The 40,444-nt window shown below is 52.0% G+C and carries 30 protein-coding genes (1 of these 30 running past the window's edge); 10 read left to right on the top strand and 20 right to left on the bottom strand.

Annotation, left to right across the window (positions count from 1 at the left end; all coding sequences use genetic code 11):
- Window positions 1-89 precede the first annotated feature (89 nt).
- On the top strand, window positions 90-221 hold the full coding sequence (locus CA13_RS34840; protein ID WP_419194060.1) for a hypothetical protein: 132 nt from the start codon (window positions 90-92) through the stop codon (window positions 219-221).
- An 11-nt stretch (window positions 222-232) separates the two neighbouring features.
- Here the strand turns inward: CA13_RS34840 and CA13_RS07715 are convergent, their stop codons facing one another.
- The 7 genes from CA13_RS07715 to CA13_RS07685 form a co-directional block, all read right to left on the bottom strand.
- The gene (locus CA13_RS07715; RefSeq protein ID WP_146395347.1) at window positions 233-2,035 is read right to left on the bottom strand and encodes a YncE family protein; all 1,803 of its coding nucleotides are present in this window, start codon (window positions 2,033-2,035) and stop codon (window positions 233-235) included.
- Window positions 2,036-2,146: 111 nt separating this feature from the next.
- Window positions 2,147-5,680, bottom strand: a complete 3,534-nt coding sequence (locus CA13_RS07710; protein ID WP_146395346.1) for an SUMF1/EgtB/PvdO family nonheme iron enzyme — start codon at window positions 5,678-5,680, stop codon at window positions 2,147-2,149.
- 118 nt (window positions 5,681-5,798) lie between these two features.
- On the bottom strand, window positions 5,799-6,668 hold the full coding sequence (gene lsrF, locus CA13_RS07705) for a 3-hydroxy-5-phosphonooxypentane-2,4-dione thiolase (RefSeq protein WP_146395345.1): 870 nt from the start codon (window positions 6,666-6,668) through the stop codon (window positions 5,799-5,801).
- A gap of 34 nt (window positions 6,669-6,702) precedes the next feature.
- Window positions 6,703-7,329 (bottom strand): dihydroxyacetone kinase subunit L, encoded by a 627-nt coding sequence (locus tag CA13_RS07700; protein WP_146395344.1) that lies wholly within the window; start codon window positions 7,327-7,329, stop codon window positions 6,703-6,705.
- Window positions 7,330-7,471: 142 nt separating this feature from the next.
- On the bottom strand, window positions 7,472-8,488 hold the full coding sequence (locus CA13_RS07695) for a dihydroxyacetone kinase subunit DhaK (RefSeq protein ID WP_473087447.1): 1,017 nt from the start codon (window positions 8,486-8,488) through the stop codon (window positions 7,472-7,474).
- A gap of 28 nt (window positions 8,489-8,516) precedes the next feature.
- A complete protein-coding gene (locus tag CA13_RS07690) occupies window positions 8,517-8,843 on the bottom strand; it encodes a hypothetical protein (protein ID WP_146395343.1) in 327 nt (108 codons plus the stop codon).
- 91 nt (window positions 8,844-8,934) lie between these two features.
- Window positions 8,935-9,609, bottom strand: coding sequence for a twin-arginine translocation signal domain-containing protein (locus CA13_RS07685; RefSeq protein ID WP_146395342.1), 675 nt, complete (start codon window positions 9,607-9,609; stop codon window positions 8,935-8,937).
- Between the two features lie 335 nt (window positions 9,610-9,944).
- Between CA13_RS07685 and CA13_RS07680 the strand changes: the two genes are divergently transcribed.
- Window positions 9,945-10,709, top strand: a complete 765-nt coding sequence (locus tag CA13_RS07680) for an IclR family transcriptional regulator (RefSeq protein ID WP_146395341.1) — start codon at window positions 9,945-9,947, stop codon at window positions 10,707-10,709.
- Window positions 10,710-10,814: 105 nt separating this feature from the next.
- Here CA13_RS07680 and CA13_RS07675 read toward each other — a convergent pair whose 3' ends face one another.
- The 4 genes from CA13_RS07675 to CA13_RS07660 all read right to left on the bottom strand — a co-directional run bounded on the left by CA13_RS07675 (window position 10,815) and on the right by CA13_RS07660 (window position 16,445).
- Window positions 10,815-13,067, bottom strand: coding sequence for an alpha/beta fold hydrolase (locus CA13_RS07675; protein WP_146395340.1), 2,253 nt, complete (start codon window positions 13,065-13,067; stop codon window positions 10,815-10,817).
- Window positions 13,064-14,566: a sulfatase-like hydrolase/transferase gene (locus CA13_RS07670; protein WP_146403510.1), complete on the bottom strand. Its 1,503-nt coding sequence runs from the start codon at window positions 14,564-14,566 to the stop codon at window positions 13,064-13,066. Before CA13_RS07670 ends, CA13_RS07675 begins: the two co-directional genes overlap by 4 nt.
- A 146-nt stretch (window positions 14,567-14,712) precedes the next feature.
- On the bottom strand, window positions 14,713-16,194 hold the full coding sequence (locus CA13_RS07665; RefSeq protein ID WP_146395339.1) for a sulfatase family protein: 1,482 nt from the start codon (window positions 16,192-16,194) through the stop codon (window positions 14,713-14,715).
- Complete coding sequence (locus tag CA13_RS07660; RefSeq protein WP_419194059.1) at window positions 16,191-16,445, bottom strand: hypothetical protein; 255 nt, start codon at window positions 16,443-16,445, stop codon at window positions 16,191-16,193. The genes CA13_RS07665 and CA13_RS07660 overlap by 4 nt, the downstream gene beginning before the upstream one ends.
- Before the next feature lie 768 nt (window positions 16,446-17,213).
- Between CA13_RS07660 and CA13_RS07655 the strand changes: the two genes are divergently transcribed.
- The 4 genes from CA13_RS07655 (at window position 17,214) to CA13_RS07640 (ending at window position 23,928) form a co-directional block, all read left to right on the top strand.
- Window positions 17,214-20,432 carry a serine hydrolase gene (locus CA13_RS07655; RefSeq protein ID WP_419194058.1) on the top strand — a complete coding sequence of 1,073 codons (3,219 nt, stop codon included), beginning with the start codon at window positions 17,214-17,216 and terminating at the stop codon, window positions 20,430-20,432.
- A gap of 39 nt (window positions 20,433-20,471) precedes the next feature.
- Window positions 20,472-21,587 (top strand): mandelate racemase/muconate lactonizing enzyme family protein, encoded by a 1,116-nt coding sequence (locus tag CA13_RS07650; protein ID WP_146395336.1) that lies wholly within the window; start codon window positions 20,472-20,474, stop codon window positions 21,585-21,587.
- A 92-nt stretch (window positions 21,588-21,679) separates the two neighbouring features.
- Window positions 21,680-22,684 carry an aminotransferase class I/II-fold pyridoxal phosphate-dependent enzyme gene (locus CA13_RS07645; RefSeq protein WP_146395335.1) on the top strand — a complete coding sequence of 335 codons (1,005 nt, stop codon included), beginning with the start codon at window positions 21,680-21,682 and terminating at the stop codon, window positions 22,682-22,684.
- A 56-nt stretch (window positions 22,685-22,740) separates the two neighbouring features.
- Window positions 22,741-23,928 (top strand): DUF819 family protein, encoded by a 1,188-nt coding sequence (locus tag CA13_RS07640; RefSeq protein WP_146395334.1) that lies wholly within the window; start codon window positions 22,741-22,743, stop codon window positions 23,926-23,928.
- Between the two features lie 88 nt (window positions 23,929-24,016).
- Here CA13_RS07640 and CA13_RS07635 read toward each other — a convergent pair whose 3' ends face one another.
- Entirely contained in the window at window positions 24,017-25,891 is a 1,875-nt protein-coding gene (locus CA13_RS07635; protein ID WP_146395333.1) for a right-handed parallel beta-helix repeat-containing protein, read from the bottom strand.
- Between the two features lie 307 nt (window positions 25,892-26,198).
- On the opposite strand from CA13_RS07635, the gene CA13_RS07630 reads away from it, so the two are divergent.
- Window positions 26,199-27,650, top strand: a complete 1,452-nt coding sequence (locus CA13_RS07630; RefSeq protein ID WP_146395332.1) for a pectate lyase — start codon at window positions 26,199-26,201, stop codon at window positions 27,648-27,650.
- A gap of 38 nt (window positions 27,651-27,688) precedes the next feature.
- On the opposite strand, the gene CA13_RS07625 is transcribed toward CA13_RS07630, so the two are convergent.
- The gene (locus CA13_RS07625) at window positions 27,689-28,492 is read right to left on the bottom strand and encodes a peptidoglycan-binding domain-containing protein (RefSeq protein ID WP_146395331.1); all 804 of its coding nucleotides are present in this window, start codon (window positions 28,490-28,492) and stop codon (window positions 27,689-27,691) included.
- 686 nt (window positions 28,493-29,178) lie between these two features.
- Between CA13_RS07625 and CA13_RS07620 the strand changes: the two genes are divergently transcribed.
- Together CA13_RS07620 and CA13_RS36110 are read left to right on the top strand one after the other, a co-directional pair.
- A complete protein-coding gene (locus CA13_RS07620) occupies window positions 29,179-29,820 on the top strand; it encodes an HD domain-containing protein (RefSeq protein ID WP_146403508.1) in 642 nt (213 codons plus the stop codon).
- Between the two features lie 6 nt (window positions 29,821-29,826).
- Window positions 29,827-30,618 carry a tRNA-binding protein gene (locus CA13_RS36110; RefSeq protein WP_146395330.1) on the top strand — a complete coding sequence of 264 codons (792 nt, stop codon included), beginning with the start codon at window positions 29,827-29,829 and terminating at the stop codon, window positions 30,616-30,618.
- A 157-nt stretch (window positions 30,619-30,775) separates the two neighbouring features.
- Here CA13_RS36110 and CA13_RS07610 read toward each other — a convergent pair whose 3' ends face one another.
- Window positions 30,776-33,202 (bottom strand): hypothetical protein, encoded by a 2,427-nt coding sequence (locus tag CA13_RS07610; RefSeq protein ID WP_146395329.1) that lies wholly within the window; start codon window positions 33,200-33,202, stop codon window positions 30,776-30,778.
- Between the two features lie 571 nt (window positions 33,203-33,773).
- On the opposite strand from CA13_RS07610, the gene CA13_RS07605 reads away from it, so the two are divergent.
- Window positions 33,774-34,508 (top strand): hypothetical protein, encoded by a 735-nt coding sequence (locus CA13_RS07605; protein WP_146395328.1) that lies wholly within the window; start codon window positions 33,774-33,776, stop codon window positions 34,506-34,508.
- A gap of 675 nt (window positions 34,509-35,183) precedes the next feature.
- Here CA13_RS07605 and CA13_RS07600 read toward each other — a convergent pair.
- The 6 genes from CA13_RS07600 to CA13_RS07575 form a co-directional block, all read right to left on the bottom strand.
- On the bottom strand, window positions 35,184-37,709 hold the full coding sequence (locus CA13_RS07600; protein ID WP_146395327.1) for a cation:proton antiporter: 2,526 nt from the start codon (window positions 37,707-37,709) through the stop codon (window positions 35,184-35,186).
- Window positions 37,710-37,868: 159 nt separating this feature from the next.
- On the bottom strand, window positions 37,869-38,408 hold the full coding sequence (locus CA13_RS07595) for a hypothetical protein (RefSeq protein ID WP_146395326.1): 540 nt from the start codon (window positions 38,406-38,408) through the stop codon (window positions 37,869-37,871).
- A gap of 274 nt (window positions 38,409-38,682) precedes the next feature.
- On the bottom strand, window positions 38,683-38,943 hold the full coding sequence (locus CA13_RS07590) for a hypothetical protein (RefSeq protein WP_146395325.1): 261 nt from the start codon (window positions 38,941-38,943) through the stop codon (window positions 38,683-38,685).
- Between the two features lie 11 nt (window positions 38,944-38,954).
- Window positions 38,955-39,833 (bottom strand): ankyrin repeat domain-containing protein, encoded by an 879-nt coding sequence (locus CA13_RS07585; protein ID WP_146395324.1) that lies wholly within the window; start codon window positions 39,831-39,833, stop codon window positions 38,955-38,957.
- 65 nt (window positions 39,834-39,898) lie between these two features.
- A complete protein-coding gene (locus tag CA13_RS07580; RefSeq protein ID WP_146395323.1) occupies window positions 39,899-40,105 on the bottom strand; it encodes a DUF4177 domain-containing protein in 207 nt (68 codons plus the stop codon).
- A gap of 149 nt (window positions 40,106-40,254) precedes the next feature.
- On the bottom strand, window positions 40,255-40,444 hold the 3' portion of the coding sequence (locus CA13_RS07575) for a DUF7674 family protein (protein WP_146395322.1). Its footprint extends 182 nt past the window's final position; only the last 190 of its 372 coding nucleotides appear in the window; its start codon lies off the right edge, out of view; its stop codon occupies window positions 40,255-40,257.

The following is a 40,444-nucleotide window of genomic DNA, read 5'->3' as shown; positions in this document are numbered from 1 at the left end:
CATGTCGCCTCCGTGAAGTTTCGACAACCGTTCACGCCTGGAGTCAATCAAATGGGTCAGAGTCAATCAAATGGGGTCAGTCCTCTTCTATGAGTAACCTACCTCTTGCACTGGAACGCAGCGACATTGAAACGGTAGTCATTTGGATGCCGTTTTTCGTTGGCGGGCAGGATGCCGAGTCCGCGCATCCCGCCGAGCTCATCGACGAGTCACTCAAATAGAAACCAACCCTTTATAGCGACAGTACGTATTCCACCAGGTCATTGATCTGATCGTCGGTGAGGTCGGACAATTTACCGTGGCCGTTTCCATGTTCAAAGGTGGTGACAACATCCTTCATTGTCGCGGCTCGTCCGTCGTGTAGGTAGGGGCCCGTTCGCCATGCTTCAATCAAATGTGGCACGTCAACCGGCTGACCTTCGTCTTGGCCACTCGTGAAACCGACGTCGCACATTTGAGAGCTTGTGAACAGCGGTGCTGGGTGGCAATGCGCACAGCCGACTTGTTCAAAAAGTTTTTCTCCACGAAGAGCAGAGTCGCTGAGTTTTCCGTCGACCAGGTGCGGGCTGGGAACCGGTTCGAGGTTCTTTAGGTAGGCATCGATGGCTTCGGCGTCCTCTTCCGGGCGGACGGCGAACTGAATGTGCCGTATCCCGGCTCGAACTGCTGTCTCTGCATCCGCTCGTACTCCCAACCACATTGCTCGTGGAGTTCGATGGGCGTATAGCATCGATTTAACGTTTTTGGGATTTCCGATTCCATCATTCATCAAATCCCAGTTCAATGCGTCGGTTCGCGCGTCGGGATGACAAGTGGCACAGCTTAGCCAATTTTGAAAACAGAGTGCGGCGTCGTTGAAATACATCTCCCCGAGACGCTCTTGTGTAATCGGGAGTGTTTCCCCTAGTTGCACCGTTTTGCTTTCCGTCCGCCAATTCGAATCGAATTGGACAATCTCCAATGCATCCGAAAAATAGTTCCCAACGTAGACGACGTCGCCGTCAACCACGAGCGATCGGGGGCCAACGCCCTTGAGCTTGACTCGTTTTCGAAGGCCGGAAAGGAACGACAGGTCATTGTGCGCATACAAGTGCGCTTCCCCTTCTGCCTTGGAAGCATATAAATCGATTTTGGACCTCAGCGCAGGCAGGTCGATCAGCGAAAGTTCCTGGTTTCCGGCTGATGAGACAACCAAAGTTTTTCCGTCTTCGGAGAACCCGATCGCCCAGGGATTGGAGAATCCTTGATCAATGTCATCAAGCAGTACAGTGTATTCGAGCGTTTCGGTTGCGATGTCGATGACGCTCAGTGCGTTGGTAGAGACCCATCCACGTTCAAGCTGTGTCGTTGGGACAAGAAATCTCGCCATCAGATGCGTTGCGAAAACTTTCTTCCCGTCCGGAGAAACTTCGAGCCCTCGAATTCCTTCGGCGCCGTTGACCAAGGGGAGTGTTTTGACCGACTGCGTTTCGGTGTTGATCACGGAAATCTTTGAGGCAACGTATTCGATGTCGGCCCGACCATCGGGGATGTGGTTGGCAACAAACAGCAGCTTTCCATCGGGTGTGATATCGGCCGCAACGGGTTCTCGCAAAACGGGAACGCGAGCGGTCGTCTCGCCACTGGTCAGGTCAATGATCGAAACTTCGTTATCAAACCGGTTGCAAACGTAGAGCCACTTTTCGTCAGGCGACAAAACCGGCGACATCGGCGTGTGGCCTGTTTTGAGTTCTCCGCATTGCTTGCCTGCGACGATCTTCCAAATGCGTCCTTCGGGGCCACCGCCAGCGATATACAGTGTCTCACCGTCACTCGACATGACCATGTCGGTCGGTTGGCCTGGCAATTCCAGCGAACCAGTGACCGTTTGTTCTTTCAAATCAACGTTGATCAGTTGCTTGCCAGTGGAAGCCAGGACATAGAGCGAGCTTCGATCCTTGGAAAGTAACATATCGCTTGGCGACAAATAGTCCTGGGCCAAGCTGGTTGACATTGTCAAACAGACGGCCAACAAGGTGCGGATCGCTTCTTTCATGTTTACGGACTAACCTCGATAGCGGCATCTTGTTGGCACGGCTGTCGGAGCACAGCCATTAATGATTAATAGGCAAGCTATAAGTCTGTGCTCCATCAGTTCATGCTCGCATCATGGTTTTACGATGATGCGGAAGCCAACATTGAATACCTTTTGGTGGGACTGATACGGTAGGCGGTAGGAGGCGGTAGCCCGATGAGGCCGATCATACCACGAACCACCGCGAGCGACTTTTCTCGCTTGCAGATTCAGGGCGTTGCGACCGTCATCGGCTAGGTAAGGATAATCATTGTAGTCGGAAAGTGTCCATTCGGCCACGTTGCCATGCATATCAAAAAGCCCCCACGGGTTGGGCGTGAATTGGCCGGTTCCCGACGGTGTCAGTATCTTGTCGTCAATGCTCGTGTCACGCGGCACAAAGTCCGTTGTCGGGGACCGCTGGCTTACCGGGATCGGCTGAGGATCAACGCCCTTCACGGCCAACAATCCAATTGATTGATCAGCTAGGTTGGCGTGCTTCTCAAAACCTGCGTCGCCAAAGTAGAAAGGCTGGTCGCTACCAGCTCGTGCGGCCCACTCCCATTGCGCCTCGGTGGGAAGCGAAATGTTTTGGCCGGTCTTCTTCGAGGCCCACTCGCAGTAAGCCATCGCTTCTTGCCAACTAATGCGGATCGCTGGCATTTCCGGTTTGTTGGCGGGATATCCCGCGTAAATATGGTCTTTCCACTGTTGGTCAATCGCGCCGCTATCGTGCGTTGGATCAAAGCCGTTGTATTGTTCGTTCGTGATTTCCTTGACTGACATCCAGAACGGTTTCTCAATATCGACAACGCTCTGTGGTGCTTCGTCCGCTGCACCGGATACCGAACCCATGACAAAACGTCCCGCAGGAATCTTGGCCATGGTGATCGATTGACCGTTGATCTTCAGATCGTGTGTCTGCGTGGACATCTCGCGAATCGCCTTTTCGCTCAACGGCCAACCCTGTAACTGCACCGGTTCGTGTTCAATCTTCACTTTGGTCGGTTTTACGAACTCCGGACGCTCGATCGGACTCTCAGGCATCCACTCGATATCGTCATCGATACAGGCATAGGTGTTTTTCATCAAGAGCGTTCTGTCGGCTTGCTCCTTCGTCTCTTCGCTGTTGTCTTTTTGTTGCATCCACGTTGCATAATACGGAACGTTTAAATCAATCCAAGTGACCAGTCGGTTCCAACCGTCTTCATCTATCTCCACGCCATGGTGACCCTTTTCCAGCATTTGGATCAACTCACTTGTCGACGCATGGTATTCCATTGGTCGCAGCAAGTGCATGTCGCTTTCGGGGCCCGGTCGCCGTACATAGGGGTGCAACGCGTGATAAGAGTTAGCAAAACCTCCATGTCCGGGAGAGTTATCTTTGAAATTCGGTCGATCGCTTTCGGTCCCGTCGTGGCAACCCACGCAGTTGCGATCGAGAACCGGTTGCACTTCACGCTGGAAGCCGAAACCATAAGGTCGATCGATGTCCGACCATGGGGTGAGTTTCTGTGGCATTTTTCGAGCAGCCAGCGCCATGCGTTCTGGCGGAGGAGTGCGAGTCGATTCGTGGCAACCGACGCATGACAGTCTTTCGCCCGGCATCGCCGCTAACCAGCTTCGCATGATCTGCAACGCGCGCCCGTTTTCGTCGAGCGGCTGAATCGAGATCGGCAGACTGTGAGGCACCGACATCATCACCGATCCATCTTCCTCGACGGGGACGGTCCCGAGGATGCGTTTCGTGTCCCAACCGCCTTCGACAGCAAGCGTCGCATGCCCACCGTGCAAACGATATGCATAACCATAGGTAAACAATCGCAACGACTTGACTGAACCACGCGGAACGTCCTTCAAACCCGGCCCAGCATAGATGTCTTGAATGAATAGGGTGGCATCTTCTGCTTCAAAGTCGCGGCGATCCGGAATCATCGGCGGTCGCTCACGCTTCTTAAGCGGAACAGGCTCGAACAAATACTTTCGATCGCTTGCCAACTTGATCATGTTGTCAAACCGGTCCACGAGGTAAAGCGACCATCGCTCCGAGGGATTCAATTGACCGGAAACCAGGAAATAGTTTTCGCTCAAAGGATACGGATGCAGAAAACGTGGCCACTTGTCTTTCATGTATTGGTCAATGATGACCGGTTCGACTTTCTTTCCGTAACCAGGGATCCGTTGGACCACGCCGTCCGCTTCGAACTCGCCTTTTGCAGTATCAAAGACAATCAACTCACCAGCACGAGAAACACCATGGTGGCCCGAACAGATCGCGGCAAATTGTGACGTCTTCCCAGGAATCTGTTTGGCATAAAACATCGTGTTCGGCCAGAAAGAGTTGGACCCATAGATGCTCCGCAGGTTCGTGCCGTCCGGGTTCATCTGCATCAGAATGCGGGTGAAGTAGTGTGCATTGTCCGTGTATTCCCAGCGACAAAACATCACACGCCCGTTCTCCATGACCCACGGGTACCAATCATTTTCTTGGTCAAAAGTAATTTGACGCATTCCCGATCCGTCCGGATTGATTTCATACAAGTTGCCGACATAGTCGTTGCCGCTAACGCAGGGGACAGCGTTCAGTGGTGTTGTGGAACAGAACAACAGCTTGTCGTTGGGCAAGTAGGTAGCGCTGTAATGATCAACTTCCGCCAACGTTGGGGTGATCTTTCGCTTGCCGGACCCGTCAAGGTTTATCTCGTAGATCTGTTGCGTATTGCTTTCCGTGTCAATTCCCGTGAACAGCAGTTTGTCAGCGTCATAATGCAGGTTTAAATCCATCAAGCATTCGCGTTTGTCCTTCGGTTGATAGACCGTTTCGGAAGACTTGCTCTTTAGATCCAGGATGCGTAATTCATCTTCGAAATTCGGCTGCCTTTCTTGTCCTCTGCTGCGAAGGTAATTGGCATTGCCCTGCCAATTCGCTGGCATTCCGCCATTTTTGCTGGCTCGGAACAAGATTTTTTCGAAGTTGACCTCCGGATTATTGATCACCAAAGCTTCGTAGCGAAACGCTTCGACATCGTCATCGGAGGCGTTGTTGGATTCCAACTTGGCAAGCTGCCTTAGATACTTCGATGCGGGATACGTCGAGTATTGTTTGCCTAGAAATTCGATCGCCCGGCGAGCGTATTCGATTTTTTTCCCTACGGGCGTAAACACATAGTTAAGGTCCGCAGGAGTCAGGAAGAAATCCGTACGGTTCCCTTTCTTTTTGTCGCCCTTGGCTTTGTTGATGACTTGCAACTCGAAGACGTTGCTTCCGCGACGCAGAGAGAGTGAATAGAACGTGGTTTGGACTGGTTGAAGTACTTCACCGTTGAGGCGAAGTTTTACTGGCCCGCTCACATTCAAGCCTTGCACATAATCCTGGTCCGCAACCAGATCACCGATCAGATATAGGTCGCCATTCCTCAGCGTTGCGCTGTATTTACGGCTGATTTGCACACGGTCGTCTTGTCGCCAAACATCTGGATTTGCTCTGGCTTCTTCAATGCTGCCGGTCCAATCCTTCACTTGGGATTGGTCCCCCACATAGACGTCACCGAAGTGGCAAGTCTGAGCTCGTAGGGACGAACTCAACATCAACAGAACGGTGAGAACCAACAGCTTACGCGCATGCATTCTTAAATTCCTTCGCCTAGTGGTCAAACATCACGAGGTCTCTTCTATCTCGCTCCCGCAAGCGAGAGCGAAAATTCTTTTTTTTAGCCGTTCCGCACGAAACAGCGTTTGCGTGAACTTAGGATAGGTCACGATAGAGTTCAAAGGCCTGGTCAGGTGTCATCCCATCATGAACGACGCCACGGACAGCCTTGATCATACTAATTGGGTTTTCAGATTGGAAGACATTACGTCCCATATCAACACCAGCGGCTCCCTCGCTAATTGCACGGTAAGCTAGCTTCAATGCATCATGCTCTTCCAATTTCTTACCACCTGCAATCACAATTGGCACCGGGCACGCCGCGGTGACCTTTTCGAAGTCTTTTTCACAGTAATAGGTTTTGACGAAAGTCGCACCGTTTTCCGCACATACGCGTGAGGCCATTCCTAGGTAACGGGCATCGCGTGTCAGCTCTTTCCCAACCGCGGTCACGCCAAGGGTGGGGATACCGTATCGATTTCCCAAGTCGGCGGTTCGGACCAAATTTTCGATCGTCTTGCCTTCGTATTTTCCACCAATCGAGACCATGATTGCCAACGCGGATGCATTCATTCGAATCGCATCGTCGATGCCGAGAATGCACTCATCATTCAACTCGTTCAGCACAGTCGTGCCCGCTGAAAAACGAAGCGAAATCGGCTTGTTCACTTGCGGTGGAATACAGCTTCGCAAAACACCGCGACTGCACATCAAGCAATCCGCGTACTCGACAAGTGGCAAAATCCCCAGGTCAATTCGTTCCAAACCCGACGTTGGTCCCATGATGTAGCCGTGATCAAAAGCCAACATCACGGTGTTTCCGCTGCGGGAGTCAAAGATGCGACTCATGCGATCCTTGATCCCCCAGTCCGCATGATCGAGCCCTTTGAGAAAGAATGCCTCTTTCTTCACAGGGACGTCGATTCCATAATCATCCGCTTCAATGTTGCCGGTAGCCTCTGGCATCGTTTTTCCTTTTTCGTATTAAATTGGTTTCGTGTTAAGCTGATGCGGTAAAGCCGCGTGCAAATGCTTCAAAAATACAGGCTGTTGAAACCGCTCCTGCATCCAAATGTCCGATCACTCGTTCGCCAAGATTGCGAGCGCGTCCAAACTTAGCGACCATCTGTTTGGTTTTTTCAGCTCCCGTCGCGGCAGCATCCGCAGCCGCTTGCAGCATGGTTGGGATGTCCTGGTCGGTATTGGCCTCCATCGCTTCGACGGCTGGCTGCAACGCGTCCATCATCGTTTTGTCGCCGATCGCAGCCTTGGTTTGCTCTTTGACTTTCTTTAGTCCGGCAGAGAACATTGCGGCCGTATCCGCTGCGTTCAAGGCATCGCCCTGCACGCCATCGCTCATCCCTAAAAAGAGCGCGCCGATCAACGTGCTGGTCGATCCACATGCTTCCGTCATTGCAGCAAAGCCCATGTCGCCAAGGGCTTGCTTCAAGTCGGTTCCTTGCTGAGCGACGCGATCAATCGCGGTCATCGCAGTGACGATCGCCGTGCCATGGTCGCCATCACCCGTTTCGGCGTCCAAGCCCGAAAGCTCATCCGCTCGCGCTTTTAATGTTGCTAACGCCGTGGCAGTCATCTGCCCAAATCGGCGGCAATCCAATGAGTCCATCAATTAACTCCTATGCGTAAAAGAATTTCAACACCCTCCCAATCGCAGGAGGCTCGAGTTCGCGGGCGTCTGGCGGGGCAGAAAACCGATCCGGCCCAACGAAGCCCACTCCGCTCGAGGGAATGTGAATACAGCTCTTGTCCTAACGCACCGTCCAGTACGGCGTGTCGCAAGGAGCTTTCATCAGCGGAATATGATCCGCATCCAGTTTGCACAAAATCATTTGGAACCCGGCCATCTCTTGCACCGTAAGAATCTCGTCAATCATGCCCGAGACCACGTCAATGCCCTTCGCTTCCAACAATCGGTAAGCCTTGCGGAACACCAGGTTCATTTCCATCAGCGTTGTGGCTCCGACACCATTGATGATCAACATCGTTTGGTCGCCAGACTTTGCATCGACGGACTGAACAAGCGGCTCGATCATTTTCTCAGCCGTTTCGTCTGCCGAAAGAATCTTCGTGCGTCCGCCGCCCGCCTCGCCATGTTGGCCCATGCCGATTTCCATTTCATCGTCGGGCAGTTCGGAAATGGCTTGACCGTTTTGCGGATGCGTTGCGCCGGTCATTGCAACCGCTAGCGTCGCCATTTGTTTGTTGAATCGCTCAGCGATTTCAATGACCTCATCAAGCGACTTACCCGCTTCGGCAGCCGCGCCTGCGACTTTGTAAAGTGGGACGCAACCCGCCAATCCGCGTCGGTCTTCGTCCGGTGTGTCCAACCCGGCGCTGATGTCCTCATGCGTCAACAGCATGCGGACGTTGAGTCCTTCTCGCTTGGCCAATTCCATCGCCATGTTTGCGCTCATGACGTCACCGGCGTGGTTCAAGACAACCAGTAAAACACCGGCGTCTCGATTAAAAGCCCGTAGTGCTTCGAGCAACTTTGGGGCTCCCGGTGCGGCAAAGATATCGCCGACAACGCTGGCATCCAGCATCCCTTCGCCGACAAAACCGCTCAGCGCCGGCTCGTGCCCCGCGCCACCAAGCGTAACCAAAGCAACCTTGTCTTCCGGCTTTGGATTGGCCCGAACAACGATCTTTTCCGACATCAAGCTAACTTTGTTGGCGTACGCCAATGTGTAGCCTTCAAGCAATTCGGCAGCAATGTCATTTGGATCGTTAAGAAACTTCTTCATCGTTAATTTCTGTGTGGTCATGGTTCGCTCTCTATTGCCTGCCTACGGGTTAGTTGGTCGATTCTGCTATTTGCAGAACCTCGATCGGTGCGCCTTCCTCGATCACAAACGCCACGGTGATGCCTTCCATTGGAGTGAAGGGCTCAAGCAGCACTTCGGCGTCCTTTAGTTCTGCAGCCAAGTCGTCCACTTGATACGCAATGTGTGGCATCGTTTTGAGTATTTCCGGCATGCCGCAATGCTCTTCAAAATGAAGCCATTCAATGCGATTCGGACTTTGTTGGGGATCGGTAACGTACAACCCCGCCTCTGCCAAGTGAGTCATCCCTTCGATGACGTGATCCGTTGGGATACCAATATGGTGCAATGTTCGCACAATTCATCTCCGTACGAGGTGTTTTAAAAGACGAGGTGTTTTAAAAGACGAGGTGTTTTAAAAGACGAGGTGTTTTAAAAGACGATGTGTTTTAAAAGACGACCGACTTGTTGGTGAACTCCAGCGCATCGCCGTAATGTGGCGATGCATACTCCGAAACGATCGCTCCTTCTGGCCCAGCGATCATAAAGTGCCGAGCCTCGACGCGATTGAGCGATCCCATTTCGCCTGCTTTCAATTGTGTACAGTTCAAAGCAGTGATGCCGCCCGCCTTCAACTGGCTCTGGGGAAGCTCGATCGGCAAATCCTTGGTTGGCTCATCGTCGCCGAAGGTATAGACCATGCCGTGACGAACATGCCATGATTCCATCTTGGCAGGCCCCTCGGGCACGGGCCGGTGACAATGTTCGACAATCATCTGCCCGGGCAGCAAAAAGATCTCATGAGCAAAGTACATGTGCTCGGTGTTGTTAACCCAGAAGACCCCTCCCATGCCGACGTTTAGAAAGTCGTTTTGAGCAAAATCGCTGGTCCAAAACTGATCCGTCCGTAAGATCGGTGAGATCGGATAGCCAAAGCGATCCATCATTTCATAGTAGGCCGCGAACGCCTTTTCTTTGTTGAAGACGTCGTTGGTGTAAAAGTCATTGCGTGTGTATTTCATTGGTTCACCGGCAGTAGCCCAAGCGCCCGCAGCTAGCGAACCTGCCACAACACTCGATGTTTTAAGTAAGGATCGTCGGGTGACGGAGTTCTGTTCGCTCATCGTTTGGCTCGCTCTTTCAGGCTTGGTTGGATCGGGAGAGACACTTGCTAAAAACAGCAACGGCGTTGAAGGCTGTTTGCAATATGGAACGTTGTGCTATATATACACATTCCGGTGTTCGTAATCAAGCTGTTCGTTGACGAGAAACGGGCGGGGGATCCTGACGAGACATTTGAAAAGATGTCACGTATTACCTGTGGTTCTGATTTGCGCTCATGCTGTGAAAATCATTTACTCGTGACTTCCGAGTGTTTTCGGAAGAGCGTTTTATATATAGAATGCGTCAGTCGTTTTGATTGGAAGACGCCGGGCACTTAAAAAAAACTGAGAAATTTATGCAAGGCGACTCTCGATACCAGGTTCCAAACCTCGAACGCGCGCTGGTGATCATGGAACACCTGCTCGATTATCCCGATGGATTGACGCTTGCTGAACTGACTGCGGCGTTGGATGTGCCCAAGAACAGTGTCTTTCGAATCACCAACACGTTGTTGGCTCGCGGGTATCTCAATCGGGACGCCAGCGCCAAGCGCTTTTCACTTAGTCGCAAACTGTTGATCATGGGGCAGATGAGCTTGGCCGACAAACCCCTCGTTCCCACGGCGATTGATGTAATGCAGGAATGCCGCGATGAGGTTCAAGAGACGGTGCTAATCGGCACGCTTGTCGAAGGCGAGTTTGTGGTTATGGAACAGGTCCTTGGATCCCACCCCTTTAAGTTTTCCATCGACCTTGGTGTACGGTTGTCGTTGCACGTTTCAGCACCAGGAAAAGCGATGTTGGCATTTCTGCCAGAACGAGAAATAGAAAAGACTATCAAAGGCTATCGCTTTGTCCGCTATAACGAACAAACAATAACAAGCAAGCGAGCTTTGATGGATGAACTTCGCGGGATCCGCGAATGTGGCTTCGGCTTGGATCGTGGCGAACAGTTGCATGGCATTCATTGTGTGAGCGCCCCCATTTTTAGTCGACACAAGCGGCCCGTTGCTGCCATTTGGATCACGGGTCCCGCGGATCGCGTTCCCAACGAAGCTTTCCCCAACCTCGGCCGGACGATGCGATCGTACGCCGACCGAATTTCAGAACGCCTGATATGAAAATCGTCTCGAGGCGTTAGATTGCGGACTGATGGGACGATGCAGCCGGCTGAATTTGCTGCGGTTCGGAGTATTGATTCGCTCTGCTGTTGATTGGTTACGTTGCTATTTCAACGTGCTTTCGAAAAATGTGTCGGCCGTTTCAAGCATCTGGGCAAACCAGACTTGTTTGCCAAGAAACGGGTGGGGTGCGTCTTTGATGATGGTCAGATTCGCATCGATTCCCAACTTCTTCATTTGCTGTCGAAAGTTATCGGCATGCGTACTCGGATCGTCCGTTTCGCCAGTGATGAAAAGGCAAGGTGGGTCATCGTTGTCGAGATGAGATAGCGGAGAGGCGAGGCGATAGTCAGCCGGTTGGTTCGCCTGTGATCCGCCGAGGAATTGACGCCAATTTTTACCGCGATCCTCCATTGCGGAAATTTCCCGCGTGCGCTGTGACAGCAAGTCGGTCTGTGCCCCCATCGGGACGGCGGCCTGAATCGCACTGCTGAAATTTGCGTTTCCACCTTCGCCTTCAAGTTCTTTGTCTCCGGCTGAGGTTGCAAGTAACGCCGTCAAGTGACCGCCCGCGGATAGTCCGATCGCACCGATGTTCTCTGCGTCGATACCATACTCTTTTGCATTTGCTCGAAGAAACCGAACCGCCGCTTTACAATCCTGGATTGCTGCGGGAAAGGGTGCTTCGCCGCTCAAGCGATAAGAAATCGTTGCCGCGACATAGCCTCGCTCCGCCAACCCTTGAGCGACGATTCCGTGGTTGTCCCGATTGCCGTTTGCCCAACCTCCGCCGTGAATGCAGACAACTGCGGGCAACTCTCCCCATGTTCCCTTGGGCCGGAAGATGTCCATTTCCAAGGTGCGATCGCCATAGCGAGCATACGTCACGCCAAGCCTCGCATCCAAACGATCCAGTGTCGACTGGGGAATTTCAGTTCGGCCGTCTGCGCGAGGTTGAGGTGGGGCTTGCCCTGCCGGACGAGCGTCGAGTTGCATTTCTTCCTGAAAGAGAATTGCCATGCCGCGCAGCTTGCGCGTGATGTCTTGATTGCGTGCTAGCGTGGACTCGCCGGGGTCTTGGGCAAGGTTATACAGTTCAAGACTTGGATTCAAATAGAGTTTCCAATTGCGCCATCGCACGGCGGCCAATGCTCCTTGGCTGCCGTGATAAAAGAAGGCGTCGTTGTACTCGTTGCGATTGATAATCGGTGCCCATTCAGCGGGTGGATTCCATCGCCGTCGAAGCGGAACCGACGCGTTGAGTGAAGCCTTTTTTCCCGGAGGCGGTACGATGACGGTTTCGCCTCGGAGCAACGGACTGATGTCGCGTCCGTCGATGATGTGGTCTTCGGGAACCTTGATCCCCGCGAATGTGGCCAGCGTCGGGTACCAGTCCATCGCTCGCACGACCGCCGACGATTCTTTCCCCGCCTGCAGTCCCATGCCCGGCCCCCAAGCAATCGCGGGTACACGGATGCCACCCTCGTAAGTGGAAAGCTTGCGCCCACGAATTTTCTGTGACGGTGTGCGTCCTGGGCCGCGACCGTTGTCGGATGCGTAGATGACGATCGTGTTGTCGTCGATGCCTAACTTGCCGAGCGTATCGAAGACGCGGCCAACGTTGTGGTCCAGTTCCTGGATCGCGTCGCCGTATTCACCCCAGTCGGAGCTGTCCCTGAATTCTTCGCTCACTCCTAGCGGATTGTGGAGCATGGTATGCGGTAGATAGACAAAGAACGGCCCGTCTTTGTTCTTCTCGATGAATTCGATCGCCTCGTCGGTGTAGAGCTTCGTTAGTTCCGAAGGATCAGCGGGACGTTTTACGACTTCGCCATTTCGCATCAGCGGCACGCCTCCTTTGTCTTCGAAATAGACGACCTCCACTGGGTCAAGGTTGTGCAGCAGCCCGAAATAGTGATCAAATCCCTGGTTGCGCGGCAGAAAGGGCTCATGAAATCCGAGGTGCCATTTGCCGATGCATGCGGTAGCGTAGCCGTTCTGCTTGAAAAGTTCGGCCAATGTCAGTTCGTCCGAATGAATGCCTGTTTGTGAATCGGCGCGATGCACCCAAATATGGTTACCGACTCGGCGCGGATAACAGCCGGTCAACAAACCCGCGCGTGAGGGGCTGCAAATCGGAGCTGCGGCATAGTAATCCGTAAACCGCGTTCCCGCCTCTGCCATCGCGTCGATCCGCGGCGTTCGGACCTCGGTGGCACCATAGCAACCAAGATCGTAGTAGCCCTGATCGTCGACAAAAATGAACACGATGTTGGGGGAATTGGGAGCCGCTTGGCAGATTGCGGTCGATGCGATGCCCAACGCGCAAAAAAGATAGGTTGCTAGAGTTTTCATCATCCATCCTCGTCCTCGTCGAGTGCCCTTTGGCCTTTGAATGGCCCCCAAGTCATGCGTGTCTCGTATTCTTTGGCATTCTTGTAGATGTCGGGTTCATAATCCGGATTCCGTTTTGGGATGCGAGCGCCGACTTTTTCGAAGTAGCTTATCATTTCATCGTATAGGTTCTTGTGTTCGATGGGGTGCTTATCGGCGATGTTGTGAACTTCACCCATATCCTTCGACAGGTCAAACAGCATGGGAATCTCAGGGCGCTCGTAGAAATGCAATAGTTTGCGTTCTCCGGACACCACTGCCGAATGCGGCATGGTTGTGCGGTAGTGCGGATAGTGAAAGTAAAGCATCCGGTTTCGAAAGGCGTTGTCTGGTTTTTTGCCCGCCATGTAATCTGCGAGACTGACGCCATCGATATCTTTGAGAGCTTTGGGGTCGCCGCCTGCCCAATCCACAAAGGTTGGCAAGAAGTCGTAGTTGACGACGTTTTTGTGAAACGCAGAGCCCGGCTTGATCCTCGGTCCTTTTACAATCATGGGAACACGAATCCCGCCCTGCCACACCCACCATTTAGCAGCGTGGTGCGGCTGTGGGAGGCCGGGCAGAAAGCGGTGTCGGTAGCCGTTGTCGGACACCATGATCACATAAGTATTGTCTTCGATTCCCAGTTCTTTGATGCGATCGAGCACCGCGCCGATCCGCCCGTCCAAATCCTCTCCCATTCCCAACCAGATCGCGGGATCTTGTTTGCGTTTTACTGTCTCCGAAGTCTTGCCAATTTTTTCGTAATACGCCTGCACGGCTGGGTGGCGAGCGTACTTTTTGCGTGTCGCCGGCAAACATTCGCGGCCCTCGTGCATGGCGTAGTGAGAGATCTGAAGATAGAAGGGGTTACCGGCCTTGGTCTGGTCTTCCATAAAACCGATCGCCTTCGCGGTGACACTAAACATCCGCTTGGGATCGGTCAAATCGCTTGGCAGTCGCTGGTTCGCCTCTGCGGGCAACGTGTTGCCCGGAGTGTTATTGGTGTCGCCATCGTGCAGCACGTAGCCTTCGTTTCCAGGGTCGCCACGCATGTGCCACTTGCCAATATGGGCGCTGACATAGCCAAGAGGCTTTAGTGCTTCGGGGATGGTGACTGCGTCATCGTCGATCGTCATATCCGAGACACAAGAGACAACCGGAAAGCCCTTGAACTGTTTCTCGTTGTAGTACTGCTGCCTTCCATCGTTCATATAAACCGTGAAGCCGTTGCGAGGCGAAGATTGCCCTGTCTGCAAACAAACACGCGACGGCGAACATTGAGGTGACGCGTAGGCATTGCGGAACCTCATACCCTCTCGTGCCAGTCGCTCAACATTCGGCATCTGTAAAACGGGCATGCGTGAATTTTCCATGGCTTCGTCCATGGCCACTGGCGTTCCGTTCCATGCCCAGTCGTCGATCAACAGCATCACGATGTTGGGCGGACGGTTAGAAGCCGACGGTTCATCTGCCCTCGCCATGGGGGCAACTGCGAAACAAGCCGAAAATACGCAAGCAAACAATCGCGTCAATCCGCCGCAGTCAATCCATCGGCCGGCACAATTTCGCCAATACATCATGGTCATCCATCGATCCTTTCTCATGTCCTTTCCTCTCTCACCGAAGTTTAGTTCGATCGCCCGCTGGTTCGATGTTTGTCTAGCAGCGCCGCCAAGCTTTTTGTGATCTCGGGATGTTCCATTAGAATGTTGTGCTGTTCGCTAGGGTCATCTTGAAGGTTGTAGAGTTGGGCACCAAGTTCATCTCGACGGGGCACTTTCTTCAGATTGGGGCTTGGTTTTCCTTCGATGTACTTCCATGGTCCGCGACGAATCGCATAGTTGCCGTTGGGGCTGTGAACGATCATTGAAGACCGAAGTGGCTTCTTGGGAGATGCTCCCAACATCGCTGGCAGCACATTGGCACTGTCCTCGGCGACTTCTTTATCGGAACCCGTCGGATGGTCAATCACGGCGGCGACTGTTGCAAACATGTCAACGAGATTGATGGTCTCGTCGCACACCGACTCGGACGGAACGTGCCCAGGCCAACGGACGAGGAAGGGAACTCGGAAACCACCCTGGTAAATACTATGCTTGCGGCCTCGCCAATCTCCATTGCATCGTAATCCCGCTCGATACGCTTCCGCTTCTGGTCGTATTCCTTCGGTCGTCAGCACTCCGCCGTTATCGCTGGTGAAGATGATGAGTGTCTCGTCGGTCACTTGCAGGCGATCAAGCGTGTCAAGAATGCGGCCGACGGACACGTCAAGTTCGTGAATCCAATCGCCGTACAAACCGGTCCCACTGGTGCCTTTGGTCCGGTCCGATGGTGTGTACGGAAAATGGATTGCGACCGGCGCGAAGTACAGAAAAAACGGGGCCTCATCGGGTTGTTCTTCGAGCCATCCAATGGCATCCGTGGTCAAGGTGTCCATTACGTTTTCGTCCACTCGTTGGGGTGCATCGATACCAAGGTAGTCACGGCCGTACGGTGATTTACCAACCGGTACAACCTGATTGCTGCGTAAACCAACCACTTCTCGATTGCGGACATAAACGCCCGACGCATCGCCGTGATTTTGCGGCACGGCAAAGTGATAGTTGAAACCGATGTCGAGTGGGCCAGGGGTAAGCGGTTTAGTAAAATCCGCTCTAGTTGTTCCATAGCCAAGGTGCCATTTGCCGATCGCGGCAGTCCGATACCCGACAGACTTTAGGACCGAGGCGATCGTTGGACGCGTGGTTTCGATATGTAGTGGATCGACTGTGTTAATGACGCCGTGTTTTTGGTCGGTCCGCCAATCATACCGTCCTGTGAGTAATCCGTATCGAGTTGGCGAGCATACCGAAGAGGGCGTGTTCGCGTCGGTGAATCGTCGTCCTTCATTGGCCAAGCGATCTATATTTGGCGTACGAACGAGACCTTCGTCCGCGCCGTAGCTGTTCAGGCTTCCGTAGCCAAGATCATCGGCAAGGATGATCACGATGTTTGGCCGTTCTGCTGCAGACGATGTTTGCGCGAGCGACAAGAGAAGTAGGATGCCCAACAAGGGCGAAATGTTTCGTGGCATCATTGGTAGTCGTAACTCCGTGGGTGGTCGTCTCATTGTTGACTTGCCGTCTCTTCCCGGGCAGTCAGATCTTCCCGGGTAGTCAGATAAATCTTAGCAATATTTTTGTCGCTTAGTGCCTTGTCGAACAACGCCAATTCATCGATGCGACCATTCCACAGCCCAAGTCCATCGGTGTCGGTTCCGAACCAGACGGTTTCCTCCACGCTGGTTGCCATCGAATCATCCAGTTCCATCGGAATCCACAGCGCCAACGCCACCAGTTGGCCGTCCTCGTAGATCTTCACAACAACTTTGGCGTCGTGCCCCCCGGCGGTTGCCAAAACGTACGCTGAAATCGAGGTCTCGGCCTTCAGCCAGCACCGTGCTAATTCCTCGCTTTTTTGATCTCTATTCCTACTTGGTCCGAAGCGGAAAATACCTGATTCAAACGTATGCCGCGCTGATGATGATTCGTTACACCTATCTTATTGAAAGAGCGAGGAAACCGTTTTGGCACGAAACTCAGGCGTTCCTGACGCAACCGAACAAAGCCAAATGGAGTCAATCATACCACGGCGATACAGCACGGGGCGGTCGAGCTTCAACGAGGTGCACCTCGTAGGCTCGTTCAATACCGAGGAATACCAAATCTGGATAGTGTACGCTGGGCGGCGCACAAAGAGGTGGACCGCGCAACGTACTCTCCGAATCGACATATTCAACGGCTGACGAGATCAAAGCGAAAGCGATGGCTAAAAGTGGGTGATGAATCGTGTGTCTAATGCAAGCCGGCAAGAAAAGGTTGGTTTTGCGCCTGCGCATTTTGGCAAGCATAATGCGCAGGTGCGCACGCTTTCCTGTCGGGATTGCGCTACCATAGAGGCTTGTCTTGCCACCGCTTCGTCAAACGAAGTCGCCCTTCCGTAAAGTTTTATGTCTCTCGATACAAGTTCATATCGTTCCGATACCGAGACATTCCGATACCGAGGCACGGTCAACGTTGTCGCTCGGCCACCGGCTACATGTGGTTCTTACCGGCAGCGACGGGGATCGTTAATCATAGAGGTCTTAGAATGAATCGTATGTTGAATTGGTTTGTCGTTTTTGCCATTGTGATTCAAGCGTTGATGGTGGAGGCATATGCCGATGATCCGAATCCGATTGCTGTAATACATCCACGACCGAAACCGTCGACCGATTATGCCGACGCGATTACGAAGTTGATGGCCGCGATTGACCACGAAGTCACACAAAAAGCGTTGCCGGCATTTTCGATCTCTTTGGTCGATAACGACCAGATCGTTTGGGCCAGTGGGTTTGGCTTTCAAGACGCTGAGCAAAAATTGCCTGCATCCGCGGATACCGTCTATCGGGTCGGTTCCGTATCAAAGCTCTTTACCGATATCGCACTGCTGCAATTGGTTGAGCAAGGGCAGCTCGACCTCGATAAGCCCGTGGAGACGTATTTACCCGATTTTCACCCGCGCAACTCGTACGGGATTCCGATCACCCTGAGGCAGTTGATGTCGCATCGATCAGGTTTGGTTCGCGAGTCGCCGGTCGGCCACTACTTTGATCCCGATGAGCCGACCTTAACAGAGACCGTTGCAAGTCTCAATCAAACTTCACTGGTCTACAAACCGGAAACGAAGACGAAATACTCCAATGCAGCGATTGCGGTTGTTGGTGCGGTTCTTGAAAAGCAACTCGAAGTTTCGCATCCCGATCGAGTTCGCACGACGATCCTTGATCCGCTGTCGATGAACAGTAGCAGCTTTGTGGTGACTCCATCGATCGAACCAGCGTTGGCCAGCGGGTGGATGTATACGTATGACGGCCGGCGATTCGAGGCACCCACCTTTCTGCTTGGTACCGGACCAGCGGGGAATTTGTATTCAAGCGTCATCGATTTGTCGAAGTTTCTGGTTTGTTTGTTCAGTAACGGAAAAGTTGGAAGCAAGCAAATTATCAGTCCCGAGATGTTGAAGCAGATGACCACGCCCGAAGCAGACATCGATGGAAAGCCACAGGGGTTCGGACTTGGTTTTAAGATTCACGATTTTGATGGGACACCAAAGATCGGACACGGTGGTGCCGTCTATGGCTTCTCGACTCAATTGGAAGCACTTCCTGAGCATAAACTTGGTGTCGCAGCGGCAGCCTCGCTCGACGCCAGTAACGGAGTCGTCTTGCGATTAGCTGAATACGCACTACGGTTAATGGTCGCCGCCAAGGAGGAAAAGACGCTTCCGTCGTATCGGGTGACCGTTCCGATTCCTGCGGCCCAGGCTGCGAAATTGGTTGGCGAATACCATGAAGTGAACGGCGAAGTAAACGGCGATCGTTTCACGCGAATCACTGAATTAGGCGGTGATGTTTTCATGCAACGTGGTACGTTTCGTTATCAATTACGCGCGGTTGAAAATGACGGGACAATCGTGACCGATGATGTGACCGGGTTTGGCACGACAGTCAAGCTCGAAAACAACGACCGCTTGCTCGTGGATGACGTCGTGTTCCAGCGTGTTGCGGAGGAACCGCCGCCAAAGGTTCACGCGAAATGGAAAGGTCTCATTGGCGAATACGGTTGGGACCACAATACGTTGTACATCTTGGAAGATAACCAGCAACTGTTCGCCTTGATCGAATGGTTCTATTACTATCCGCTTAAGGAAGTCAGTGAAGACGTTTTCGAATTCCCCGACTATGGGTTGTATCACGGCGAACGACTCTTGTTCTCGCGCGACGCGGACGGTAATGCGACCGACGTGATTGCGGCGGAGGTCAAGTTCGTGCGTCGAGAAGTTCGCACCATCGATTCGAAAACGTTCAAGTCTACACCTGCTAAACCAATCGGCGAACGACTCGCCGAAGCACTTGAATCGTCACCGCCGCCGGAGCAAGGTGAGTTTCGCGACGCTGATTTGGTTGATCTCATTGCACTCGATCCGACAATCAAATTGGATATCCGATTCGCGACCGAGAACAATTTATGCGGTGTAGCCATCTACAAACAGGCACGTGCTTTCATGCAGCGACCGGCGGCCCAGGCGGTTACGCGAGCCAACGCTCGATTGAAAAAACTGGGATTTGGGCTGGTTATTCACGATGCTTACCGCCCTTGGCATGTCACGAAAATGCTCTGGGACGCAGTTCCCGACAACTTCAAGGAATCGGTTGCCGATCCTGCCATCGGCTCGCCGCACAATCGTGGTGGTGCCGTTGACCTGACTCTTTATGATCTGGCAACCGGAAAGCCGATTCAAATGGTTTCGGACTACGACGAGTTCTCGCCTCGATCGTTGCCGATGTACGACGGCGGTACCTCACGCGAACGCTGGTGTCGTTACCTGCTTCGTCAAGCGATGGAAGCCCAAGGGTTTACGGTTTCCGAACGCCAATGGTGGCACTTCGATTTCAAAGACGGCGACAAATATCGCATTGGTAATGCCACGTTTGAGCAACTCGTGAATTCTAACCAACTGAATCGAACCGACCAAGTCGATGTCGATAGCTTGTCCGTTAAGGAATCAACGGAGCACTCGCTCCGGGTCGCAATCGGTCAAATCGCCTGTATGGACAGCGACCTTCCAGGAAATTTGGTGCGTGTCGAGAATGCGATCATTAGAGCCAAACAGGAAAATGCAGATCTCGTTTGCTTTCCCGAAATGGCGTTGCGGGGTTGGGTGAATCCCGTTGCTCACGAACTGGCGAAACCGATACCGGGGCATGATTCGGACTGTCTATGCAAACTCGCAAAGAAACACCAAGTCTACATTTCGGTTGGGTTGGCGGAAAAAGAGGACGAAGAACTTTATGACTCAGCGATTTTGATTGATGATCAAGGTCAAATTCTGCTCAAACACCGAAAGATCAATGTTCTAACCGAGTTGATGAGCCCAAGTTACACTCGCGGTAACGTGGTGACATCCGTCGAAACGAAGTTCGGACGTATAGGGCTTTTGATCTGTGCCGACACCTTTGATCAATCTGCCGTGCAGCGGATGGTTGAATCGAAACCTACATTGCTGTTGGTCCCTTATGGCTGGGCCAACAAAGTGGATGCTTGGCCCCAACATGGGCTGACGTTGAAAGCGACCGTCAGCGCAGCAGCGAAGAAGCTTGGATGCACCGTGGTTGGTACCAATTCAATTGGATCGATTTCCAGCGGGCCTTGGCAAGGAATGATCTATGGTGGACAGAGTTATGCGTGTGATAAAAGTGGTGATGTGATCGCGAGTGGCAAAGACCGGGATGTGGATGTCGTCGTTTTTGACGTCAAAAAGAAATGATTTTTTTTCTAATCCGTTAAACGAACACGTATAGACAAAATGAATGCTACGGATCACTCCGTTCAAATAACGGACATCAAAATTTACCGATTCGACATTCCGCTCAGGGCAGTATTTGAAATTGCCAGTATGAGCATGGACTGTGCTCACAACGTGCTGATTGAGATTCAGACGAATGAGGGGATCACCGGTTGGGGAGAGGCCTCCCCGTTTCATGCGCTCGTTGGCGAAACACAGTCAACCGACATCGCCGCGGCCAAAGAATTCAAGCGACTTCTTATCGGAGAATATCCACTTGAAGTTTCCAGGCTGATCCACGCGATGGATCAATTCTTGCCGCACAACACAACGATCAAAAGTGCGTTTGATATGGCTTTGCATGATATCGCAGCCAGGATCGCAAACCTACCGTTGTATGCATACCTTGGTGGACACAAGCGTGAAATCGAAACCGACATGACCATTGGGATTTGTGATCCGGAGGAAGCAGGCGAAAAAGCATTGGCAATCCGGGAGCTTGGCTTCGAAACGATCAAAGTAAAGCTAGGTTTGGATTTTGATGCCGATTACAGGCGGCTAAATAACATTCGTCAAGCGATTGGAGACGATTCAACATTACGCATCGATGCCAATCAAGGATGGGACCGAATTGCTGCAAAATCCAACCTTGATGCCTTTGGGGCGTTTAAAATTGAATTTTGTGAACAACCATGCCGGGCTCGAGATTTGTCAGGCATGAAGTTTGTCAGTCAGCATACAAGTATCCCAATCATGGCTGATGAATCATTGTTTTCGCCTTGGGATGCGTTGAATTTGGTTCGGCATGACATTGCTCCGTATTTCAATGTGAAGTTCTCGAAGTCCGGAGGTATCCACAATGCAGCAAAGATTTGCCATATTGCAGAGGCGGCCGAAATTCCTTGCATGTTAGGTTGTATGTCGGAAAGCAAACTTGGCATTACCGCGGCAGCCCATTTTGCTGTATCCAGTCCGGCATTTCAGTTTTTTGATTTGGATTCGCATCTTGAACATGCGAAAGATGCCATTGCCGGTGGTATCACTATCGAAAACGGATTCATTACACTGCCTGATGCACCTGGCATCGGAGCTGTACCGGACTCCGCGTATTTATCTCAACTAGAAGAGGTCAAATAGTGCTGGGGCCGGAACTGACGTTTCTAGATCGAGATCATGTGTGGTATGAGGGCAAAAAACTCCTCTATCTTGCCGGGATAGACTATCACCGAATGTCCAACGATCCCCAAGTGGTGCGCGCGGCGACCGAGGCCGCGGACAAGTACGGTTTAAGTGCGACAGGCTCAAGAGCCACGACCGGCAATCACTCGCTATATATCGAATTGGAACGTTCCGTATCCGATTTTTTTGGAACGCAGGGAGCGATTGTCAGCCCTAGTGGGTATTTGTCGAACACCATTCTTTTGCAGGCCATTGCAGACGATTTCGACGCCTTCTTTATTGATGAAAAATCGCACTCCAGCCTCGCAGATGCTGCCAAGCAGTTTGCTAAACCAACCTATTCTTTTCATCATTTGGATTCACAGGACCTGGCCAAGCAACTTGCACGGAATCTCATTCCGAACGCGAAGCCTCTTGTTTTGACCGACGGTGTGTTTCCCTCGCGCGGTGAAATCGCACCTTTGATGGAGTACGCAAACGTTTTGAATGCGTTCAACGGCAAGATACTAGTGGATGACGCCCATGCCATAGCCGTTATCGGGCAAAATGGACGAGGCACATGGGAAGACCAACACGTTAGCCCCGAGATCGTTTATCAAACGGGTACGTTAAGCAAAGGATTTGGTGTCGGTGGAGGCATCGTTGCAGCGAACAGTCGAACCATTGAAAAAGTCCACCGTCACAGTTTGGCCTTTGTCGGAAGCACCGGATTGGCGCTACCGATTGCCGCAGCCGCGCTTCAATCCGTGTCCCATTTGGCTCAGAACAAACATCTTATCACGGATCTTCAAAAGCGAACGTTGGCTCTGAAACAACGATTTAAGAAGATAGGATTTTCGATGCCCATGACGGCTGCGCCCATCTTTTCAATCACTCTTGAGGATTCGGAAAAGAACCAACGGCTTAGCCATCGACTGATAGAAAATGGCGTCTACCCTCCCTATATCAATTACCCTGGGGCGCCCCAAGGTGGGCATTTTAGATTCATTCTCACAAGTTCCACGACACACGATCAGGAAGATCGACTACTTGAAACGATTGAATCTGCATTATAGGTACTCGAAATGACCGAGGCATCCGCTCGGTCCTAGACTTGGATAACTGAAAGCGAATGACCAGCCTCATCTCACCTGATGACCATTGGGTAATCTGGACGTCTCTGGTGGGCGTATCCGCCCTCAGCCTTTACTTGGAGCAAAACTATAGTCTGTTCCAAAAAATCACCGGCGCTCTTGTTGCCATGGTCGGCGGCATGATCCTATCGAACATCGGCTTCTTGCCGACGGAGTCCCCGTCCTATGATATTGTCTGGGACTACATCATCCCATTAACGATTCCCTTGCTGTTGATGAAGACGGACATCCGACGAATTGTCAAAGAAACGGGACGTATGTTTTGGGCGTTTCATCTCAGTGCCTTGGGCACCGTCTTAGGCAGTGTTGTTGCGGTCGTTTTGCTTCATTCGCTTGTGCCCTCGCTTGAACGCATCGTTCCAGCCATGACCGGGAGCTACATTGGTGGCTCCGTTAACTTCGTGGCGTTGGTCGCCACTTTTGAACCCCCCGAAGATTTGGTGAATGCAACGATCGTGGCCGACAACGGTATTATGGCCATTTATTTCCTGATTCTGATCGCCCTGCCTTCTTCGGTCTTTGTCCGCAAGCTTTTTCCCGCGAACGATAAAACGATCAGCTTCACCACGCAAACCTCTGACCAGAAAAACGGTATTTGGGGAGCTCAAGAAATTAGTTTGCTCGACATCGCTTCGGTGTTATCGATTGCGTTTGCCATTGCAACCCTTTCGGTCAAAATCAGTGACTATTGTTCAAACCCTTCCTTGCATTTTATGGTGAGATCGCTTCTCGGCCAGAAATACATTTTGCTTACAACCTTCGCGGTTGCCTTTCCAATGCTGTTTCCCAAGTATGCGAAACAACTAAATGGCTCAGAGGTGCTTGGTGCTTTCTTTATCTTTATCTTTTTCACGATGATCGGCATACCCGCCAGTCTCAAGACCGTATTTTTGGAAGCTCCTACGATGATACTGTTTTGCGCCATCGTATTAGCGGGCAATTTCTTAACGACGTTTGCACTTGGAAAACTATTCAAATTTGAGCTGGAAGAGTTGGTTTTGGCAGCGGTCGTCACGTCAGGTGGTCCGATGAACGGAGCCGCCATTGCCACATCCAAAGGATGGCATGCGTTGGTGGTGCCGTCCTTGCTTATTGGCGTTTGGGGTTACGTGATCGGTAACTACACCGGATATCTCGTGGGAGCCCTGCTCGGAGTTTTGTTCTAAACCCATGCCAAGCGAGAGGCCGAGAATTCAAAGGGGTGACGTCGATCGCGGCCTCCACATTTCAATGTACTTTCAAGTGTGCTTTGCACTATTGAGTCATTTGAGACATCGGCCCGGGTTTCATTACGCCAGCGCGAAGTTTGCGTGCGGGACTGTCGGGCGATAAGCAATAGTCGCCTTGTTCAGGAGCGACGAATTTTGGATCCGCAAAAATGGAGTCGCTATCGAGGCCCGTAGCCTTTTGATAATCTTCAAAGCTCGCAAGCTTTTCTTGAAACATCCAAGCCATGATGCCGGAATCGCTGTACCACAAGTTATGGTTCATCTCTGGTAGCGTCTTCCATCCGCCCGTGTATCGACTGCCCCAATCGGAAGCTTGGAAAAAGATGTTGTGCTTTACTTCGACACCCGACGTTGCAGCGGTGTTGCTGTAGAACATCAAGTGACTACCGTTTGGATCCGGTCGTTGGGCATGCGACCATACGAACCCCGCGTTGATACAGGTGTTGTTGAGGAAATGAATGTTCCTAGTCACCGATGTCTCAGGGTGATTCCAGTACTCGAACGAGTACTCACAGTTCCAAATCAGGTTGTTGCGATAGACGATGTTCTCTTGGCGAGCAGGCGTTGTGTTGTTTTGATTGGTCAGGGCCGCGTCATAGACTTCCCAAATCCTGCAGTTTTCGACCAAATGATTACTGGCGGATCCCCAAAACTCGATCGCGTTACCGTATCGCACTGGTTGGCCGTTGGGCCGAGTGTGTTGATGACCACCGCCAATGTAGCCCAAATCAACATTGCGAATAACGATATGTTCCGTGTTGCCACCACCGAAACCGTGTGCCGCACCATACATCACGGCTAGCCCATCGTACACGACATGGTGCGTGTTGCTTTGGTCAATGACATGCCGCTTGATTGCACATTCGATACTTTTGTGAAGCGTCGCTGGATTCGTTTCTGATTTCAAGAAGATTCGTTGGGAGGCACCGTCGTAATAGTAGTCATACGGTTTCTCAAGTGAATCCACGGACCACTTTTTCCAGCCACAACCATCGCCGTGATCGAAAATAATATTGCCGACATCGGCATCCAGTGGGTCTTCGACGGTCGGTGTGACGGCATGCAACTCACCAAGCATTAATTCGAACGTGGCTCCTGTTGGAAGACTGCCGCCAAGACTAAGGTGTAGACGTCCGCTGGTTGATGACTGATCCACATAGAACACCGCTGCAGTGTCTTGCCACTGCGTTGTGATATCTCGATCCACATTGGCCGACGCGTATCGCGTCCATGGCGAATTTGGGTGCAAAATATCCAGCTTCGACAAGTGAAAGGGAATGCTACAACGGACGCGAAGGTTCAGTTGTAGAAAGGTGCCCTTTTCGATTGGGATTTCCGGCCCCCACAATTGCACGTGATTCGATTTCTGGCCGCTATTGGTGCAGTGAATCTGCAGCACCGTACCTTCGTCGGATTGCGATTGAGTTAACCTCACATCCGCACCGGATTCTTGATGGTGTTGCCAGATGCTTTGGCTCATGTTCCCCCGTTGTTGGACTTGGCGGTATTCCATCGGTAACGTCGCCCAGACGCCGTCACCCATTCCGACCCAATCATCGACACGGCCCCGCGATTTTGAACCAAGTAGGAGTGGTTTTTGACCTTCACCATAGGAAGTGTAGGTGATTGGTGCGTTTGCGTCTCCGCTAGTGGGGACGAGAGAACCTCGCCATTGGCCGTCTCGCTTTAGACGGACGGTATCACCCGGTCTGAGTTCGGCAGAGTTGACTCGGTCCAAACTTTGCCAAGCGTTGCCGATACTCCGTCCATCGTGACGATCGTCGCCACTTTTCGAATCGACATAGAACGTCCGATACGGCGTATTGTTGGCTATCGCAGTGAGTGGCAGTAATGTCAGTAGGACGAGATGCAGGAACGTCATCGACAATGGGTGTTTCACGAGAGAGAACTCTGGTCGGCGGGAGGTTGCGGGTGGAGGGGGGGCAGGACAAACATAATAGCTTACGTCGATCTGAATTGCAGCAGCGCAGCGTGTGTAACCAGTTCACTGCGATTCTAAAAATGACACGTGAGCCATTGCGATCAGGCGTGTGGCTACATTTGCGGTGCTTCAATCGATAGACTATCGGGGGACTCGGGGTAATTTGTGGTATGTTCGAATCGTTCCTGATCGCCGGCCGACGTGTTACAGTGGGCGTGATTCAATTACCCATCCGTTTCAACTTGGCAATGGAGACCACCGTCCAATGCGTCAAACTTCGTATGTCGCTGCCACTTGTGCGGCCTCTCTATTGCTATGTGCCAGTATCGGGGTTAGTTACGATTTAGGACCCAATTCAGACACGGCCATTTCGGAAAGCGTTGTTACTTCGGCGATTCGCAAGGCCGTGGTTTTCTATCGTGGTCAAGTCGCATCACATGGCGGATACGTTTACTACTACAGCACCGATATGTCGCAGCGGTGGGGCGAAGGGATGGCCACCGCGGACCAGATTTGGGTGCAACCGCCAGCGACGCCGACCGTCGGGATGGCGTATCTAAAAGCGTACGAAGCGATTGGCGACAGTGATTGTCTCGACGCAGCTCAGGACGCTGCGGAAGCGTTGGTCTACGGGCAACGCAGGTCAGGAGGGTGGTCAAATTCAATCGACCTCAAAGGGCGAAAACTTGGTTTCCAGTACGAAGGAGGAACCAGACGAAAGGACGGCATTTCGTCGCTCGACGATGGTCAAACGCAAGCCGCCATCCAATTGCTCGTTCTAGTCGATGAAGCTTTAGAGTTTAAGAATGACGAGATTCATGAGAGCGCCACCACTGCCCTCGACACTTTGTTGTCAGCACAGTTTCCCGGCGGCGGGTTTCCTCAAGTCTGGAAAGAGCCCGTGGCAAAACAGCCCGTGTTGAAAGCGAGTTTTCCCAAATATGAATGGAGGACGGACGGTCGCATTAAGAACTACTGGGATATGTACACGCTCAATGACAACGTTTGCGGACACGTCGCGGGGGCGTTAATCACTGCTCATCGAGTCTATCAAGATGACAGATACATTACTGCCTTGAAGCGCCTAGGGGATTTTTTGGTTCTTGCGCAAATGCCTGAACCACAACCCGCGTGGGCCCAGCAATACAACTACGACATGCATCCGATTTGGGCTCGCAAGTTCGAGCCTCCTGCAATCGCAGGCGACGAGTCTCAGGAGGTCATCGAAACGTTGATGAAGATTTCGATCGCGACGGGCGATCGCAAGTACCTCGAACCGATTCCACGCGCCTTGGCGTACCTCAAGCGATCCCTGTTACCAGATGGCCGATTGGCTCGTTATTACGAACTGACGACAAACAGGCCCCTTTACATGGTCCGGCAAGATAAGTCGACCTACGCGCTCACTTACGACGATTCGAATCTACCATCTCATTACCGGTGGAAGTGGGATTCGAAAGTCACCGAGCTTGAGAGGAGATTGCACGCTGTGAAGACCGGTCAGCAAGCCCGATCCAAAACGAAAGGCGAACTGCAATCGAAAGTAAGTCGCATCGTGCAAGAATTGGATGAACAAGGTCGGTGGCTCAGCACCTATGTTGGGCAGCCACTGGTTGGCCAACCGAAATTTCCACCCGATGCCAAGTTTCTATCGAGCGAAGTGTTTAGCCGTAACATCACAATTCTTTCCGACTACCTGGAAGTATCAAAAAAATGATCGTTGGCGGTCCATCAATGAATTCTCTTTGGTGGACTCTACTTGAGACTGTAGTAGTTGAAATTGTCCTTGCCAACTTTGTGGTAGCCGATTCGACGCTGTATCCGGCCCGCGATGAGATTCCCGTCGATCGTGTGAAGACTTGGCGTATATGCATTGTTGGGGTCAACTTTTTCGATCAGGAAATGGTGCTGTTGCGTGGCCACCGTTCCAACATCTGCAAGCTTTATATTTTGCACGAACTGAGTGCTCCAAGTGTTCAGTGCGATAGGCCCTCGTGGGGCACCGATTGTGATGTCCCATCGGATCGACTTTAGGCCTGCCTGTCGGAGGCAGTAGATGCAAAAAATGCCGCACCAACTTTTTTTCTTGCCAGAAACGTACGGTTGAGAGCTCCAGGCTTTCGTGGTTGGATTTCGAAAGTTGGCATCGGTGAGCGAGACATTTGCAGCATCCTTGAACATCGTTTGAATCAGATCAATTCCTTTTGGCCGGCCGTCGATCATTTGGGTGAAGTCCACTTTTCCGATAAGCCTACTTGCTTCCCAAATGACAAGTTTGCGAATCGCATCTTTGTTCGGAGTCTTTACAGGAGGGATACCCAGAATGTCCCCCAACTTTGCGAGTAGCTCAGCCCATGTGTTAGGCCCAACAATTCCGTCGACGACAAGATGGCTTGTTTGTTGGAATTCGCGTGTCCTTGAGGCCGACTTGGTACCGAAAATGCCGTCGGTGACGAGTGGCGGCATCGCAGAGGGGCCCTGGTTCAACAGTTGCTGAATTTCAAGTGCATCTTCCCCCCTGGTTCCGAAACGAACTACCCGAGTCAATGTCGTAGTCATGATTCACCCGCCTGCATGATTGAAGAAACGAACCGATCCCGCGCTCGTTTGATTCGTCTTGAATTAGGCAAGTCGCGACGTCAAGAAAACAGGTTGAACTCGGCCCGTAAAGTGCCCCGTTGAATATTTGCTATGCCGATAAGCCGTATACACCCACTCGTTAGTTGAAAACGATTTTCGATTTTTATCGTTTCCAAAATTTTCAACTACTGCAGAATGATCGCAAATTGCATGCCGACGAAAAAACGCCTTCCACGTTGATGCCAATCGCATCGGGAGTAGGCAAACTGGGACCAGACCGCACAGTCCACGCACATTTCACTTGGACGAGGGAACAAGACGGTGCTTGTCGGTCACAGTGGTCACTCCTATCTGAAATTGCGTGATACAGAAAGAATGAAATGGGGAAACAATCGTTTGTGCGAAGTTATGCAATACGCGATCAACGTTGTCGGCGGCGATTTTTCGACGGGCTAGTACTTGTCGAGTTAAAGGTGGCGAAAGAGAATGTTCCCCAGAACGAAGCCAGTGACGGAACAAGGTGAATTTAACCTGCATCAAGGCGGGGTGTTTAACGTTATTGAGTAGGCCAGTGTCAATTCTTTTCGGATGGTTCAGCGAAATTGGATGCCATCGATACACATGGATTTTTTGCAAATCTGAGCTGAGGAAACCGAATGATCTCAATGGAGGAACCGAATGCAATTATCGACCAGGTTGCCGAACAAGTATCCGAAAGAATGTCGGGTCAACAGGCCGGTCATGGCGTGGACCATGTTTTGCGAGTGTTGAAAACGGCTCGTGAAATTCAGGCACAAGTCGGCGGGGATCGCTTCGTTGTCGAATTGGCCGCTTGGCTACACGACGTCGGTGATGCGAAGTTTCATGATGGTGTCGAACGCAGTGCCGAGTTTGCTCGCGAGATTTTGCGTGACTTGGATGTTGGAAATGACATCATCGAGCATGTCTCGCATATCGTTGACAATCTTTCGTTCCGAAAAGGATCTGCGGCGAAGGAGTTGTCGCTTGAAGGCAAGATCGTTCAGGACGCGGATCGGCTTGATGCGTTGGGAGCGATCGGAATTGTGCGGACAATCGAATTTGGTGCGACCCGCGGCCAGCCGTTCTATGTATCGGAAGCCAACGATGGGAGCACGGACTCAAGCAAAGCTGGCACAGGAAAAACAGGGATCGGGCACTTCCATGAAAAGCTTTTCAAGTTGCGTGATTTGTTGAATACGGAACCGGCAAAACACATTGCAGCCGAACGAGAGCAGTTCATGCGAGCGTTCTTGGATCAATTCCTCCGAGAATGCGGAGAAGAGTAAAACGCCATGAGTGACTATCCCTACAACTTTGACGGCAAGGTTGATGTCAACCTTGTCTATCTCCCGAAGGACATCGCATCACAGGTGGACTTCCATCAGTCGAAGCGATTGAGGATTGATGGTGAAATTAACGGTATTCGCATCGAATGTGGATTGATGTCCAACAAGGGGAAGTGGTGCTTTTTAGTGTCGAAGAAGCTACAGAAACTCTGTGGTGTTTCGGCTGGTGATACCGCCAGGATCGGCTTCGCCATCGCGGATCCAGACTCCGTGGTGGTGCCCACCGAATTGCAGTTTGCACTTGAAGCGAACGATGAGGCGATGGCGGTTTGGGAGAAGTGGACCGCCGCAAAGCGACGCGCTCAGTGCCTTCGAGTGTCGTCGGCCAAAATTCCGAAGACGCGCGAACGCCGTGTCGAAGAAGTAATCGCTTTGTTGATGGTGGAGTTAGGAATGCGAACGGGCACCACCACTTGGCAGGAGTTCGAGAATGTTGATATGCGAGCGGGGACGATCACTGCGGTTGATGATTTTGCCGAAGCTCGCAAACCGGCCTACAAAGTCACCGTCGATTTTGGTCCGGAATTGGGCACAAAGCGATCGAGTGCTCAGATCACGAAAAACTACACCAAAGACGAACTGGTGGGTCGACAAATCATCGGCGTTGTTAGCTTTCCACCAAAGCAGATTGGTCCCTTCGTTTCCGAGTTCTTGATCGCGGGATTCTATCGGGCCGATGGATCCGTCATCTTGGCCGTCCCGGACAAGTCGATCCCCAACGGAGCCAAGTTGGCATGATTCAAACGACGACGAATGAGGGATGTATGAATCGCTTGAACTAGATGTTCCGAAGATGTCTGCCAAAAATCTTGTTTGTGCATTTTGACATCATCAAATCGATTCGCACGGGTTGTTGCTGAAGAAGACAGACACGATTCGATGTCGAATCATTGTCTCACTTGTTGGCGGAATTGGAGTCAAGATGGAGCTTAACGAAAGCGGTTGATTGCGGGGCATCGAAAATATATCGAGTGTAGTGTGGATGACCTGATGTGGTTGGTTTCCGATCGGAGGAGGGTTGCGTATCGGAATGGATCACGCGTTTTTCTTCCGACCACGGCTCAATGGTGATTCGCAGCGGACAGTCAGTGACGCGGATCGACTTTGTTGTTTCGTTGCCGTTTTGTGATCGCTCATACCGAATCATTGGCCAAAGCGTTTCGTTTTTGCCCGGCAATTTGCTTTGCATTTTGATTGGGAGGCGGACTTCCATCCACTTCCAGGTTGTGGGCATCGTATCATGCACGACGAGCCGGTTGTCGGGGATTGAATATTCCAGTCCCGCGAGACCTTCGACGTAGAGTAGTAACTTGCCCGCGTTGAAGTTCGAGTACTGGTCGCCGAACAGTTTACCGCTGCGCGTGTAGGCTTCCGGAGCGACAGGGATGTTCCAATCCGCACGGAAGTTGTAGTTTTCCAGATGATTCAGGGTTAGTTGCCAAGCCGGGGCGCCAAGACGCTTGCGGAACATTCCGCGCAGCGAAAAGTAGGCGGTGTCAGGTGTGTAGCCAAAGGAATGATCAACATCCGTTGCGAAGCGTTTCATGGACGCACCCGACATAGCGAGTGGAAAGAAGTCGCCGTAGAAACCTTTGTCCCTATCAAGCGCCCATGACGCAACCATCTTCGCAGCGTAGTCACGAGGGAAATGCTTCGAGTGCATATGCCAGAAGCCCGTCGTCATCATCATTCCATCGTTTGGTCCGCCGAAAAAATGTTCGTGTCCGTTTGCCTGCCAACGCTGATCGAACCATGTTTGGATAGGGTTTGGATCGAGCGGCACAAGGCGTTTCCAGTGTTCAATATCCTCAACATGGCCGGTCAGTTTGGCCATTGCGATCAGGGCTTCGGCCACCTCAAAGTGATTGGAGTAGAACGGGACAATTCGCTCGCGGAAGACTTCTCGAAAGTAGCCGTCGTAACACTCTTGTAGGAATTCGACATCGCCCGTGTGCTGATAGATTTGCCACGCTCCAAGGACATGCTCCGAAAGTTCATTGCCATACACACCGGAATGCCACGTCGTTCCCTTGTTGTCCGCTAGGGCAATCGAACCGTCTGGTGACTTTCGATAGTGACCGTTGACAAAGAGTTGCTTCCACGTCAACACATTTCCGTAAGCGTAATGTGACTTGTCGCCGGTCCAGGCTCCCACTTTGATCTGAAACGTCGCATCGTAGCGGTGCATTCCGAGGAAGTTGTTGACAGCCGTTTGGGTGTGAGGAAGAATTTCCCATCCCTTCTGAACTTCGATATAGTACATCAGATAGAGCGACCAAAGGTAATAATAAATGTCCTCAAACTTTGGATCCGAGCAGCGAAACCAAGGGATCTGTTCGTTGAGTTGACGATTCATCTCGCGAGTCTTCGCGATCATCATTTCACGCGGTTCGCGAAGTACAGCGGTCGCGTCATCGAGTGCTTGTTGGTAGTTGTCGTGCATCGCCCAGACGAGCACCACACCGCCGGAGTCACAGGGCACGTTGAACTCATATTGCATCTCGCCATGTTCGCCCTTTGTGAACCGGTGGCGAGTGGCGAAGTTTTGGGACGCAGCCAAAACGGTGTTCATGCCCTGATACATGATTGGACCGACTCGTTCGGAGCGATCCGTGTCAGGCAGGCACCGCGTCGTGCCGCCTTCAATAATATGGATGGCATTGTGGTTCGCGTCATATTCGATGCTTGCAGCACTCGTCAAACTGTGCCGTCCAAAGAAACTCTGGCCCTCCAATTGCAACGTTACGGGGTGGGACGAAGTGATTATCGAACAGGCAGCGCCATTCGCAGCAATGAACTTTTCTTCACGCAATTGGACACCGTCCATTTCGTATTGGCAGATCATTCGGTCTGGCCGCCAATACATCTTTGTTGGCACCGGATGACGATGTGTCTTGTGGTTAATCACAACGCTACCATAGAGAACTCGCGTGTCCTTGTAGAACTCCCAGCCCGCGAAGTCGTTGCCGAACCCGGTGTTGTCATGATCTTTACCGCGGCTACGCATTCGTCCGACACCACGACTGCGAAGATCGTGATGAAACGGATGAGTCAGGCCAAGCGTTTCATGTTCCTGCGGCTCCCAACTAGCATGAAACCCGCCGACATAGTAGGTGACGTTTCCGGCGAGGAATCCATGTTTCTTTTCTTGGATTTCCTGCTGCAAACGTTGGCAGTAATCTGAAAAAGGCGGGGCTTCTGCGAGGATGGCATTGGTGCCAAGCAGCACGACCATTGCTGTGATAATCAGGGATGAGCGACAAGCAAACATGCACGCTTCGGAAATCTTCGGACGATGGCTCTGTCGTGGTTTGCTTTTCACTTTCATCAGTCCGCTTCGTAGACGCCCTGCTGACTCGAATGGGCTTTAATATCGGTCACTCATCCTGCTGATGGGGTGTGCCCTAAATAATTGATAACACACGGTTATTATTCTAGCTCAGTGTTTTTCAGTCTCGCTCACTGTTTTTTAGTCTCGCTCAGTGTTCGTTGCCTGCGAAATTCAATGTCAGCTTGGTTCGTATTCTGAGGAGACCGGCACGCGTCGCTTGGTGATTGCCGAGATTTTTCTTGATGTGTGTACTTATTTGTCAAGTTGAACGTCGTTCCTTGCCCCAGACGGTGGCAATTTGGATCGTTCGTAAATATGATCGAGCCCACTTCATCATCGAAAGGACGTTGCCTTTTGCGTTTCTTGAATTCGGATTGCTTGGTGCCAGCTCAAATGTGCTTGGTGCAGGACCAACAAAAAGTGAGCCTGAAGTCAAAATTCAGTTGGATAGGTTTTGGATGTTGGGCTTCTTTTAGGCCCATGTTTGCATCCGACATACTGACGATGAGGAAGAAGTTTCTATTGTTTTTGTTTCACAGTTTAGTACTACAGGTTTTATCAAATGAAAATGAAGACGTTATCAAGATTATGCTTTCTCGTCGCGGGCACCTTCGCCATCGCATCGACTGGCTGTACTGTTGTCGGTGTCGGCACCATCCCCTCGGCCGTCGAGGGGAGCAATCAAGACCTGGAATTTGCAGTGGATGTCGTCTTTGTCCAGAATGGGGAAGAATCCAATATACAAGAAGTGAGTGGAACTGCCACGTTTGTTGACTGTGCCGCTGGAATCAACGTAACTGCAAGCTTCTCTAATGAAGAATTCAGCGCTTGCGAAGTCGAGTTATCAAACAATGATGCGGTTCAGTTTTTTCTGAATAACTCGTTGGCTGAATGCTTCGGTATTGATCCAAGGAACTTCGACGCCGAGACAGAGCAAGTCGCAGGTGTCCTTGGGCGTTATCAATTACACGCTTGCCACCCCGGAAAGGCTTTGGGGCATACCAAGGGTAAGGGGCACACCAGCCATGGCAAGGGAAAGGGAAAAGGGCACGACAAAGGACATGGTGGTGGAGCTGGTGAGGGCGAAGTGATCGGAACGGGTTGCCTAGTCGCAATCTATGTCGATTGTGAAGCCGATGGATGTATAGGCGACGGTATGGCAGTCGCCTTGGTAGATGATAGCGACCCAGACAACATCTTCTACTCCAACTGTGGCTTCCTTAACTCAGGCGATATTGCGATCGAGAATGCTGACAGTCCGGGAGTCGTCATTGTTGGATCGAGCGCACTTGATTAGCACTCGAACTTGATTGGCGGTTAATCGCGAACCCTGTCACGAACTGCTTGAGGAAACTCGTGAACGCTGACGAGATGGCGCAGGCCACTTGTCGGCGCAGTTGATAGCCAAACTCTCTGGGCTGGCTCGCTGCATGATGGAATATCACTCGCGAATCAATCTTTCGAAGTTTTGCATAAAGGCATTGTTTGAGTGTAGCCACCAGTTCGTGGCTGAACGTTTATAGGTCAACAGGCATTGGTCATTGGCGGATGCCGCGACACCCATCGCAACGGATCCAGTAGCGATGGGGGAAAAGAAAATAGAAGGCGTGATGTGCGCATCATCACGCGGACTAGCAAGCTAATTGATTGGCGTCGGCCACCGGCGTCTGGCTCTTGGCTTCAGCCCCCGGTTCACCTTTCGGCTCGCTCTTGGCTGTGTGGGCTCTTGGCTTTGGCACTTAGCTTTCGGCTCAAATCGTCGCTTGCTACAACAACTTTGAAACATTGCCGAAGATAGTCAAGCAGAAACACAATCGGAAATGTTCCGCGACAACGACACGCAACGTGCTACCTGCATCAGCCGCAAATTTTGACACAACTGCGAACGCATCTCTCGCGTATTCGTTCTAAACGCTACTAGCCATCGCTGACGGCCTAACTCAACGCATCATGCTAGGTCCCATTTGGATGGCTATGTCCCATTTAGACCGAGTCGTTCTCGAGCCACTTCTTCAAGTGATTGTTGAATCGCTGGGCATGCACTACGCACAGTATCTAAGTCGGGACGCCGGAGTTCATACAAGGCACAGGGCGTTACGGCGCGACAGGTCGCCGAACGCGGTTCACCCAATAGCAATGCCAATTCGCCGAAGAACTGACCCGCCACCAGCGTGTTCAACTCCGTCCATGTCCCGTTAATGTCTTTGCCGACACGTACGACGCCGCGTGCGATCAGGAACAGAGAATCACCGGCTTGTCCCTCGCAGATAATGTCTTGACCGGACGGCACTGTATGCTCGCGCAGTTTGCCGGCGACGTGGTCAAACTCCTCGGGTGGCGTATCTTTAAAGAACGGCACTTTCCGCAATAGTTCGCTGGGATCGACGTGCAATTGGGCGTTGAGCGTCTTGGCGTTCAGTTTGCCGATCCGTTGCCTTAGACCGTCGATGATTTCATCCGCGATACCGTCGGGGATCGATCCGGCCATGTTTTCGCTTTGAATCACCTCACGCTGTGCCTGGTATACGAGCCGCTCTCCGAGCTGCTCTTGCATTGCCTGAACAAACTCAGGGAACTGTTCCGCCACGGCATCAATCCGCGATTGCGCCGACAACTTCCACGTTTCATAGCGGCTGCGCACCTCTTCCACGACCGAGCGGTTGTCCTGCTTCGCGAGCTTGTCCAAATGGAAGAGTACCCGTTCGCATCCCTGATAGCGTCCCCACGCTCGTCCGTACTCGCCACCGGTGCGTTCGACGTCGATCCGGCTCGCCCAGGCACGCGTCAGTGGGAACCGATCCAGCAGTTGTGTCATCTTTTGACGAATGGCTTGCCGGTTGTGATCATAAATCGTCGCCTCGGGCAATTCGCCATGATAGCGCATCGATTCGGTACACAACTCGAGCGAGAAGTTCAGATCTCGATAAACTCGTTCGGACAAATGCTGCTTACTGAACATATCGAAGTACAGCTTGCGTTCCAATCCGAAGCAGTGCAGGTAAACTACTGCACGTTCTTCGTCATCGCCCAATTCATTTTCACGCAGGTTTTCCAGTTCGGCGGTCAGTTCATCAAGTTCGTTGGTGAGGCGTTCTTGGAGCCGCTTGGCGATGACCGGTGAGAACAAGCCGCCGGCCTGCAATTCGGGGACGCGCTGCTGAGCATTACATGTTGCACTGATTTGTCCTTCGATTCGCGCCAGTTTGTCGGCGGTTGATGGTTGGTCGAGCCCCAACTTTCGCACCAGCCTGCTGATGGTTGTCGCCTGCACAATCAACGTGAAAAGCACGGCGCCCATGACGATCGCGGTGAACTGCGTCTTGTATGGGAAACTATCGGGAATATATAGCACGATTGCCAACGCGATTGCGCCACGCAATCCACCCCAGTGCATCACGATCTGGTACGACTTGTTGACGGTTTGAGAGAACTTGCCGGTGATCGGTACAAGACCGAAAATCACAATTGCTCGGGAAATCTGCATCGCGACGAGTACGACGACCAGCGAGCCAAACGCGTTGTACAGGTCGCCCAAATTCACGCTCAAGCCGACCAGTAGAAAAATCAACGCATTGCATACAAACGCCATGTACTCCCAGAAATGGTGCATGAATCCGCCGACCTCCGGCGAAATTTTGGTGCGGCCCCAGTCGCCCATCATCAGTCCTGCGACGAGTGTTGCCATCACTCCACTGACGTGCAGATAATGTTCGGCAATCAGAAATGAACCATACGCCAAAATCATGGTTAGAGAGATTTCGATGTCAGCGTTGACGCGTACACGTTGAAGCAGTTGGCCAAACACCCACCCCAGCAACAGACCGACAAAAATCCCGCCGAAGAACACGACGAAGAATCCCCCCAAACCGCGAAGCGCAGTTTCGCCGTTGAATCCCGTTGTGGCGACCGTCAGTAAAACACCTGCGACGACGATCGAGGTCGCGTCGTTAAAGAGACTTTCACCTTCGACCAGGACGGTTAGCCGTTTGGGTGCGCCTAGCTTTTTGAACAATGCGATGACTGCGACAGGATCGGTAGCACTGAGGATCGATCCTAATAGTAGCGCCGCAGCTATGGGGATGTCAGTCAGGAGAGCGACAATGCCGCCGATGATCAACGTTGACAGCAGCAAGCCCGGAATGGCCAACGTCAACACGGGCAGGATGTTCTTTTGAAGTTGTCGAAGCTCCAAGGTGTACGCCGACTCGAAGACCAGAGTCGGTAGAAAGACGAATAAGATTACTTCTGGGGAGATGCTGTATTCCGTCAGCACCCTCAAGATGGGCATATGCTTACTAACTAATGCCAGCGCCAGTCCGACCAGTACAAGGATGACGGTGAATGGCAGTTTCCATCGATTGCAGACCGATCGTACCGCTGCGGCCAGCAGTAGCAGACCGAAGATCACACCGACCTGTTCGGTCACACCATGCCCACCGACGGCACCGGCCTCGGAAGAGGCGAGTACGAGAAAAGGCGGTAGATTCGTGTGCGTCATGTTTTTTCACCGCAGCGAAATACGACACTCGGCCATCGCTACACTTTCTACATAACCGTTACGCATTCCGTATTGTATCAAAACCAGCGGCGGTGGCTGTGTATTTACGGAACTCGAATCGTACGAAAATCGACCGACTCTGGAATCGTTGGGCGACGCTTAGAAATTGAACCAGTAGTGGACGAAGATTGTCTCGTTTGCGTCGTCGAATGCAACCTGAAACCGATCTCCTTTTTGGCCAGCAAGCGATCGTGGGCATACATGATACGACGCGGTATTGCTTTTTCGGGGGTTCCACCATGGCGGCGTCGGATGACCGGAGTTACGGCTATGGCCATTCAAAACGTGCCAATTGGGATTTGCAACTTCGGTGAGCTGCCAACGAGCTGCGAGTTTTGAAAAAGCTTCGGCGTCACCATTCATTCGCCAGACATATTCGGGGTCGAAGCCTTGGCATAGGCAGTGCACTTGAATGTGGTCCGCATCCTTCACGAGCGACGTCTCATCCAGCAGTCGTTTCAGAGGATTTGGCCACTCGTCTTGTGAGGTCACACGACCGGTTTCTCCAACGAATATGTCGTGAAAGAAACCGTCCATCATACGCCCGTACAAAACGAAACCAGCAAGAACAACCGCAATGATGCCAGTGACAATGAGCAGCGTTGGAAGCCGAAATTGGAGTGTTTGACGCTTAGTCATTTTTCGGTTGCGTAGTCCAACGGAAGGTTTTTACGACACCGCCCCCGCAAAATGGAAACGATTTGAATAAGAGATCAGTTTACCAGCAGTGTGAGCCTTGAACAAACAACGAAGGCCCTACCGCAGGGCAATTCAGTTTTACAAACTGCGGTATTTCCAACTCTGAAACCCCAACGCGTTCGTTGTTCTTTTTTTGCTCTTTGGCCAACGGCCATATTCCGTCCGAGTCGTTTGGTTTGAATATGGCCGTTGGCCAAACCGATTCCATTGGTTCTCAATCCACATTTGCTCGAGTCTCAACGAATTTGTCGCGAATTCGCTGACGCTCCCTTCGTTTCTTAGCCGCAGGGATGCTGATTTCTTCCGCGGTAATGTAAAGAAGCTTGTATTTCAAGGCCTTGGTCGCATAACGGTAGGTTTTTACGACACCGCCCTGAACGAAGCGAGCGATGCCTGAACTACGAGAAATTGTACCAATGCCACAGCCCGTTGCCAAAGTGCGAAGGTGTGCCGCAAGCCTCAGCGTAAAAACCATGTTAGGTGTCACTATTTTTTGGAGGCGTCTTGAAGCAATTTGGCAATCTTCTTTTTCGTGGAATCACCGGGAAAGTCAATTCCATCGTACGTCTTGCACCAATAAGCGGGCGTGCGCCCATCATTGTCCTTGGCATCAGTTTTTGCGCCGGCATTGATTAGTAGTTCGACACTGCGGACATGATCCGAACGTGCAGCCCAATGAAGTGGCGTATCCCCGGAGGTGTCGGTAACGTTAACGTTGCCGCCGCGTTTGATAAGAGCCTCCAACACGGCAGGGCTTTTTGTTGCGCGATGCATCGGAGTAATGTCGCCATCACCATCAATGTAGATGCCAGTCTTCGTGTCGATCTTGGCACCGGAAGCAATTAGGAGTAGAGACAGGTCGTCAAATCCGTTGTAAATCGACGACGCAAGGGCTGTAGCGCCACGCCCATCGTCAACATCAAGATCGACCTTTGCGTCAACCAACATCTTCGCGATCTGAATACGAAGTTTGTCACGGGCGGTGATGATATTGGGGTCGATTGCGTTCAGCTTGGCGCGAGCTGCATCGAGACCTGCGATTGTATTCTCGGCCTTTTGTTTCGGTTGAGGGGCACGATGGCTGTTAGCGACCGCCATTAGTGGCGTCCACTTGCTAGACCCCATGTGAGAGTAGCCGAGCGTCCATTTGTCTTGAAACAGTTCGCCATCGTAAAACCCCAAAGGCATATCAAGTTTGGCACCGTCCGCAAGAAGAGTTTTGACACGGTCAGCGTCCAAATTGAACGCTGCAATGACGAGGGATTGTTCCTTCGTGCGTTTCGGTTTGGCGGTCTCTTGTGCGTTGCAAGTAGAGCCAATCGAAACGGCAGCCATCAGGACAAGAACGCGTGACCAACCATTCATCTGTGGCACCTAATGGAAGGTGTGCCGAAGGCCTAGCGTAAAAACCATGTTGTCGGTCGCTCGCGTTAGTCTTGCTTGGGTCGTTTCAGCATGCAAAAGACGGCGCTAGTTCCGGCTGTGTGCTCCGTGTCAAACGCGGTTACGAGCTCCCAACCGTCGGCACCGTATTTGTTGAGCTGCTGGTCAATCTCGGACGTGTTCATCGTCCCCTTAGAGCCACCCCAGCCCTGCTTGACGTTGAGCTCGACCGTTTTGTATTCCCAGCGAATCATTGATCTGCGCACCGACAACGGAAGGTTATTACGACACCGCCCTAAACGAAGAGAACGACATTGAACTACGAGAGATTGTACCAAAGCCAACGCCCGTGGCCAAAGAGCGAAGGTGTGCCGCAGGCCTAGCGTAAAAACCATGTTGGGCGTCAATACGGCGGGCGAGTGTGCCATTGATCGAAGAAAGCCCGTGATTTACGGCCCATGTGCTCACGTGCGAATTCTCCGCAGGGCTCCGAGGATATGTTCTCGAGAAAACAAGTGCACAGCGCGTTGTCGACAGGTGTTTCGTCTGCTGCGGGTTCAACGAGATTCCATTCGACAAAGTCGAATAGTTCG

The organism is Novipirellula herctigrandis (assembly GCA_007859835.1).
In the GTDB taxonomy this organism is placed as follows: domain Bacteria; phylum Planctomycetota; class Planctomycetia; order Pirellulales; family Pirellulaceae; genus Novipirellula_A; species Novipirellula_A herctigrandis.
This window is presented reverse-complemented; position numbering and strand designations above follow the sequence as displayed.

Excerpts from the sequence above, each read along its gene's own strand:
- CA13_RS07645 (WP_146395335.1), top strand. The coding sequence starts at position 21,680 with ATGTCCAACGATCCCCAAGTGGTGCGCGCGGCGACCGAGGCCGCGGAC.
- CA13_RS36110 (WP_146395330.1), top strand. The coding sequence starts at position 29,827 with ATGAGTGACTATCCCTACAACTTTGACGGCAAGGTTGATGTCAACCTT.
- CA13_RS07595 (WP_146395326.1), bottom strand. The coding sequence starts at position 38,408 with ATGACTAAGCGTCAAACACTCCAATTTCGGCTTCCAACGCTGCTCATT.
- CA13_RS07585 (WP_146395324.1), bottom strand. The coding sequence starts at position 39,833 with ATGAATGGTTGGTCACGCGTTCTTGTCCTGATGGCTGCCGTTTCGATT.
- CA13_RS07650 (WP_146395336.1), top strand. The coding sequence starts at position 20,472 with ATGAATGCTACGGATCACTCCGTTCAAATAACGGACATCAAAATTTAC.
- CA13_RS07580 (WP_146395323.1), bottom strand. The coding sequence starts at position 40,105 with ATGATTCGCTGGGAATACAAAACGGTCGAGCTCAACGTCAAGCAGGGC.
- CA13_RS07680 (WP_146395341.1), top strand. The coding sequence starts at position 9,945 with ATGCAAGGCGACTCTCGATACCAGGTTCCAAACCTCGAACGCGCGCTG.
- CA13_RS07605 (WP_146395328.1), top strand. The coding sequence starts at position 33,774 with ATGAAAATGAAGACGTTATCAAGATTATGCTTTCTCGTCGCGGGCACC.
- CA13_RS07600 (WP_146395327.1), bottom strand. The coding sequence starts at position 37,709 with ATGACGCACACGAATCTACCGCCTTTTCTCGTACTCGCCTCTTCCGAG.
- CA13_RS07665 (WP_146395339.1), bottom strand. The coding sequence starts at position 16,194 with ATGAGACGACCACCCACGGAGTTACGACTACCAATGATGCCACGAAAC.
- CA13_RS07640 (WP_146395334.1), top strand. The coding sequence starts at position 22,741 with ATGACCAGCCTCATCTCACCTGATGACCATTGGGTAATCTGGACGTCT.
- CA13_RS07715 (WP_146395347.1), bottom strand. The coding sequence starts at position 2,035 with ATGAAAGAAGCGATCCGCACCTTGTTGGCCGTCTGTTTGACAATGTCA.
- lsrF (WP_146395345.1), bottom strand. The coding sequence starts at position 6,668 with ATGCCAGAGGCTACCGGCAACATTGAAGCGGATGATTATGGAATCGAC.
- CA13_RS07620 (WP_146403508.1), top strand. The coding sequence starts at position 29,179 with ATGGAGGAACCGAATGCAATTATCGACCAGGTTGCCGAACAAGTATCC.
- CA13_RS07685 (WP_146395342.1), bottom strand. The coding sequence starts at position 9,609 with ATGAGCGAACAGAACTCCGTCACCCGACGATCCTTACTTAAAACATCG.
- CA13_RS07695 (WP_473087447.1), bottom strand. The coding sequence starts at position 8,488 with ATGACCACACAGAAATTAACGATGAAGAAGTTTCTTAACGATCCAAAT.
- CA13_RS07630 (WP_146395332.1), top strand. The coding sequence starts at position 26,199 with ATGCGTCAAACTTCGTATGTCGCTGCCACTTGTGCGGCCTCTCTATTG.
- CA13_RS07700 (WP_146395344.1), bottom strand. The coding sequence starts at position 7,329 with ATGGACTCATTGGATTGCCGCCGATTTGGGCAGATGACTGCCACGGCG.
- CA13_RS07670 (WP_146403510.1), bottom strand. The coding sequence starts at position 14,566 with ATGGCGAGGGCAGATGAACCGTCGGCTTCTAACCGTCCGCCCAACATC.
- CA13_RS34840 (WP_419194060.1), top strand. The coding sequence starts at position 90 with ATGAGTAACCTACCTCTTGCACTGGAACGCAGCGACATTGAAACGGTA.
- CA13_RS07625 (WP_146395331.1), bottom strand. The coding sequence starts at position 28,492 with ATGACTACGACATTGACTCGGGTAGTTCGTTTCGGAACCAGGGGGGAA.
- CA13_RS07590 (WP_146395325.1), bottom strand. The coding sequence starts at position 38,943 with ATGGTTTTTACGCTGAGGCTTGCGGCACACCTTCGCACTTTGGCAACG.
- CA13_RS07710 (WP_146395346.1), bottom strand. The coding sequence starts at position 5,680 with ATGCATGCGCGTAAGCTGTTGGTTCTCACCGTTCTGTTGATGTTGAGT.
- CA13_RS07675 (WP_146395340.1), bottom strand. The coding sequence starts at position 13,067 with ATGATGAAAACTCTAGCAACCTATCTTTTTTGCGCGTTGGGCATCGCA.
- CA13_RS07655 (WP_419194058.1), top strand. The coding sequence starts at position 17,214 with ATGAATCGTATGTTGAATTGGTTTGTCGTTTTTGCCATTGTGATTCAA.